The 52,290-nt window shown below is 54.8% G+C and carries 41 protein-coding genes and 1 pseudogene; 24 read left to right on the top strand and 18 right to left on the bottom strand.

Annotated features, from left to right (window positions below; all coding sequences use genetic code 11):
• Positions 1 to 34: 34 nt before the first annotated feature.
• From ABX962_RS01170 to fdhA, 4 genes are all read left to right on the top strand, one after another.
• The gene (locus tag ABX962_RS01170) at positions 35 to 4,882 is read left to right on the top strand and encodes a hypothetical protein (protein WP_372715836.1); all 4,848 of its coding nucleotides are present in this window, start codon (positions 35 to 37) and stop codon (positions 4,880 to 4,882) included.
• Between the two features lie 285 nt (positions 4,883 to 5,167).
• Complete coding sequence (locus tag ABX962_RS01165) at positions 5,168 to 6,280, top strand: prenyltransferase/squalene oxidase repeat-containing protein (RefSeq protein ID WP_372715834.1); 1,113 nt, start codon at positions 5,168 to 5,170, stop codon at positions 6,278 to 6,280.
• Between the two features lie 154 nt (positions 6,281 to 6,434).
• The gene (locus tag ABX962_RS01160; RefSeq protein ID WP_372715832.1) at positions 6,435 to 7,334 is read left to right on the top strand and encodes a hypothetical protein; all 900 of its coding nucleotides are present in this window, start codon (positions 6,435 to 6,437) and stop codon (positions 7,332 to 7,334) included.
• A 527-nt stretch (positions 7,335 to 7,861) separates the two neighbouring features.
• On the top strand, positions 7,862 to 9,070 hold the full coding sequence (fdhA, locus tag ABX962_RS01155) for a formaldehyde dehydrogenase, glutathione-independent (RefSeq protein ID WP_372715830.1): 1,209 nt from the start codon (positions 7,862 to 7,864) through the stop codon (positions 9,068 to 9,070).
• 120 nt (positions 9,071 to 9,190) lie between these two features.
• Here fdhA and ABX962_RS01150 read toward each other — a convergent pair whose 3' ends face one another.
• Positions 9,191 to 10,195, bottom strand: a complete 1,005-nt coding sequence (locus ABX962_RS01150) for an SMP-30/gluconolactonase/LRE family protein (RefSeq protein WP_372715828.1) — start codon at positions 10,193 to 10,195, stop codon at positions 9,191 to 9,193.
• 708 nt (positions 10,196 to 10,903) lie between these two features.
• Between ABX962_RS01150 and ABX962_RS01145 the strand changes: the two genes are divergently transcribed.
• Positions 10,904 to 12,115, top strand: coding sequence for a glycosyltransferase family 2 protein (locus ABX962_RS01145; protein ID WP_372715826.1), 1,212 nt, complete (start codon positions 10,904 to 10,906; stop codon positions 12,113 to 12,115).
• 18 nt (positions 12,116 to 12,133) lie between these two features.
• On the opposite strand, the gene ABX962_RS01140 is transcribed toward ABX962_RS01145, so the two are convergent.
• Positions 12,134 to 13,285, bottom strand: coding sequence for a DinB family protein (locus ABX962_RS01140; RefSeq protein ID WP_372715824.1), 1,152 nt, complete (start codon positions 13,283 to 13,285; stop codon positions 12,134 to 12,136).
• 329 nt (positions 13,286 to 13,614) lie between these two features.
• Here ABX962_RS01140 and ABX962_RS01135 point away from each other — a divergent pair, with 329 nt between their 5' ends.
• Both ABX962_RS01135 and ABX962_RS01130 read left to right on the top strand, forming a co-directional pair.
• Positions 13,615 to 14,328 carry a peroxiredoxin-like family protein gene (locus ABX962_RS01135; RefSeq protein ID WP_372715822.1) on the top strand — a complete coding sequence of 238 codons (714 nt, stop codon included), beginning with the start codon at positions 13,615 to 13,617 and terminating at the stop codon, positions 14,326 to 14,328.
• 159 nt (positions 14,329 to 14,487) lie between these two features.
• On the top strand, positions 14,488 to 15,375 hold the full coding sequence (locus ABX962_RS01130; RefSeq protein ID WP_372715820.1) for a metallophosphoesterase: 888 nt from the start codon (positions 14,488 to 14,490) through the stop codon (positions 15,373 to 15,375).
• A gap of 56 nt (positions 15,376 to 15,431) precedes the next feature.
• Here ABX962_RS01130 and ABX962_RS01125 read toward each other — a convergent pair whose 3' ends face one another.
• On the bottom strand, positions 15,432 to 16,214 hold the full coding sequence (locus tag ABX962_RS01125; RefSeq protein WP_372715818.1) for a GAF domain-containing protein: 783 nt from the start codon (positions 16,212 to 16,214) through the stop codon (positions 15,432 to 15,434).
• A gap of 338 nt (positions 16,215 to 16,552) precedes the next feature.
• Here ABX962_RS01125 and ABX962_RS01120 point away from each other — a divergent pair, with 338 nt between their 5' ends.
• A complete protein-coding gene (locus ABX962_RS01120; RefSeq protein WP_372715817.1) occupies positions 16,553 to 17,155 on the top strand; it encodes a nitroreductase family protein in 603 nt (200 codons plus the stop codon).
• Between the two features lie 136 nt (positions 17,156 to 17,291).
• Here the strand turns inward: ABX962_RS01120 and ABX962_RS01115 are convergent, their stop codons facing one another.
• Complete coding sequence (locus ABX962_RS01115) at positions 17,292 to 18,050, bottom strand: hypothetical protein (RefSeq protein ID WP_372715815.1); 759 nt, start codon at positions 18,048 to 18,050, stop codon at positions 17,292 to 17,294.
• A gap of 319 nt (positions 18,051 to 18,369) precedes the next feature.
• Positions 18,370 to 18,546: a hypothetical protein gene (locus ABX962_RS01110; RefSeq protein WP_372715813.1), complete on the bottom strand. Its 177-nt coding sequence runs from the start codon at positions 18,544 to 18,546 to the stop codon at positions 18,370 to 18,372.
• 613 nt (positions 18,547 to 19,159) lie between these two features.
• On the opposite strand from ABX962_RS01110, the gene ABX962_RS01105 reads away from it, so the two are divergent.
• The 4 genes from ABX962_RS01105 (at position 19,160) to ABX962_RS01090 (ending at position 23,256) form a co-directional block, all read left to right on the top strand.
• Positions 19,160 to 19,786, top strand: coding sequence for a DUF1080 domain-containing protein (locus ABX962_RS01105; RefSeq protein ID WP_372715811.1), 627 nt, complete (start codon positions 19,160 to 19,162; stop codon positions 19,784 to 19,786).
• A 341-nt stretch (positions 19,787 to 20,127) separates the two neighbouring features.
• The gene (locus ABX962_RS01100; RefSeq protein WP_372715809.1) at positions 20,128 to 20,766 is read left to right on the top strand and encodes a DUF1080 domain-containing protein; all 639 of its coding nucleotides are present in this window, start codon (positions 20,128 to 20,130) and stop codon (positions 20,764 to 20,766) included.
• Between the two features lie 26 nt (positions 20,767 to 20,792).
• Positions 20,793 to 21,596: an endonuclease/exonuclease/phosphatase family protein gene (locus ABX962_RS01095; RefSeq protein WP_372715807.1), complete on the top strand. Its 804-nt coding sequence runs from the start codon at positions 20,793 to 20,795 to the stop codon at positions 21,594 to 21,596.
• Positions 21,597 to 21,987: 391 nt separating this feature from the next.
• Positions 21,988 to 23,256, top strand: a complete 1,269-nt coding sequence (locus tag ABX962_RS01090) for a DUF1559 domain-containing protein (RefSeq protein ID WP_372715805.1) — start codon at positions 21,988 to 21,990, stop codon at positions 23,254 to 23,256.
• Positions 23,257 to 23,386: 130 nt separating this feature from the next.
• Here the strand turns inward: ABX962_RS01090 and ABX962_RS01085 are convergent, their stop codons facing one another.
• The 4 genes from ABX962_RS01085 to ABX962_RS01070 all read right to left on the bottom strand — a co-directional run bounded on the left by ABX962_RS01085 (position 23,387) and on the right by ABX962_RS01070 (position 26,624).
• Positions 23,387 to 23,563 (bottom strand): hypothetical protein, encoded by a 177-nt coding sequence (locus ABX962_RS01085; protein ID WP_372715803.1) that lies wholly within the window; start codon positions 23,561 to 23,563, stop codon positions 23,387 to 23,389.
• A 200-nt stretch (positions 23,564 to 23,763) separates the two neighbouring features.
• Positions 23,764 to 24,549: an SGNH/GDSL hydrolase family protein gene (locus ABX962_RS01080; RefSeq protein ID WP_372715801.1), complete on the bottom strand. Its 786-nt coding sequence runs from the start codon at positions 24,547 to 24,549 to the stop codon at positions 23,764 to 23,766.
• Between the two features lie 87 nt (positions 24,550 to 24,636).
• Complete coding sequence (locus ABX962_RS01075) at positions 24,637 to 25,647, bottom strand: methyltransferase (protein WP_372715799.1); 1,011 nt, start codon at positions 25,645 to 25,647, stop codon at positions 24,637 to 24,639.
• A 119-nt stretch (positions 25,648 to 25,766) separates the two neighbouring features.
• Entirely contained in the window at positions 25,767 to 26,624 is an 858-nt protein-coding gene (locus tag ABX962_RS01070) for a transglutaminase N-terminal domain-containing protein (RefSeq protein WP_372715798.1), read from the bottom strand.
• Between the two features lie 60 nt (positions 26,625 to 26,684).
• On the opposite strand from ABX962_RS01070, the gene ABX962_RS01065 reads away from it, so the two are divergent.
• The gene (locus ABX962_RS01065; protein WP_372715796.1) at positions 26,685 to 28,784 is read left to right on the top strand and encodes a transglutaminase family protein; all 2,100 of its coding nucleotides are present in this window, start codon (positions 26,685 to 26,687) and stop codon (positions 28,782 to 28,784) included.
• Positions 28,785 to 28,859: 75 nt separating this feature from the next.
• On the opposite strand, the gene ABX962_RS01060 is transcribed toward ABX962_RS01065, so the two are convergent.
• Both ABX962_RS01060 and ABX962_RS01055 read right to left on the bottom strand, forming a co-directional pair.
• The gene (locus ABX962_RS01060) at positions 28,860 to 29,552 is read right to left on the bottom strand and encodes an antibiotic biosynthesis monooxygenase (protein WP_372715794.1); all 693 of its coding nucleotides are present in this window, start codon (positions 29,550 to 29,552) and stop codon (positions 28,860 to 28,862) included.
• Positions 29,549 to 30,034 (bottom strand): MarR family winged helix-turn-helix transcriptional regulator, encoded by a 486-nt coding sequence (locus ABX962_RS01055; RefSeq protein WP_372715792.1) that lies wholly within the window; start codon positions 30,032 to 30,034, stop codon positions 29,549 to 29,551. The genes ABX962_RS01060 and ABX962_RS01055 overlap by 4 nt, the downstream gene beginning before the upstream one ends.
• Before the next feature lie 117 nt (positions 30,035 to 30,151).
• Here ABX962_RS01055 and ABX962_RS01050 point away from each other — a divergent pair, with 117 nt between their 5' ends.
• The 3 genes from ABX962_RS01050 to ABX962_RS01040 all read left to right on the top strand — a co-directional run bounded on the left by ABX962_RS01050 (position 30,152) and on the right by ABX962_RS01040 (position 35,271).
• Entirely contained in the window at positions 30,152 to 31,360 is a 1,209-nt protein-coding gene (locus ABX962_RS01050) for an efflux RND transporter periplasmic adaptor subunit (RefSeq protein WP_372715790.1), read from the top strand.
• Positions 31,357 to 34,500 carry an efflux RND transporter permease subunit gene (locus ABX962_RS01045; RefSeq protein WP_372715788.1) on the top strand — a complete coding sequence of 1,048 codons (3,144 nt, stop codon included), beginning with the start codon at positions 31,357 to 31,359 and terminating at the stop codon, positions 34,498 to 34,500. Before ABX962_RS01050 ends, ABX962_RS01045 begins: the two co-directional genes overlap by 4 nt.
• Positions 34,501 to 34,692: 192 nt before the next feature.
• The gene (locus ABX962_RS01040; RefSeq protein ID WP_372715786.1) at positions 34,693 to 35,271 is read left to right on the top strand and encodes a DsrE family protein; all 579 of its coding nucleotides are present in this window, start codon (positions 34,693 to 34,695) and stop codon (positions 35,269 to 35,271) included.
• Here the strand turns inward: ABX962_RS01040 and ABX962_RS01035 are convergent.
• Positions 35,253 to 35,756, bottom strand: a complete 504-nt coding sequence (locus tag ABX962_RS01035) for a hypothetical protein (protein WP_372715784.1) — start codon at positions 35,754 to 35,756, stop codon at positions 35,253 to 35,255. The two genes, ABX962_RS01040 and ABX962_RS01035, sit on opposite strands and share 19 nt — an antisense overlap.
• Before the next feature lie 314 nt (positions 35,757 to 36,070).
• Between ABX962_RS01035 and ABX962_RS01030 the strand changes: the two are divergent.
• From ABX962_RS01030 to ABX962_RS01015, 4 genes and pseudogenes are all read left to right on the top strand, one after another.
• Positions 36,071 to 36,265: pseudogene (locus ABX962_RS01030) on the top strand (type II secretion system protein); the annotation flags it as partial.
• A gap of 42 nt (positions 36,266 to 36,307) precedes the next feature.
• Complete coding sequence (locus ABX962_RS01025; protein ID WP_372715782.1) at positions 36,308 to 36,955, top strand: PepSY-associated TM helix domain-containing protein; 648 nt, start codon at positions 36,308 to 36,310, stop codon at positions 36,953 to 36,955.
• A gap of 20 nt (positions 36,956 to 36,975) precedes the next feature.
• Positions 36,976 to 37,506: a DUF2271 domain-containing protein gene (locus tag ABX962_RS01020; RefSeq protein ID WP_372715781.1), complete on the top strand. Its 531-nt coding sequence runs from the start codon at positions 36,976 to 36,978 to the stop codon at positions 37,504 to 37,506.
• Between the two features lie 105 nt (positions 37,507 to 37,611).
• Positions 37,612 to 38,415 (top strand): DUF4198 domain-containing protein, encoded by an 804-nt coding sequence (locus ABX962_RS01015; protein WP_372715779.1) that lies wholly within the window; start codon positions 37,612 to 37,614, stop codon positions 38,413 to 38,415.
• A 35-nt stretch (positions 38,416 to 38,450) separates the two neighbouring features.
• Here the strand turns inward: ABX962_RS01015 and ABX962_RS01010 are convergent, their stop codons facing one another.
• The 3 genes from ABX962_RS01010 to gdhA form a co-directional block, all read right to left on the bottom strand.
• Positions 38,451 to 39,158, bottom strand: a complete 708-nt coding sequence (locus ABX962_RS01010; protein ID WP_372715778.1) for a hypothetical protein — start codon at positions 39,156 to 39,158, stop codon at positions 38,451 to 38,453.
• Positions 39,159 to 39,357: 199 nt separating this feature from the next.
• Positions 39,358 to 40,497, bottom strand: coding sequence for a prenyltransferase/squalene oxidase repeat-containing protein (locus ABX962_RS01005; RefSeq protein WP_372715776.1), 1,140 nt, complete (start codon positions 40,495 to 40,497; stop codon positions 39,358 to 39,360).
• Between the two features lie 117 nt (positions 40,498 to 40,614).
• On the bottom strand, positions 40,615 to 41,952 hold the full coding sequence (gene gdhA / locus ABX962_RS01000) for an NADP-specific glutamate dehydrogenase (protein WP_372715774.1): 1,338 nt from the start codon (positions 41,950 to 41,952) through the stop codon (positions 40,615 to 40,617).
• 746 nt (positions 41,953 to 42,698) lie between these two features.
• On the opposite strand from gdhA, the gene ABX962_RS00995 reads away from it, so the two are divergent.
• Positions 42,699 to 42,869: a hypothetical protein gene (locus tag ABX962_RS00995; RefSeq protein ID WP_372715772.1), complete on the top strand. Its 171-nt coding sequence runs from the start codon at positions 42,699 to 42,701 to the stop codon at positions 42,867 to 42,869.
• Positions 42,870 to 42,969: 100 nt separating this feature from the next.
• Here the strand turns inward: ABX962_RS00995 and ABX962_RS00990 are convergent, their stop codons facing one another.
• Positions 42,970 to 43,473, bottom strand: a complete 504-nt coding sequence (locus ABX962_RS00990; protein WP_372715770.1) for an SET domain-containing protein — start codon at positions 43,471 to 43,473, stop codon at positions 42,970 to 42,972.
• Between the two features lie 405 nt (positions 43,474 to 43,878).
• On the opposite strand from ABX962_RS00990, the gene ABX962_RS00985 reads away from it, so the two are divergent.
• Positions 43,879 to 45,375, top strand: a complete 1,497-nt coding sequence (locus tag ABX962_RS00985; protein WP_372715768.1) for a neutral/alkaline non-lysosomal ceramidase N-terminal domain-containing protein — start codon at positions 43,879 to 43,881, stop codon at positions 45,373 to 45,375.
• Positions 45,376 to 45,563: 188 nt separating this feature from the next.
• Positions 45,564 to 50,156 carry a DUF6797 domain-containing protein gene (locus tag ABX962_RS00980; protein WP_372715766.1) on the top strand — a complete coding sequence of 1,531 codons (4,593 nt, stop codon included), beginning with the start codon at positions 45,564 to 45,566 and terminating at the stop codon, positions 50,154 to 50,156.
• A gap of 97 nt (positions 50,157 to 50,253) precedes the next feature.
• Here ABX962_RS00980 and ABX962_RS00975 read toward each other — a convergent pair whose 3' ends face one another.
• Positions 50,254 to 51,663 carry an MFS transporter gene (locus ABX962_RS00975; RefSeq protein ID WP_372715764.1) on the bottom strand — a complete coding sequence of 470 codons (1,410 nt, stop codon included), beginning with the start codon at positions 51,661 to 51,663 and terminating at the stop codon, positions 50,254 to 50,256.
• A 245-nt stretch (positions 51,664 to 51,908) separates the two neighbouring features.
• Here ABX962_RS00975 and ABX962_RS00970 point away from each other — a divergent pair, with 245 nt between their 5' ends.
• Positions 51,909 to 52,100, top strand: a complete 192-nt coding sequence (locus ABX962_RS00970) for a hypothetical protein (protein ID WP_372715762.1) — start codon at positions 51,909 to 51,911, stop codon at positions 52,098 to 52,100.
• Between the two features lie 10 nt (positions 52,101 to 52,110).
• Here ABX962_RS00970 and ABX962_RS00965 read toward each other — a convergent pair.
• Positions 52,111 to 52,290: M28 family peptidase (locus tag ABX962_RS00965; protein ID WP_372715760.1), on the bottom strand; the 180-nt coding region annotated here is incomplete at its 5' end.

Raw genomic sequence — 52,290 nt, 5'->3', positions numbered from 1 at the left:
TTTGTCGATCAAAAAAACGCCGGTTCGATACCGGGTGCTGGCCGGAGATGCGGTGACGCTGTGGCACACGTTGACACCTCTGCCACGCCCCCGCGTGGTTTCGTTCGAGAAACGATACCAGTTTCCCAAGTACTCGAAACTGCCCGATCTTACCGAAACGTCCGATCATGGCGACTTGACGGCGTTAATGGGGACAACCGGGCACCTGAGAATCCAGTTTGATCAACCAGTTCGCGATGCGACGCTGCGTTATGGCACTCGCGGTGTTGCACTTGAGTTGCAACCGCAAGACGACGACCCGACGACTTTCACCGCGTCGCTGCCGATCAAAACGGCCGGGAACTATCAAGTTGACGCCATTGGCGTCAAATCCGAACTCGGTAATCCCTTCAGCCCTCAATACACCATTGTCCCGATTCCAGACACTCCGCCCGTCGTCCGTTGGGGGGAAGGGATCCGATCGAACATGTTGGCGTCCCCGCTGGACGTGCTTGCGCTGTCCGCATCGATCGAAGACGACATCCCTGTGGAGGATGTTTTCTTAGAATTCCAGATCAATGCGTCGAATCCAGAACCATCTCCGTTGACCATCGATTCAGCGGACACAAAATTGTCCCCCTCGTGGAATTGGGACTTGATGCATCGCAACGACTCGCAAGCACCATCCGACACGCTTGTCAGTAGCGACATCATCCGTATGCGTGTGGTCGCAATTGACCGCAAAGGACAACGAGGCGAGTCGCGAACGATCGAGATATTGATCGTCGATGAAGGATTTACGCAATCACGGCAAGAACATTTGCAACGTTTGAGCGAGGTGGTCAGCGAGACAGTCGATTGGACCTTGGATGCGTATTCGCTGATCGATCAATACCGGGAACAGTTATCCGGCGACGAGACAAGCGAATTGGATCTATCCAAAATGCAGGACATGCAAAACGACGCGTCACGTTTATCCGACGCCAAAGAATTGCTGATCCAACGTGTGATGACCGTATTGCCGTTAAGCAACGATCCGGTCGAATCCGCCGGACTTGAACAGATCGGATTGGCAGTGATTGATTTGCAATCCAAAATCGAAGATTTGGTGACGCCAATCCAGGATGCACCAGCAAACCCTGACGATGACGAAACGCGAATCCGTCGCGATTGGTTCAAACGGTTGCCCAGCCGCCTTGCCAACACTCGCAATGAAGTTTCGCGAGTCGAAGAGTTTGCTCGCTCGTTTCTTGCGCATCACATGGATGTTGGCATCCTGACCGACGCCGCCGCGCTACTGCAAAGCGTGCAGCCGATTGCGGATCCAGAAGCCAACGTGCCGATTGAATTGTACGAACGATACGTCGATGTCGCGATCGCCCGAATGAAAACGATTGACACATTGATCACGACTTACTCGGATCTTATCCCCGAATCCCATCGCAACCATTTGAGAAAATGGAACGATTTTTCCAGCACATGGCAGATTCGGCACCGCAATACCATCGACGATCCACCGGGCCGCGCCAATCTGCGGTCTTTGATGCAGCAATACACCGCGGAGCTCACTTGGCATGTCGCCAGCAACTTAATCGATCAACAGCTCGAAGGCCGGGTTAAGAATCTGCTTAGCGAATTGAATTCGCAGCGTCGCAAACCCCATGACATCCTTCGGCAAGCAAACCATGACGGACGCGACGCCAAAGCATTGCAAAAACGGCTCGACACTATTGATGATGCGAACCAAGCCGCGGCAACGACTCGTCAGTGGAAAGAGAAGGAAGCTGCCTACGATGCCGGGATCTCCGATCTCCTCTCAAGGCTCGAGCAGGAAGAAACGCTGCACCGCGCTCGACCGATCGTCGATCTAAGTTATGCCTCGGACACAAACCTGTTTGCTCGTGCCATCAAAAACGTAAGTGTCGACGGCTACCAAGATTATCGCGAAGAATCGATTGCGGACGTTTATGAAAAGTTGGCCAAGGCGTTCTCGGTGATCTTTGCTGCGCATCAAGTTGCCACACTGCAGACCGAGCTTTCGACGTTGCATTTAGCCGAAAACCGGCTCGATCAGTACGCCGAAGCAAGATTGGAGCATCCGATGTGGATCGAGCGGTTCATGTTCGAGATGGAAAAGGCGGTGCAATCACTACGCGGCGCAGGGATCGAATCGGCGGTCACCGACGCGATAGACCAGTCGCGTTACGGTGGTGCGATCCAGCAGGCCGCGGAACGGATTCGCTCGCGTCGATGGGAAGAGAAGTCACTCGTTTCCGCATCGGCTTCGTTGCGAACCGCGACCGCCAAACTTGACGCCGCGGTACAACCATTGGCACCGCTTGTGAACGAAGCACGGAGGGTGATCCTGAGTTATGTGCCGACGCTTGCGGAACAGGCACGCCAAGCGGCGAAAAAGGCTGCGGAGGCCGAGCAACGAACGAAACAGCGTGAGGATGCGTCCTCTGAAACCGCAAAACAACTGGACCAACAGCAACAGCAAGCCGAACAAGCTGCGACCGAAACAATGCAGACGTTGGCGGATCGTGCGAACAATGTCCAATTGACTGATGCCGCCGAACGAGAGCTTGCGCGAGACGCGGACGCGGCGGCGGCCCAAATTGCCGACGCACTGAAACGCGCACAACAGCAAATGGATGCCGCAACGGCGACGTCCTCGGAAAAAACGAGAAACGACATGTTGGAGGATGCTGCCGAATCGTTACAAGATTTGAAAGCCGCTCTCGAACAAACCGCCGAACATTTTGAACGCGCCGACGCTGGCGAAGATGTTGCTCAATCGCGAGCCGAATTGAGGGATGCCGAGCGTGAATTGCAGCAGGCTGCAGAGCTTCAGCAGCGATTCGATCAAGCCGAAGCGATGGCAAACGCCGCAAACAAATCGCCCGAAGAATTGATGCGTCAACTCGAACAAGAGCTGCAACGCAACGAGTTGATGCAAGGCGAATTGTCGGAAATCGCGGCCAACGCTGCAGCGACGGCCGCGGCCTCGTTGGACCAAGCAGCCAAGGCGGAACGCGAAATCAACAAAAGCCTGGAACGAAGCGATCCCCATGTTCAAGAACAGAAACAGCGAATGCGTCAGGAGTTAAATGAGGTTGCGGATAAGATCGACACGGTTCGCGACGCGTTATTGCATCAGGCTGAACGTGCGGCAAATTTGGGGCGACAAGAAGAGCTGAAAAACGAGGTTGCTGAACTGCGAGACAAGTTGGAAAACGCGGCTCAGGCAGCGCGTGACAGCGGCAACGGCGACCCTTTGATGTCCGAGATGACACAAGGAGCCAAAAACGCCAGCGAAGCGATACAAGCCGCCAACAAGGCGATACAGCAATTACAAAAGCATGCCGATGCCGCTACGGCTGAATCAGTCACTTCGCGTGAAAAAGACCGGCAAGCGTTAGAACAACAAGCCAGTCATTTGCAGCGTGAGTCGCGGAATCGGCGCAGCCAGGATGCGGAAAACCAACGAAAAGAATGGGACAATTTCGAAAGAGCTGCCGACAATCGCGTCTCACGGGCACAACGCGAAGTGGCAAGCGCCGAGCGGCTGAAAAATGACCATCAAAAGAAGCTGAAGCAAAACCCCAGCGAAACATGGCGAGAACAAGAGGTTCAACGCGCCGAGGAGCAAATTGAACTCGCCTCGGCGACCGAAGCGGCTGCTCGCGAATCAAAACAGTTTGCCAAGGACAAAAAGAACGCGGCTGAGAAAATTCGCAAAGAAACCCAGTCTGAAAAGACGGAGTCGCTCGACAAGGCTAACCCCGCAGCACAGCTTGCTCAGCAAATGGCAGCCAAAGCGAATGACGAGCTGGGGCAAATCGAAAAAACACTCGCTGAACTTGCCAACCAACCGGCAACCCCCGAATCGCTGCGCGCTGCAGCCCAGGCGACAGAGCATGCGATCACCAACCAGGCGGCAATCACGAAACAAGCGGAAACCGCAGCGGCGTTCCTCGAGCGTGCTGCCCGCCACGAAGAACGTCTTGGAAAGGATTCCGTTGCCGAGAAACTGAATCAAGCTGCCGAATCGGTCACGAAGAATGCGGTCGCGAGTGCCGAACAAGCACAACAAGCGGTGCAAGCAGCCCATGACGATCAAACGAAATCTGCCGCGGCGAACCAGAAGGTCGCACAGGCCACCAAGCAAATCCAAGCCGAAGCCGACGATTTGTCAAACATGATCGCGGAAGCATTGCCACAAGATCCGTCTCCGGCCACATCGCCGCAGCCGTCGACGTCCAACACGCCGACGGCTGCGTCTGAGCCACCTGCGTCTCAGACACCCGCAACCAATACGCCCGAAGGACGTGCTCGGCAACTTGCCCAAACGCTTGACGAGTTGGACCAAGCGATGGCAGATCCATCGGGTCAGCCCGGCAGTGAAGGGCAGAGCCAGCAGTCCGGTGAAGAGCAGACGGCCGAAGGGCAGGCTAATGAGAAAGGGGAACCCGGAGCATCCGCTCAAGCGGCCTCGGGCGACAAACCGGGCGAAAAACCGGGGAAAAAACAAGGTCAAACAGCCGGTCAAGCCTCTCCCACGCTAGCGGCCGCGATGCAACAGCAGGCTCAGAACATGGCCAAACAGCGTCAAAGTCAAGTCACTTCGGCGCAACAGGGGAACCCCACCGAATCACAATCACAATCGATGGCTCAATCGTCCGCAAGCACTTTTAGTAACGCGTCGTCCGAGGGGATCGCCGACAGCGAATCGCTGGATGCCAGACAAGAAAACCGCAAAGGATCGCAGTGGGGGCAACTTCGCGAACGCAGAACCGATGATGCCCAGGAAACCGAAACTCATTTGGGAGCCCCCGAATACCAGCAGCAAATTGAAGCCTATTTTCAGGCTGTTGCACGCCGGGCAGCCCAGAAACCGTAGTGGTCGCATGTGTCGTATTTTGTCGCACAGCCGGGCGATGCGACTCGTTGCGAGCGGCGAGTGGAGTGACACTGCGTCAAACGCGACCTGTTACTTCGGAACGAACACGACGCCGTGAAGCATCTACTTGTAGCAACCTTCGCCAGAAGGGGGTGATTCGCATTTGCCGGCAACCATCCACGCTCTGGCGAGCGTAGCTACAAATCGAAAATACTGTAGTTTGCGGCCTCTAAATGCTTCACAGCATTGGGGACAAACCGTTCACGTTTACATCGAAACGATCTGATGAACTCAATCAAACTCAATCGCCGAAGCATCTTACAGAAGATGGTTGCCGCTACCTGCGTGCCGATCGGCTCGGGGGCTTTTGCAAACGCGGCGATCGCTGACGATTCGTTGCAGACACTCTACATCCCTGATGAAGTGGATCGGGCCGTCCGAAAGGCTGTCGAGTATCTGGCTGGGACTCAGCGCGATAGTGGTGCGTTAGCGGATCGCAATCACCATGTCACGATGACATCGCTTGCAATCATGGCAATGGCATCGATCGGGACGCAACCAGGTGATCAGAGCGAACTGGGACGCGTCATGAAGCGAGCGATCGACTTTGTGTTAGACCCTAAGCTTCAAGATGACAACGGTTACTTTGGCAAAAGTGACGGGTCTCGGATGTATGGCCACGGCATCATCACGTTGATGTTGACCGAAGTGCTGGGAATGGGGGCCTCGGTCGAGCAAAACGAGCGGATTCACAAGGCGTTGGTACCGGCGATCCAATTGATTTTGGCGGCTCAGAAAGTACGTAAGCCTGAATTGCATCAGGGCGGATGGCGATACGAACCACGAAGCTCCGATTCCGACTTGAGCGCGTCGGTGTGGCAATTGATGGCACTTCGCTCGGCGAAAAATGATGGCATGGATGTACCCGGCGAGGCGATCGATCAAGCGGTCAAGTACTTGAAAGCATCGTACACGTCGCCGCGAAAACCGCGGGGCAGCAACGTTGAGGTCAGCGGATTCAGCTACACGCCGGGGACGCACCAAGCCACCTTTACGATGACCGCTGCCGGATTGCTGGCGATGCAGGTTTGTGGATTGTACGATTCGCCGATGGTCGCCGGCGCGGCTGATTGGTTACTCGAAGATCCTCCTCAGCTTCACGAACGCTACTTCTATTACGGCATCTACTATTACTCGCAAGGCATGCACCAAGTCGGCGGCAAACATGCGGAAACCGCCACCAAATTGGTGTCCGATTTGTTGTTGGGGTCCCAGCATCAAACCGGCGCATGGCAGCCGCAACGCGAGGAACACAACTACGGTGGCGTCTACGCCACCTCGCTGGCGGTGCTCAGTCTGAGTGTGCGATATCACTATTTGCCGATTTACCAGCGGTAGTCTCTTCGCTGGCTGCGGTCGCATCCTCGCCGCCGAGTCATTTACGCCAGAGAAATCTGTATTGCATTCAAAGCCGCGTTTTGAGAACCTGTCCCCGGGGCGTGCAACGCAGCGTCCGACAAGCCCGACTTTCTAGAGGATGGAGACTCCGACTGTGTATCGAAACGTTTTCTTGGCTGCTGTGACATTTTTGGCCGTTGCTTCTGGTATCAACGCCACCATTTTGCATGCCGATGATCCCACCACGGACGGAAAGAGTGTGTTACAGCGATACACGCTGCGGTATTCGTTAAAAACAGGCGAAAAACTTCATTATCAAGTCACCCACGCGGCCAAAACCAAAACACGGATTCGGGGCGCCGAAGAAATCTCGACCGTTCACACCGTCAGCCAACGGCATTGGGACGTGTTGGCAGCCAATGCGGACGGTGAAACGACCATTGATCACATCGTCGACTCGGTGGAAATGACCCAGCAGCAAGGCGAACAGGAAGAGGTTCGCTGGGACAGCCTCTCGGACGAGGAACCACCAGCGATCTTCGGAAGAGTGTCTGAACAGATCGGCAAAAAATTGTCGACGCTGACTTTCGATTCACGAGGTGTCGAAATCAAACGTGAGAATCACGGTGGCACCAAGGCATCATTGGGAATGGGCACATTGACTCTGCAATTGCCGGAGGAGGCGCTGGCGATCGGCGATTCCTGGTCGGTTCCCCACGAAGTCAAAGCGAGGTTGGACAACGGCGAGGTCAAGGTCATCAAGATTCGCGAGCGATACACGCTCGATAAAGTCCAAACCGGTGTTGCGACTCTTTCGCTACGCAGCGAGCCATTGACTCCGATCAACGAAGAATCGGTGCGTGCTCAGGTCGTCCAGCAGCTCAGCAATGGGACGATTCGCTTTGACATCGACAATGGCCGTATGCTCAGCAAGCAGCTTGATTGGGATGAGACGGTGGTCGGCTTCCAAGGGGCAAACAGTTTGATGGAATATCGCTCGAGGATGACCGAAAAATTGGTCGACGGCGTCGAGCGAACCGCTCAGAAACCTTAATTTCGAACAAAACGACGCACTGGCACCACGCTGCTGGCACCTCTCTTCTCCCTTTCTCTCAATGGGGGCCAGCCACCTGTGCACGAAAACCAAGTTTGCGGAGATCGTTAGCCGTTTGGCCCAACGCTATGACGCAGTTTCTCGTGACGACCTTCGCCAGAAGGTGGTGATTGTATTTTTCGGCAACCATCCACGCTTTGGCGAGCGTAGCTATAGAAGGGCTATAGAAGGGCTATAGAAGGCAAATGTCGTCATTCGTGGCCGCTAAATTCTTCACTGCGTTGTCCGAATGAACGTCGATCGAGCGTAGCGGAAGTCGTGCGTCGGCTTTCGTTCGATTGACGCATCCCCCCCACCGAAACGCTTGGCGAGTTTCGCGTCAAAGTGCATCACGGCGTTACGCATCGACACTAGCCCCAACCTTGTGGCGGATCTGATAGACTAATCGCTAGTCCAGTGGCGTGGATTTCCACTATAGCGGTTCTCCACGGCTCCCTCTCCCCCCCTTTCTTTCAAGGCGTGATCGTATGTCAGATAACAAGGGTGTTGTTTATTTGGGTTCAGGCAAAGTCGACGTTCAATCGATCGATGACCCGAAACTCGAATTGAATTATCGAGGCAAATCTCGGCAGTGCCATCACGGTGTGATCCTGAAGGTGATCTCCACCAACATTTGCGGATCCGATCAACACATGGTTCGCGGACGCACAACCGCTCCGGCTGGCATGGTGCTCGGTCATGAAATTACCGGTGAAGTCGTGGAAGTCGGGCGTGATGTCGAGTTCATCAAACAGGGCGACATCTGTAGCGTCCCCTTCAATATTGCCTGCGGACGTTGTCGTTGCTGCAAAGAGGGCGATACAGGGGTGTGTGAAAACGTGAACCCCGATCGTCCCGGCGCTGCCTACGGTTACGTCGATATGGGTGGGTGGATCGGCGGCCAAGCCCGCTATGTCATGGTGCCCTACGCCGATTGGAATTTGTTGGCTTTTCCCGATCGCGACCAAGCGTTGGCCAAGATCCGCGATCTGACCATGTTATCGGATATCTTTCCAACCGGTTATCACGGTGCCTATACCGCGGGTGTGACCACAGGAAGTACTGTCTATGTCGCCGGAGCTGGGCCAGTCGGACTGGCATGTGCCCACGCCGCGCAATTGTTAGGAGCCGCGGTTGTGATCGTCGGCGATATGATCGAAGAACGACTCGCCCAAGCACGCTCCTTTGGCTGTGAGACCGTCGACTTAAAAAACGATGCGTCACTTCCTGACATGATCGAACAAAAACTAGGCGTGCCCGAGGTTGACTGTGCCGTCGATTGCGTGGGATTCGAAGCTCGCGGGCACGGCGGAGATTCGGGCGTCGAAAAACCAGCCACGGTGTTGAACCAAGTGATGCAGGTGACACGCGTGGCCGGTGGCGTCGGTATCCCTGGTCTGTACGTAACCGAAGATCCCGGTGGAGTCGACGAAGCGGCGAAAACCGGAAATCTGTCGCTTCGGATCGGATTGGGCTGGGCCAAGTCGCTGCACTTTACCACCGGGCAATGCCCGGTGATGAAGTACAATCGAGGGCTGATGATGGCGATCTTGCACGAACGTTGCCAGATTGCCAAAGCAGTCAACGCAACCGTGATCCCGCTTGAGGAGGCGGCGCAAGGCTACGACGATTTCGATAAGGGCGCGGCGAAGAAATTCATTCTCGATCCTCACGGCGTGTTGCAGGGGGCATCCTAACGGTGATCAACATCCGTTGTGGGACAGGCCGCGAAATCGGAATTGTTGACGCCCGAATTGGGCGTCACGTTTTCTTTCGGTCTGCACTGCAGTTGTCGTTAAACCAACGACGGTGACGGCTTACTTTAGTCGTACGCGGCAAACCTTGTCGTCGGCGGTGATGTAAAGCGTCTTTTCATCGTCGCTAAGCGTGCAATTGCTGACGCGGCCTTCGGTAATGATCCGTCCAATCAATTTTCCATCAGGCTGGATTACATAGATTGCGCCAGGACCGCTGCCGTAAATCGTACCGTCTTTGGCAACGTCTAATCCGTCGGGAAGCCCAGGGAACTCTGCCATGAAACTCTTCGCGTCCAACAACAGTTTGGCTTCACCTAGACTTTTGTCCTCGTTGATTGGGAACGCCATCCACACCGGCGCTGCAGGATCACTTTGGGCCACGTAAAGCGTTTTTTCGTCCGGCGAAAGCCCGATACCATTGGGACGAGCGAGCTGTTTGGTTAGCAGCGTCAACTTGCCATCGGCATCAAGGCGATAGATGCCACAAAAATCGAGTTCGCGACGCGGATCCGATGCTCGCTCGGGAAGTCCATAGGGTGGGTCAGTGAAATACAGCACACCGCCTTCACCAAAAACCAAATCGTTTGGACTGTTCAAACGTCGACCCTCGAAACGATCCGCTAGCGTCAGTTTGCCACCACCACGTGTCAACAGAGACACTCGGCGATCACCGTGTTCGCAAGCGACCAAGCGGCCTTCGGAATCGACCGCCAATCCATTGCTGCCTGGTTCGAGTCCGTAGTAGCTGATTCCGGTATAGCCGCTCGGATTCATGTACAATTCGACACCCCGCGATGCGGTCCAGCGGAAAATCGAGTTGCGAGGAATGTCAGAGAACAACAGATATCCTTCCCCTGCATCACTGACCCAAACCGGGCCCTCGCACCATGTGAACCCACTTGCCAAGACTTCGATTTTCGTATCCTCGGCAATCCGAGCGTCCAGAGCGGGATCGAGACGCTCGATTCGTCCAAGCGTGGTGGGGGTTTGAGCGTGAGTGGTCGTCGCACAAAGAACGAACTGAGCAAACAAGCTGGTCAGAACAACGAAAGAGAATTTTCGCATGATGGGGCGTAGATCTGGCGGTGGTGGCTAGCGGGTGGGATGAATGCGGCTACCGAAGTAGGGCGTCAAGCGTGACGGGCTGCCGAATCGATCCGGAAACCGGGTGCAATTGTACTCAAAAAGTCTCCACGATGCCCTAAAACCCGGTATTTCTAGACAGGATTCCCTTTCCCAATGCGGCAGCGATCGTGTCGCGACGTTTATCGTGGACCTGGCGGCCAACGTCGACTGTAGCGATCACGCTGCCGAGGCGATACGCTTGACACGCAACATCGACGCTCGGTGTCTTGACGGCGGGTCCAATTCAGTGATCCACTTTGGTAGCGGCACGACCCGAGCTGGTAGCGGCACCACGCGGGGATGGTCCGGGGGCAGCTAGTAATCTGAGGGCAGCTAGTAAATCGAACGCGGTAACGTATTTCGAAACGGATAATTTCGCTATTGGGTTTTGTAGCTCCGCTAGCCAGAGCGTGGATAGTTGCCGCGCAAATTCGAATCACCAATTTCTGGCGAAGGTCGCTACGAGAAAATGCTTCCCCGTGTTGGAGAAAAACGTTCGATTTTGACCGGGCGGCTTGCGCCGCACCGCTACAAAACCTCCCGTTTCGTGCCGAAGTCGATGGCACTGGACATTCGCAACCTGATCCACACGTCTCCCGTGCTCGGGCGAGTTTGGTTAGAACCGTAGTGGACAAACCACAGGACCTGATGAAACTCGCACGCGAGTTTCGCTTGCGTTGGGATTCCGTTTTGCTGCCGCCGACCAGAGCCATTACCTTGACGATCTTGCCCATCCTATCGCTCTCGATCACGCTACTGAGCGTGATGATTGGTCTTGGGTTCATTCGCGCGATCCACATCGTCAAATCGCTCGCACCGGCCGCGCCCATTGGTTCGGAAACGCCTCTTGTTGATGTCATTGTGCCCGCTCGCAATGAACAGGCCGATGTTGGAAACGCAGTCCGCAGTATTCTAGCGCAGCAAGGCGTTGATGTTCGTATCACCGTGATTAATGATCATTCAACGGATCAAACGGGATCCCTTGTCGATAGGATTGCCGAGAACGATCCGCGAGTCGGCGTGATTCATGATCCGCCCATGATGGACGGTTGGTTCGGCAAAGCCAACGCGATGCAGCATGCGTATCAAACGACAAACCGGCCCTACGTCGTTTTCGCGGATGCCGATGTGATTCATTCGCCTTGCTGTTTTATCACCGCGATTGACCACATGCGGCAAGAACAATGCGACTTTCTCAGCTTGTTTCCCAAGGTACAGTTGGTCTCGTTTTGGGAAAACGCCATCGTCCCTCACTTGATGGTGTTCGGTTTGGTGACGTTTCTGAACCGAGCTCTAGACGATCCCAATTCGGGACATGCCGTTGCCGCCGGAGCGTTTATGTTGACACGTCGAAACGTGCTGGACGAAATTGGCGGTTTGGCGTGTGTGCGGAACGAAGCACTCGATGACGTGATGTTGGCACGGAACATCAAGGCCAATGGATTTGTCACGAAAATCGCGTTAGCCCCGCAGCTTCTGTCGGTCCGACTTTTCAAAAGCAACCATGATGCGTTCTGGGGATTCAGCAAAAACATCCTCGGCGCGGTATCGCACATCGCGTTTGCATTTCCAGCGATCGTGGTGCCGCTGTTCGTCTATTGGTTGCCAATCAGCGTGTTGCTGATCGGAATCGTTCGACATGATGGAGGCTGGATGCTGTGCGGAATTAGCGCGTACGTCACGCAAGCAGCGATACTCGTCTTGGCAAGCCGCCTCGCTGAGATGCATCCGCTGAAAGCGCTCGCATTTCCATTTTCCGCGCTCCCTATCGGATGTTGTTTTGCGCGAGCGATTTATCACCATTTCATCAGCGACGGTGTGGTGTGGCGTGGCCGTGTGATCCGCCGCAGTACCAATTAGCGAAACCGCGACGGCTTATCACTTAGGAAAACCGGGCAGCTCAAATTTTTTCTCGGTGTTACTGGTATGCTCGCCGTAATGACGCTGCATTTGTTTGATCAGCGCACGTAGTGTCGGCCAACGACTTCCAGGAGCTTTTGTATCAAGCTCGACGCCATCGAGTAGATAGGCAAATCGACGGCAAAAATCGCTGACGCGTTGCATTTGACGAGCCTCTTCGGCACCGTCCCAATCAGGATGCGCAAAGCGATAATCGGGCGGCATTTGTTTTGGATTCAAATCGAGTGTCGGGATTGCGGGATCGATCGCATGGTAGATTTGCGAAAAGAACAACAGCTGGCGTCCCATCATGTGTTCGACATTCCAACGCGGCGTATGCGTCCCATTTTCCGGACGAAAGTTCAGCTGTTCCACTGACAGCGGGGCAAATACTTTCTGCGACTCGCGGCAAGCAAGTTCCATCTTCTGGAACTCGGCTTCCAATTCATCCGGCATCGACCAAACCGTATCGCCGAGGACCACGATCTGGGGTTGCGAAATTTTGTTTCCCGTATGTGAAACCGCAAAAGTGTTGTGGGGCTGGTGAATGATACTTTGGTTCGATTCAACGGCGTCTTGAAATTTGCGGACGGTTTCGTCCTTGGTTTCCCGCACCACTGGAATCACGAACCGCGGGCGGTATTGACGCACCCATTGGGCAACACGTTCCTGGGTCAGCGATGATTCCGCAGCGGCTGCCACGACAAGGACGTCGACACGATCGGCCGCATTGGCGGACACGTCCGCTGCGTCGCCATCGACCACCATGACAACGACGCCGTCGACCGTGATCATGAGCATTCCCTTCGCAGTGGACGCTGCGCGGAGCCGGTTCGGATCATTTGTTTTGGCATCCGATTTTGGCACCCAAGATGGCGATGCGACATTGGGTTCACGAAACAAAACGTGATCGTAAGTCCCTGATAATGAGAGAGTTTGATCGGACTGGGGCTCTGCCGCTCCATCCACCGCATCGTTCGCGGTCTTGATCGCCAGCCGCAATCCCCAATGTGTCTCCAGCGAAACCACGCCGCCGGGCCACTGGCGAACCGCGATCGGATCCCCCTGGTTTGCTTCAATGGATGGGCAAAACAACAGTAGTAGAACAATACAAATCAGATGACGCGGCATCGAGTTTCTCTTGTAGAGGTTTTTCATGGGATAGAGAACCATCATAGCGAATCACGCAGCCGCCACAGTATCGCGCGGCCCACAGTAACACGCGGCCCACAGTAACACGCGTCAAGGGGCGGATCGCTCGGCGGGATGAACATCCACATAAAGTTGGGCCACCCGCGTCGTCGCGACGAGGGGGCGGAACCTGATTTCACTGAACTTTCATGGACGGTGACGCAGAAACTCAAACGGGACGACTGACGTTTGTGCCCGTTCCGACACCGATTGTCACATTCTTTTCTCCGACGGTACTGACTGACCGTTCAAAAATTCGGGATTTACACATGATCAAACTGCCAACGTTCCCTTTGCTCGCGCTCGCACTTTTGGCCACCCCTGGGCTCGCCGAGGACCCCCAAGACAAGAAACTTAGCCAGGAACTGGCTGAAATCGCGGCCACCACGGCCACTCGGTTTTCGCCCGAACTGGTCACAAAATTCCGAAATGGCGTCGCCGAGGTGAAGGCCAGTGGAATTGAAAAATCAGCGAAGCAGGTCGGCGATGCCGCTGTCGATGGCCAGTTGACCGGATGGGACGGAAAATCGGTCCAGTTGAGCGAATTGTGGAGCGAGGGGCCCGTGGTATTGATGTGGTATCGCGGCAGCTGGTGCCCCTACTGCAACGCTCAATTGCGTGCGATGCAAAAACAGCTCTCCGCAATCGAAAACGCCGGGGCCCGCTTGGTCGTGCTGACGCCGGAGCTTCCTGAAAAAGCAAAAGAGACGGCTGCGGCGAGCAATCTGAGCATGGTCGCGCTTCATGACAAAGACAACCAACTCGCTCGTAAATACGGGGTCGTCTTTTCGCTTCCCGAAACGATCGTTCCGATCTTCAAAGAAAAACTCTCGACTTTCAACGGCAGCAAGGCGACCGAGCTGCCATTGCCGGCGACCTACGTGATCGATACCGATGGCAAAATTACTTATGCCTATCTTAACGCAGACTACACAAAACGGGCGGAACCCGCCGAGGTGATCGCTGCCGTGGAAAGCCTATAGCCTTCCACAAAACATTCACTGCCGACTTGTTTGTAGAATAGGCGAGCCAGAGCACGCATTGAGAAAAAAACCGCTGCGGACAAAATGATCCGTGCGGACAACGAAGCGTGCTGTCACCGTCCCAGCCTAGCTCGCCCCCTACTCGTTCGCAGAACCACCATGATGAATCCAGGAAACGCCCGAGGCACGCGTCGTGCTTTTCTTCAGAACGGGACGTTGGTGTTGGCCGCCGCGTCCGTTTCCTCTTTGCCGCTTTATGCAGAGGACGCTGCGGAGGATCTTTGTGTCGGCTTGATCACAGACCTGCATTATGCGGACAAACCCTCGGCAGGCAGCCGACATTATCGGGAAACCTTGGCCAAGCTCGAAGAGGCAGCGTTGCAATTCGAGCGTGACCAACCCGCATTTGTGGTCGAGCTTGGTGACTTTATCGACGCTGCCGATTCCGTTGAAACGGAGCAGAGGTACCTGCGGACGATCAATCAAACGTTCTCGGCGATTTGCGATTCACGACACTATGTGTTGGGGAATCACTGCGTTGACACGCTAAGTAAAGAAGAATTTTTGGGGGGCGTTGGCCAAGCAAAGTCCTACTACTCGTTCGAACAAGGCGACTATCACTTCGTCGTCCTCGATTCTTGTTTTCGCAGCGATGGCGTCGCGTATGAACGCAAAAACTTTAAATGGACCGATGCCAATATTCCTGCAGCCGAAATGGACTGGCTCGCCGACGACTTAGCCGGTACCCAAAAACACATTGTGGTTTTCGCGCATCAACGAATTGATGTCGACAATCACTATGGAGTGCGAAACAACGCCGAGGTTCGCCATCTGCTTGAATCGAGCGGTAAGGTCAAAGCCGTGTTTCAAGGTCATAGTCATCAGAATGACCTGAACGACATCGGGGGAATCCATTACTGCACGTTGGTTGCGATGGTCGAAGGTTCCGGTGCCGAGCACAACGGCTACTCGGCGCTTCGCTTGGCCGCCGATGGAACCATCCGGCTCACCGGTTTCCGTAAGCAAATGGACCGAAATTTCAGCTAAACGCGGCGAACCGTATTCCGTCGATCATCCAGACACGTGACGGTCAAGCGTTCCCGTTACAAGACAGATACCGATTCGACACGTAAGAAGCCGCGGACGGCGAGTCGAATAAGCCGTTCGATCGATACTTCGTTAAGCACGACTTGCGATGCGAGTAGCAATCGGCCATTTTCCAAGCGAATCGGGTCTGCCAGTACCATTCCGGGCTGCAATTGCGACAACGACAGATGTTTCGGTCCCTTCGCCGGTTCCGGCAATGAAGGTCCTGCAGACTTATCATCCAATGGTGTTGTCGACGGATTTTTCTTGCTCGTCACGACCGCTTGCATTGCCGTTTGTTGCATTGCCAACTGCATCGCAACCACTTTCGACAGTTTGATGTGCGCCTTCGTATACGACTGGATCGTTTTACTGCTAAAAAATAGAAACCCGAGAGGTTTATTTTTCGCGATCACAGGGCATGTCAGCGACGCCTGCATGCCTTCTCGAATCATCAACCGTGTTGATCGAGAATTTGGACGTCGTTCTAAATAGTCATTCAAATTGTTCAATATTCGCGGTTGCTGCATTTTCAGCACCACCGACAATGATGAGTCGGCAATCGCGGCAGAGTAGCCTAGTCGCAGATGTGTTGGTTCGTTCGAGCGGAGCCATCGCGATCTGGCATATTCCGCAAACTCGTCGATCTCGGCATATCCAATTCGATCGTACGGGATCAGCCCCTGAAAGGATTCAAAGACGAAATTGAGCGATTCATCCAGCGTCGCACCGTTAACGATTCTGCTGGAAAGTCCAAAAACAACATCAAGTGTCGATGTTTCGACAACGCCAATTCCCATTTTCTAGCATCCTCATTTAATTAGCAGCTCGGCAGTGAGCCGAAGCGTATTCGGCATCAGATGGTGCCCTTAAAAGTTACGTCGCAATTAGCCCCCCCGAGGGAATCGTCCCTATTTCCTTGAACTGTTTTCACCAACCCGGCATCACACCCGGTTTTGTGTCGGCCCCCGTGGCACCCTGATCACGTCCGAGCGATGGATCGGGTACGATAGCGTCACCCATCGCAGTACACGCATCAACAACGGCGATGACGCGTGACGTTCTAAAATGAACTGGAGCCAACCTCGCTTGAAAAGTATGCCGAAGCATTTGCACGCTTATACAAAGGAAACTTGAAATGAACAAAGAAGCGTCCAGTGATCATCCCATCCACGAATTGATCCGCAAACGATGGAGCCCGTATGGGTTTGACGAACGATTGGTGCCGAAACAGGACATTGACGCGTTAATGGAGGCTGCACGTTGGGCGCCGTCCTCGTACAACGAACAACCTTGGAGCTATCTCGTTGCGACGCGTGACAGTGGCGAGCTATTCGATCGAGTTTTGTCCTGCTTGGTCGACGCCAACCAGGCGTGGGCGAAAGCGGCCCCCGTGCTGATGCTGTGTTGCGCCAGTTTGAAATTCTCGCGGAACGATAAACCCAACGCGGCGGCAACCCACGACTTGGGACTCGCTGCGGGTAACATTTGTTTCGAAGCAACCGCCCGCGGATTGGCAGTGCACCAGATGATCGGCATCCACCCTGATAAAGCACGCGAGCTCTTTGAAATTCCTGCAGACGTCCAACCGTTGACTGCCATGGCGATCGGGTACGCAGCCGATCCCGATTCGCTTCCCGAGGAACTGAAACAACGCGACCTCGCGCCCCGGCAGCGCAAACCGCTGTCCGAGTTTGTGTTTTCGGGCAAGTGGGGCACCCCCGCTAACGAAGAAGCATAGGCACGCGATTGGACAATTCATTCGGATTCAATTAACTCGCCGTTGACGATGTTCGCTGCGAAATGCTTCGCAGCGTTCGGATTTTTTGCACGCCGTCGCTACCGAGCCCGGCTTTCAAATCGGTGCAAACGACGACTTAGTGAGTCCGACTGCGCGAGCGATCACCAATGTGTTCCCAGACCACGCCTTCGCCGGTGCCATCCCCGCGAAAGTGCAGGATCGGGTTGACTTGTTTACGATTCAAACACTTGATTGTATCGCTCAGTCGTCGTTTGGAATCTTGTTCCGCATGAGGTGGCAGCGGGTCATCAATCCGGGCGGGCCAATCTTCTTCTTGAAACGCACTTAAAACCGCTTCCTGATTGTGGGCGGTCCAGCGAAATTCCTTGACCGCAACTCCGTTGAATCGCAACATCCGGCGTTCGGAATCCCACTGCGGAAGCAGGATCATTTTTGCCGCGACGTCGCTCCTCAGTGAAACATCCGGTGTTGCGTTGCCTGCACCATTTTTAGCACCGCTTTGTCCGGCTGCGCTGGGGTGATCTCTGTCGGTGTTTGCGATTGCGCAATAGCTCCGGGCAAATTCGACACCGGATGTCGTCAACACAAAACAGGTGCGGTCGGGAAACGATAAATCGCCCGTGGGGCGGAAAGCTCGACCGTCATCCCGCTCTAACGTGACCTCGCATTGATGTTCAACGTATTGGCTTCGCACCAGCCAGCGAAAATCATTGAAGGTCAAGCCGAACGATGTCAAACGATCGAGTTCGACGGCGAATTCCCAATAATCGCCACTGGTCTGCTCCGCATACTCCACCGCTTCCAACAGTGAAACAAAACCGGGCCGAAATCGCTCCGGCAACAACACGCTACGAGAACGGTGATTGTTATGCACTTTGCCAACTCCAACGTAGTTCCCAGGTTTTTCTGCATCTGAGGACCACGGAATTGCCAAGACGCAAACCGCACCCCCCGGATAGCTCGAGTCTAACGCCCCTCCGGTGCAACAACAACAGTCTCTCGTCACAGATTTCGAGATTCGTTATCGATGGCAATAAGAACTAACGAAAACCGAAGATCGAATGGTCGCGACAGAGTCTCTATCGCGGGAAAAACGCATCGGGAGAGACAACCGCTCCTCTTCGCAACGTTTTGTTCACGAAATCGGAGACAGCGATGCGCAATAAACGCGCAACTCCGGTGAAGCCACTGGGTCACTCGTCATTTGTCCACTTCCTCAATCGCTTGGCAACGACCAAACCAATCGCAAATACCATCCCCACAAATCGCCAGCGGTCTTTGCGATCGTTGATCAATTTTCGCAGCAAGGCAACCATCACAATCGTGGTCGTCAAGTTGTCCAGCGCAGCGAACAGAAAGAACGTCAACACCCCCAATCAAAAAGAATAGGATGCTGGCGATCTTGCCGGTTTGATGTAGGTGTTGTGCATCGATCGCAAAGTGCAACGGGATATTCGTGATCCCTTCAGATTTCGCTTCCATCGTAAACTAGGTCGGGATCAGCAAAGGGCGGAGAAACGAACTGAGATTGGTGACGTACAGCGATTAACACACCACGCCGCCCCATTAAGCAGTGGCGGCCTTGTTGATTCTGAGATTGTGTTCAAACGCGAGTTTGTAGTCGCGAAATGAGCCCCCCTCAATCATGCATTACCGTAAAACAGGACTCTCGCAAGCGTCAAAATGCAGGGCGGTGTCTGCGGCGATCTCACTGCAACGCATTGCAGGTTCCTGAAAAAACTTGCTGCACCGATCGCCCTGAATTTGCGGCAATTCAGTCGTCCGAATCGTCGATGCGTGCGTCGAGTTATATTCAACCGCTGCATTCGGCTGGCATTTTCCCTAAATGCATGATTGCGTTGGCAGGCGGGGTTGCTAAAGTGAGACTCCCTGCCGCAGACCCGCTGTCTGAGTCTGCCAATGCATCACAAAGCGTCTCTCTAGGCTGAGACGCAATTCCTCGCATTTCATTGGATTCCGCTTATGTACGCCGCTTCGTCTCGTTGGATTCTCGTCTTGGCCGCATTTCTCACGCTCATCTTCGGGACAAACGCGAGCGCCGAAGACGCCCCGTGGACATCGTTATTCGACGGAAAGACGCTCGATGGCTGGCAAAAGGTGGGCAATGAGAAAAGTGTCTGGGAGGTCAAAGACGGCGCGATTCAAGGTTCCGGTCCCGCTTCGATGCTAGTCACCACCGAAGGGCCGTATAAGAATTTTCGCTACCGCGCGGAAGTAAAAATCAACGACGGCGGAAATTCGGGTTTGTATTTCCGCACCACCGAAAAACCAGGTTTTTCGGATGGCTATGAAGCTCAGATCGATAGCACGCACACCGACCCGATCCGCACCGGATCGCTCTACGGTATGTGCCACGTCTACAAGCAACATGTCAAACCAGACACCTGGTTCACCTACGAAATCGAAGTTCGTGATGATGTTTGGCGTGGTCGCGATATGACACGAATCAAAATCACCGTCGATGGCAATGAGCTGTACGAATTCCTCGATTTCGAAAAAACATTCAAAGAAGGCTACTTTGCCTTTCAACAACACGATCCAGGCAGCAAAGTCAGCATCCGTAAAGTCGAAGTGCAACCATTGCCATAACCTGGACTCGCAGCGCAAATTGACAGGCGGCGGATCATCCGTCGCGTCGGCTTGTCGGCGCGATTGCAAGCGAGCGATTGCCAGCCGTCAGGATGCTTGCTCGATCTGATGCAGCTAAACCTCGCTTCATTGTTCTGATAGCCAACAGCCGTACGCTGTCTGCCTGCCAGGTCTCCCCCTGTCCCTACCTTTCCCCGAAAATTAAAGACTGCTGAATTACTCAGCCGCTTCGCCTTAACGGCGAACCTGAGTCTGTGGACCGGGAAAACAAAGCGAACCTGATTCGTAATGCGGCGCCGAGAAACACTTCCGCAGTCTCAAAAACCCGAGAGAACCTAATCATGCAACGAACTTTTGTATTCCTGTGCTTACTGCTGGGCAGCGTGAGCAGTGTCATCGCCGAAGAGTCAAAATTCACCGATCTTTTCAACGGTGAAAACCTGGACGGTTTTACACAGCGAAACGGAACCGCGACCTACCGTGTCGAGGAAGGCGCGATCGTCGGCAAGACTTCCGAAGGCAGCCCGAATTCGTTTCTGTGTACTGACAAACTTTACGATGACTTTGAACTTCAGTTTGAGGTCAAAGTTGACAACGGACTTAACTCGGGTGTCCAAATTCGCTCGCAATGCGTTGGTGGTAAACCCGAAGGCCGCGTCAATGGTCCTCAAGTCGAGATCTCGCTCGACAAGATGGCGGGCTATATCTATGGCGAATCGGCGGGCGGCTGGATGACGCCCGATGCTGACCGCAAACCCCACGATCACTTCAAAGACGGCCAATGGAACTCGTACCGGGTGGTTGCCAAAGGGAATAAAATTCAAACTTGGGTAAACGGCACACAAATCTCGGATTTGACGCACGAGGAACGCTACAAGTCGCATCCCAAAGGATTCATCGGTTTGCAGGTCCATGGAATCCGATCGGGGGAAGGGCCTTACGAAGTCCGATGGCGGAACTTAAAACTGCGTGAACTGTAACGGTTTCCCATAACGCTTCCTCACCGATGACAAACCCGATGTACGCTTTGCGATTCTTTTTGCTCGTTTTGTTTGTGCCGCTAACGCAATTCGCCGGGGGTGACGAACCGATCAAATTGCGAGTCCTCAGCTACAATATTCACCACGGCGAAGGGATCGACGGAACGTTGGACCTGCAGCGGATCGCAAACGTCATCCTTTCGGTCAAACCGGATTTGGTGGCGTTGCAAGAAGTGGATCAAAATGTCCTCCGTTCGGACTCGGTGGACCAGCCTTCCGAGCTGGCTCGGCTGACCAAAATGCACGTCGCGTTTGGCGCCAATATCCCCTTGCAAGGCGGCCACTACGGAAACGTGGTGCTGTCTCGCTTCCCGATCCAAACGCATGACAATCATTTGCTGCCTAATATCGCGAGTGGCGAACAACGCGGCTACATCAAAGCGACGATCGAGATACCCGGAATCACGGAACCTGTCGTCCTGATGGCGACGCATTTGGATCATCGCCGCGACGAACGCGAGCGTCTGGAATCGGCCAACGCCATCAATGCCCAAGCCAAGCAGCACCCCCAACTGGTTTCACTGTTGGCGGGTGACATGAATGCGGTCCCAAGCAGCGAGACGATGACGCGGCTCGGCACCCTATGGACCTCGGTAACCGACACTCCGATGCCAACGATCCCGGTGACTGCACCTGCTCGGCAAATCGACTTTATTCTCTATCGCCCCCAAAATCGCTGGAACGTCGTCGATGTCCGCGTACTCGATGAAGCAGTTGCGTCGGATCACCGGGCAATCTTCGCCGTGATCGAGCTACAACCGGGTGCATAACGATGGCGGCCAAGGCCCGCTAACGCATCCGCAGGCGGGCACGCACCGCCACGCGGAATTCGTTGGGGGGGCGGGTTGCGGCCAATTTCGGTACATGGCTCGCGCCGCCAAACATTCGTACGCACCGGTGCCACGAATTTAGCTTCTTCGCACCGTTAGTCCCGCGTCGGCGTGTTCAATAAAGTCGATATGGCACCCCCTATAGACCGTGAAGACAACCCGCTCTGCAGAGGTTCACAAACAGGAAACTCGATGGCAAACCCGCAATTTGTCATTTACGGGTATGTTCGCTAACGTTAAGATCTCTTAACGGAGCGTACACCTATCTTGGTGTGTCCCCCTTTTCCCGCCTTTCAATCCTTCCTCCCTTTCCTTTTTTAGGAGAATTGCGTTGCACGCTAGACTTCCGCGGCGAAACGCCGCTTTTACGCTGGTCGAATTACTTGTGGTTATTGCCATCATCGGCGTATTGGTGGGGCTACTGCTACCCGCCGTTCAGGCGGCTCGCGAAGCTGCTCGTCGTATGAGCTGCAGTAATAACTTCAAGCAGATCGGCTTGGGGATTCACAACTACCACTCTGCTTACAACCAATTGCCACTTCACGGCTCGGGGACTTATGTGGTCGGCGGACGCGACCTATGGGATCAACCCTCGCCCACCTCTCCCGCTGCAACGGGCTGTTCAAACCACCGTTTGTCGATGATGGTCGGTATCGTGCCGTTCATTGAACAACAAGCATTGTGGGAACAGATCAGCAACCCGCTTGCAATCAATTCCAACGGATCGGCCAAATCACCCCCCTGGCAAGCGATGGGGCCTCGTCCTGATGAGCGTAATTATCTTCCCTACGTGACGGAATTGGCGACGCTCCGCTGTCCAAGTGACCCTGGTTCGGGATTGCCTTCGTTGGGACGCACCAACTATGTAGCATGCACCGGAGATTCATCGTATCGATCGCGTGATCCGTACTTGAATATCAACGAACAATCCGAGGATGCGAGCGTGACTCTGCCCTACACACCGAGCTCGGGTACGGCACAGCATTCCAACGCAGCGCACCGCGGTATGTTTGTGCTCACCAAGAACATGAAGTTTCGCGACACGTTGGACGGATTGGCCAACACGATCATGTGTGGCGAAATTGCGACGGATCTGGGTGACAAAGACGCGCGTACCTCGTTGCCGTCCAGCGGCGGCGTCGGTGTGACGGGGGAACGGCAAAATTGCCACTTGAATCCATCGTTTATGAAGGCGTCGCTTGATCCCCAACGCCCTCAATTCTGGAATGCGGGCGTCGGTGTCAATTCGAACTGGGGGCGTGGATACCACTGGTACGACGTGATGCCTGTCTATGGACAGATGCATACGATTCTGCCACCGAACTCAGCCGTCTGTACCGACGCCGGTCCCGGAGCTGCCAACGGCGACTTAGTCGCGACCGCATCGAGTCGCCACCAAGGCGGCGCGCACGTCTTGATGGGTGACGGGGCGGTCAAGTTCATCACCGATTCGATCGAAGCGGGGAATGCTGAGAACCCGGTTGTTTATCTTGGCGGTAGCGCTGCCACGAAGAACCAGACCGGGGCGCCAAGTCCTTTTGGACTGTGGGGATCGCTTGGCACCCGTGCCGCGAAGGAAGTGATCAACGGCGAATTCTAAATCGCAACGGCGGTGGAAATCTAGATAGCGAATCGCACTCTCCGTGCGATCCGTTACGAAAAAAACAACAACCTCGAACCTGTTCCAGGTTCGAGGTTGTTTCGTTGAACACGTTAGTGAATGAATGCGGTTACTTTTCAACACCCTTATAATCATTCAATGCTTTTTCGTCCGCAGCAACCTGGGCGTCGTAAGCGTCGATCGCCGCTTGATTCGCATCCTCTAAAATATTGGTGGATTTAGACGACGGGCATCCCGTTACAGCGAGTGCAGCGACAATCAACGCGAGCGAAAAAAGACGATTCATAATTTACCTTTAGGCGGGGATAAAATAGAGAGGAGCCATACACGATGGCTTTGCTCTGATTTTAGTCAATGCTCATTCTTTTGACGAGCTGCGGTCGTCTTGTTTTTGTTGTGCTGCCCCCCTGTTCTTTATTCAAAGCCAGCGTCATCAGATCGAAAGTCCTTTGCTAAAACCACAGATGGCGAGAGTGAAAAACAACTTCATACGTCCGAGGCAGCTAGCCGCTGCAACCAATTTCTGGCGATTAACTCATGCCCCTGCGGCAGCGGATGAACTCCGTCCCAAATCCAGTGCTCGGGTTTGGCAATCTTTGCCGCATCATCAAAAATCTGCTGCGTACGTACGTGGATTGCGTCATAATCCTCAGCCAATGCGTTGACGATGCCGCAGAGCTTATCGATTTCCGATCGCCACTTCGCATACTCACCATCGCTGAATCGATTTGACGGAAGCACAAAAGGATCAAGAAGCACGATTTTCAGATTTGGGTTAGCGCTGCGGCTCGCGTCAAGAATCGAACGATAGTCACGTTCCCATTTCTCTGCCGGAACGTGCGGCAGTTTCGCTCGGATCGTTCGCCCCACATCATTGACTCCGATCAATATGCTCAATAGATCCGGCTGGATCTCAATGGCATCTTTCTGCCACCGCGCACGTAAATCAGCCACCGTGTTACCACTGTGTCCGCGGTTAAAAAATTCCAGCTCTGACGCTGGCATTTCGACCCCTAATTTCGCTGCAATCAGAAAGACATAACTGTGTCCCAGATAGTGATTGCGGTCCTGCTGGTTGCGTCCCCATTTCATGTCGGTGATCGAATCGCCCTGAAACAACAACCGACTGCCCTTTTTTAACATCGGCAATGAAGGTGGATCGGGGGCGTTGGTCTGGCTTTCGCCGGGATCATCGGGGCCAGCCGCTACAAGGTGTGACATGGCACCGGCCCCAAGGGCGGCGGTGGTGATAAACGTTCGACGGGTTAACATGCGTTCTTGTTCCGTGTCGGGAATGTCCGATTTTGCGTGATTTTCCAAATGACACGCTCCCCTGTTCGTAGCGATCAATGCCTTTGATCACCCATTGCAACTGAGCACCAATCGCGAAGGCGAGTTGGGGACATCCAATTGTTGATTGCTTCTAAAACCTGCTGCGGCAAACATTCGTTCGTATTCGGCAAATGTGTAGGCATCGCCTTGGTCGGTACTCATTAGCATCGTCAGTGCAAAGGTCGCCGAAACGGCCGGGGTCACGCGGTCTTCGTCGGGGATAAAATCGAGAGTTACTACGAATCCACCAGGTTTCAGCGCCGCACGGACCTTCTTCAACAGCGTGTTGCAGGTGTCTGTCCCAAAGTGATGCAAAAAATTGGTCAGCAAGATAAAGTCATAATTCTCGCCGAAGGCGACCGACATCGCGTCACCTGGCAATAATGTGTATCGATCGTGGACGCCGGCGAGTTTTGCGTTTTGGTCGGCGACCTCGAGAACTCGTTCAAAGTCCTGAGCAACGATTTCGGCCTCTGCAATTCGTTCGGCGATCGTGATTCCAAAAAGCCCATGCCCCGCCGCGATATCCAGCACTCGCAATGGCGCGTCGCCATGTTTCTCGGCCACGAGATCCGCGATAAAGTGTGCTGCAGGCTTCATCATCGGAGCCATCGACTTAGCAAACTCGACCCACAGTTCGAAGTCGACGTTGGTGCTGCCACCGTCCGGCAGTAACGTGCCGCCCTTGCGAACGGCGCCCGCAACATCACGGTATGTATCCATGATCGCGCCGGCTGCAATAAAACCAGCGACGCTTCCCATGTAACTCGGTGACTTCTGATCCAAAAACACGGCTGAGGTGGGAGTCAACGAGTACTGGTCGACCGATTTCTCGAGAAAACCGATCACGGTTAAATAGTCACACAGAATCCGCATCCCTCGCTCGCTAGCGTCACTCGCTGTCGCGATCGATTTGGCTGAAAGCGGCCCCGCACCGAGCACTGTAAACACCTTTAATTCAATCGCCGCCTTCAATGCACCGGTTCGCTGAAATGCATTCAACGTCTCGAAGATAATAACGGGATTAGGTTCGTTCATAAGGACGTCTCGCTGGTGGTTGTCAACGTGTCACGGAGGTCACCCAATGGGATGAAGCACGGCAACGTGTCGCACTTCGTTTGACGCTTTGAATTGATGAGGTGAATGACGCGAGTTGCTCAGCTATCCAATTGACTTACTTCGACCTCCACTTCCATCACCGATTTTCCTTGTCCGTGATAGGAACCGGAAACGGGTGGAATCCACTCGGGGTGGCGTGCGACGGCGACGGCAATGTGATCGCCCGCGACACGGAGGCCCGCTGTGGAGTCGAAACCTCGCCAACCGGTGCCGGTCAAATAGACTTCGCACCACGCATGCGTCGCTCCGTCGCCGGGTGCCAGGTTTGGGTCATGCCGATATCCACTGACGAATCGGGCGGCGAGTCCGAGATGACGGCACGCCTCCATGAACAAAGTGGCGAAATCACGGCACGATCCTGTCCCTTTTGCCAAGGTTTCGGAAGGTCGCTGAACGCCGATCTCTTCGCGTCGGCCGTATTGCAGTTGTCCCGGAATGGCTTCATTCATCTGGTTCAGCAGATCCAGCGTTGGCAGTGTTTGACCCGGCTTCCAAAACCGCTCGATCCAATCCTTTAATGATTCCGCACCCCGGGTAAAAATGGGCAACATATACGGCAGCAAGTCTTCGCGTTCACCAACGTCGTATTGAAACGGAAACTGCTGGACACGCGGATCCAAACGAACATCGGCGGGCGTGTCCTCGTAGTGGTCGATGACAACTTCGCTGTCGAATTCAAGAAAATCGGCCTGTTGTTGGAACGTGACGACCGCAACCGAGTTCCCGTGGGCGTCGCGGTGCCAATGAATCGCGTGTTCGGGTTGGATCGCCAATTGCGACGAGACGATACGAATGTCGTGGCCTTCCCGAGGTCGCAGCATCACCTTGTGTGCGTGCAACTTGACCGGGTGGGGATATCGGTATCTCGTTTTGTGTATTATTTTGAGTCGGCGCATGTGTAAAGCTTATCGGACACAGGGCTCTAGAAACTACCCCTTGCGGCAAACGAAGACTCGATGGACTCAGAAGACGACGTGATGCAGGCTTTGGCCGCACACGATAAAGCGGTGGATCGCTATGGGCGGACCATTTGGGTTGGTGCCGAACCGACCTACACCGACCGCGGCTCGGAAACACCGCAATGGTTGTTTAATGCGCTCGGCGAGGACAAGCTCCAGCGGGGCCAGCGGATGTTAAAACGGATCGCCAAAGCCAATCCTGGGGCGGCGGTTTTACATTGCGTGGGGCGACAATATAGTGGCGAACCTTGCCCACGTTGGAGTCTGGGGCTCTATTCGCGTCGTGACGGTCGCCCCGTTTGGACGGGGCCACCCGATGTCCTGCTGCTTGATGAGACGACGGATGCCACGACGCCCGAGGCGACGGCTGAAAAGGCTGCCGCAGCACTGACTTCGGTTTTGAATTCAATCGGCTTGACTGCCTCGACGCTTGCCGCTTCGTTGTCCAACCGCGTGGTTTTTCGCACCGACGGACAGGCACCGGTTACCGACGTCGCAGCGCAGCCCCTACTGAATCGGCCATCGCTGCATGGCGAGCAGGTCGAGGGGGCGGAAGTGACCGATTCGTTAGCCGAAAACGGGACCTACCTTGTGGTCTGCTCGGATTCGCAAAATGCGTTGCGAGTGGAATTACCGCAGGTCCGTGATGTGGGCGAATTTGAGCGTTTGTTGTCGGCGTTGGCGACGGCGTCGCGACAAGTCGGCGTTCCCGCGATCATGTTGTCCGGATTTCCGCCGCCAGTCGACGCTACGGTCGCTTGGACCACGATCACCCCCGACCCGGCAGTGATCGAAGTCAATATGGCACCGGTTGGATGTGCGACCGATCTGCTTGGCCGGCTGCGAGAATTGGCGGCCGCTGCGGACGCCGAGGGGCTGGCGACCTACCGGCTGCAGTACAATGGCGTCGAGAACGATTCGGGCGGCGGCGGGCACATCACCTTTGGCGGTGTCCAACCCTCGGCCAGCCCGTTTTTGACCGAGCCAAGTTTGTTGCCCAGTTTGGTGCGGTATTTCCATCGTCACCCGTCGCTTTCCTACCTGCACGCGGTCGATTCAGTCGGATCGGACAGCCAAGCGCCGCGAGTCGATGAGACACTCTCGCAAGCATTGCCAGAACTTTCGCTTGCACTTGAGCTGCTGTCTCGTGTCGAGGATCCGCTGCCGGAAACGATTTGGGGGACGCTCGCTCCGTTTTTGTCCGATCCCTCGGGAAACAGCCATCGAGCAGAGATCAATATCGAAAAGCTAGCGAATCCGTATCTCGGCAGCCGGGGGCGGCTTGGTTTGGTCGAGTTTCGTGCGTTGCGGATGGCGGCTGATCCCGAAACGATGGCATCGTTAGCAGCGTTGTTTCGCGCCATCGTCGCCATGCTTGCCGAGTCCCCTACAAACGAACCGTTGATCGATTGGGGCGAATCGCTGCACCAACGTTTCTCGCTGCCGTATTACTTGCACCGTGATCTCAAAGAAGTGCTGGCGGATTTACAGAGTCACTCGCTAGGACTTGCCGCTCCCTTGGTCGAGCGTGTCCTTTGCGATCGCCAACGCGTCATGAGAGTGTGTGAGTTAGGCGATTCGCGACTCGAATTGCGTCGGGCATTAGAGTTCTGGCCGCTGGTGGGTGACGTTGCAACCCAAGAACGAGGCGGTTCGCGTTTGATTGACTCGAGCACCTCACGGATCGAACTCCGATTGCGGTCGGCTAACACCGAGTCACTCGGCGAATGGACGGTGTCGGTTGGCGGTTGGGTCATTCCACTTCAAGAAGAGACCGACGAGCAGGGGGCGATGCGGTTGGCGGGACTTCGTTATCGCAGCTTCGTACCGCTGGGCGGACTTCATCCCACACTCGGCGCTCAGTCGCCGTTAACGCTGACTCTGACGCATCCCGTTGAAGGAGCATGGCAGATCACCCTACACGAATGGCATCCGCTGGGCGAACCATATCCGGGGTTGCCGTCGACGATTTCCGAAGCCCGCCAACGACGCGAGAATCGTTGTGTCGTCACTTCGCTTGACAAGCCTCCGACCGGGTTAACCCCTCCGCCTGTTGAAGCGTTGGGCCAGTGCGTTGTCGATCTGCGCTGGCAATAAGTTCGGCTTTCGCACTTCGAAGCAGGTTGAATGACGCGTTGCCATCCATCGGGGCCGCCCTGCAAACGAGCCCCGCTACGGATCCAAGTTTTCATTTCCTGGTGGATATAGCCATCTCTGAAACAGCCACGTCAGCAGCGGCATCACTCCCCACGTCATCATCGCAACACTAATCGCAGCAATTCCTGCACTGCCGATCGCGTGAGGTAGCGAGTGGGTGTAGGGTTTGAGAAAACCAACCAGCGGAAGCACCGCGGTGTAGACCGCGATCCAGACGACGATCGCCATCTTGTATTTCGGTGGCGCCGTTAGATTGCAACCGCCGTGATGCGGCAGTTCGAACCATGTTTCCAATCCCGTCAAATGATGAATGTCGGCGGGTTTGCCTTCGAGAGGCTGCAGCCGAGCGACTTTCTCTTTGCGTTGGTCCGAGTGATGCCAGCGATGCATGTTTTCAACGGAATCAAACTTCGAGATCACCCGGTAATGTCGATCACCCGATTGCTGCGGTCGCAGCACGAGCGAGCCAAGATGTCCGGGAAAAGAAAGCGACGTGCGAATCAAATCGCCTATCGCCTGTTCCCACTCACACTCTTTACCCAATTTGGGAAACGCAGTGACAAAAATCGTCGCGGGCTGCGTGGATCCCGACGCGTCGAGATTCGCAACCGGTTCCGCCTTGGCTGCGGCTTCGGTAGTCGTCGTCAGACCAGCCAAAGCGTGGAATCGACGCTTCGGTCGCGGTATGGTGTTACTCCGCAAACTCATTGACGCTCCTCCTTTCGCAGTGATTCTCGGGCCTTTTCCAAAAGTGCAATCATCTGCTTGAGCTCCTTTTGACTGAGACCTTTCAGCAGACTCGACTCGAGTTTTTTGAGCATCGGCATCGCTTGATTGCAGAGGGATTCGCCTTGGGGGGTAATGCTGACATACACCACACGGCGATCTTCGCTACAACGCTGACGCTCAACCCGGCCTTGTTTCTCGAGACGATCAACGACACCGGTGATGGCCGGTACGACCTGGATCATCTGTTGCTTGATCTCGCCACAGGTGAGCTGCCGACCCTCCGATTGGAGGATTCGCAGCATATTAAACTGGGTTAGCGTCAGATCGTGATCGCGAAAGAATCTTGCCAGACGGTTTTCGAGCTGATCACCGGTGCGAAGTAGGCTAACGAGCGTTTCTTGTTGCAATGAAGCGAACGGTTGCTTGCGATAAAGTTCCGTTTGCAGATTTTCAGGGGGCATTGTGCTCTTCCAAGGTACTTGACGTGAAATTAGTTTACACGTAAAACATTGGCGGTCAAGCGGGGAGCATTGGGGGGCACTCGCTGCGTTTGTTCGCTCTCCCCTCGGTTAAATACAATGAAACATTCGTCAAGCCTGTTGTTCAGTTTGCTGCTAATCGCGGTAGCGGGATGCCAATCAAAGAGTCCGCCGCTGGCCGAGGCTGCCGCGATGCCGGTCCCCGAGGTCGAGACTGCGGATGCAACGACACGAAAGATCATTGATTATCGCGAATACACCGGTCGCACCGCGGCGGTAAATTCGGTGGAAATCCGTGCTCGCGTTAGCGGGTATCTGTTGCAAAGCCCCCGCTCGGCCGACAGCGATCGTGTGCAACCGACTGCGAAAGCGGATGCGAACTTGAACAGTTCAATCCCCGAGGTGAACGTCAATGAAGGCGAATTGGTCAAGCAGGGGGATCTGCTATTCATGATTGATCCTCAACCTTATGAGTTGGCGTTACAGCAGTCCAAAGGGTCGCTCGAAGCCGCCGAAGCGAGGCTGAAACAAGCCAATAAGGACTTATCGCGTTCCGATGCGTTGCTTGATCGCAATGCCACCAGCGCTGCGGAATACGACCAGGCCGTAGCGGCGGTGGCGGAACTGCGAGGCCAGATCGAGAATCTGCGGGCGACCGTTGCCCGTAATCAATTGGATCTCGATTACACCCGTGTCCGGTCTCCGATCGATGGGCTGCTTGGTCGCACGTTGGTCACCAGTGGCAATCTGGTCGCGGCCGACACAACGATACTAACCACCGTGGTTTCGGTCGATCCAATCTATGTCGATTTCAACGTCGATGAGCAATCGGTGCTCGATTACCGAAAGCGGATGCTCGAGGGCGAGGTCAAAGACGCTCGCCAAACATCGATTCCGATCCGCTTAGGTCTTGCCAACGAAGATGGTTTTCCTCACGAAGGGGCGATCAATTTTGTTAACAACATCACCGATCCAAGCAGCGGGAATACGCGTGTGCGTGGGACATTTAATAATGACACAGGGATACTTTCGCCAGGTTTGTTTGCCCGTATCCAAGCGCCGTTCACGTCGGAATATGAAGCGGTGTTGGTTCCCACCAAGGCGATCGGCATGGATCAACAAGGTCGTTTTGTGATGGTGGTTGGCGACGGCAACAAGGTGCAACGTCGCAGCATCAAGATGGGCGATATCGTGGACGACATGACGGTCATCCGTGAAGGCGTCAAGCCGGGCGAGACTGTGGTCACGTCGGGGTTACAGAAAATTCGGCCCGGTAGCGAAGTGCGTCTTCAGGGAGCGAAGTCGTGATTAGCAATTTTTTCATTAACCGTCCCGTTGCGGCAAACGTGATCGCATTCATGACGGTGATCTTGGGTATCGTCGGTCTGGTGAATCTGCCGGTGGAACGTTATCCAAACATCACACCGCCGACAATCCAGGTTACCGCGAGCTATCCGGGCGCGAGTGCCCAAGTGATGACCGACACCGTTGCTGCGCCTCTGGAGCAGCAGATCAATGGCGTCGAAAACATGTTGTACATGCAGTCGACCTCGTCATCCAACGGCAGCTATTCGTTGACCGTCACTTTCGAAGTCGGAACGGATCTCGAGGAAGCTCAGGTTTTGGTTCAGAACCGTGTGGCGCTTGCCGAGCCTTTTCTGCCATCGGATGTACGCCAACAAGGGATCTCGGTGCAAAAACGGTCGACCAACATTTTGCTGGTTGTCTCGTTGACCTCGCCCGATAACACGTTTGACAGTTTGTATCTTTCGAACTACGCCAATCTGCGTCTGAAAGACGAACTCAGCCGTGTCGAGGGTGTTGGTGATGTGACCGTTAGCGGCACCGGGGCGTACAGCATGCGGATCTGGGCTGACCCGACCAAGATGGATGCTCGCGGGTTGACATTCACCGATCTAATGACGCAGCTGCGACAACAAAATGTTCAAGTCGCCGCAGGGCAAATCGCTCAGCCGCCACTGGATGATTCGCAAGCCTTCCAATACACGATGACGGCGCTCGGACGATTGTCGGATCCAAAGCAGTTCGAAGACATCATTGTCAAAGTAGGCGAGGACGGCAGTCTGACCTACCTCCGCGATATCGCTCGCGTTGAACTCGGGGCGCAAACCTATGACACGTTTGCGCAAAAGGGGGGAATTAGCTCTGCCAGCGTTTTGATTTACCAACTGCCTGGCGCGAACGCACTGGATGTCGCCGAAGGAGTCAAGGCTGCGATTGCCGACCTCTCTGAATCATTTCCCGAAGGCTTGCAATACGACGTCCCGTTTGACACCACTATCTTCGTTTCCTCGGCGATACACGAAGTTTATAAGACGCTGTTCGAAGCTGGGGTGTTGGTTCTGGTCGTGATTCTGGTCTTTCTTCAGAATTGGCGTGCGGTCTTGATCCCGGCAACGACCGTTCCGGTGACCATCATCGGCGCGTTTGCGATCATGCCGCTGCTAGGTTTTTCCGTCAATCTGCTGACCTTGTTTGGATTGGTGCTGGCGATCGGTATTGTGGTCGACGATGCGATTGTGATTGTTGAAAACGCATCGCATCATATCGAAAGGGGCGAGTCGCCCAAAGAAGCAACGATTCGCGCCATGAGCGAAGTCACCGGACCGGTGATCGGGATCACGGCGGTGCTGATGGCGGTGTTCATTCCAACCGCGTTTTTGGCGGGGATTACGGGACAGCTGTATCGGCAATTTGCATTGACGATCGCGGCAACCGCTTTTCTGAGCGCGGTCAATGCATTGACGCTGAAACCGGCCCAGTGTGCTTTGTGGCTGAAACCGGCGAAACCCGAAAACGAAAAGTTCTTTCTGTCGCGATGGTTTAACCGCGTGTTTGGATGGGTGGAAACATTCTATGTCTTCTGCGTTCGCGGTCTGATCCGTGGCTGGCCCGTGGTGATGTTGGCGTTTGTGCTCACGACTGCGGGCACGGTGTGGTGGTACCAGAAAGTGCCGACGGGATTTTTACCGACCGAAGATCAAGGCTACTTGATTACGGCGATCCAGCTGCCTGATGCCGCGTCGCAGGACCGGACCCGCGAAGTCGTCGACCAGATGAATGCGATCCTTGCGGAACAGCCCGGTGTGAAGACTTGGTTTACGCTCGGTGGCATGTCGCTATTGGAAGGAAGCCAGTCGTCCAACGCGGCAACGATGTTCATTGGATTAAAAGATTGGGAAGAACGCACGACGCCGGAACTTCAACAAGGGCCACTCATTGGCCAGATCACTCAAAAGTTTGCCGCAATCAAAGATGCCTTCATTCTCGTCATCCCGCCTCCTGCGATTCAAGGATTAGGCACGAGTGGCGGTTTCGAGATGCAAGTCGAGGACCGCGGAGGAGTGGGGTTGGATGAGTTACAAAAGGCGGTCAACGAGCTGCTTGCCAGTGCGGCGAAGCAGCCCGAGCTGGAACGAGTCAATTCGACGTTCCGCGCCGGGGTGCCTCAATTGTACGCGGACGTCGATCGCGCCCAAGTGCTCAGCATGCAGATTCAACTCGGAGAGGTATTTACGACGCTACAAGCCGCGTTGGGATCGGCGTATGTGAATGACTTTAATAAATTTGGACGCACCTATCGCGTCACCCTACAAGCCGACGCGCCGTACCGAGACGAGGTGGATGACGTGCGTCGTTTGAACGTCCGCAATGCCAAAGGGGAAATGGTGTCGCTGGGCAGCTTGATCCGGGTTGACGAAACTTTCGGACCTCAGATCATCCGTCGATTCAATTTGTATCCGTCAGCGAATGTGACGGGATCTGCGTCGGCCGGAACCAGTTCGGGCGAAGCGTTGCAATCGATGGCTCGCTTGGCGAAGGAGCAATTTCCAGAGTCCATTGGCTTTGATTGGAGCGGCGTTTCGCTGCAAGAAAGTCAAGCCAAGGGCGAGGAAATCTACGTGTTTGGTTTGGCGGTGTTGATCGTCTATCTCGTGCTGGCGTTCTTGTACGAGAGTTGGGTGCTGCCGTTTGCCGTCATCCTGGTCGTGCCACTGGGCCTACTGGGCACCGTTGCTGCGATCTCGATGATGGGAATGGACAACAATACGTACGTGCAAATTGGGGTGGTGCTGATCATCGCGCTTGCCAGCAAGAATGCGATTCTGATTGTCGAGTTTGCTCGCGATTTGCGGATGCAGGGTAAATCGATTCGCGAAGCGGCACTGGCTGCATCGCGGATGCGTTTCCGTCCGATCCTCATGACCTCCTTCGCCTTCATTTTGGGTGTGTTACCGCTGGTCTTTGCGACCGGGGCAGCCGCTGCGAGTCGGCGTTCTCTGGGAACGGCGGTGTGCGGCGGGATGATCACATCGACCGTCTTGGCGGTCTTTTTTACACCCGTGTTCTTCGTTGTCTTTCAGTGGATCAGTGAACTCCGGCAACCCCCAGCGAAGAAACCTGATCCCGTCGAGCTGGTTTCATAGTCCACTTTTCCCAGTCTTTAAGTTACCACTCCCTCGATTCCCAGTCCCTCGAATCCTCCTAGGATCGCTGGCTGGGAACCTGGAACTTTGGCTCGGTATTTGCTGGCTTCTCAATGTCTTTTTGCTCTGCAAAACAAGCTTCATTCGCTGCGTTTAAGTTTCGCTGACAAGATCAATCGAGGAGTCGTTTTGATGAAAACCACCATCGCTGCCGTGGCATTGACCCTGTTTCTGGTTTCCTCCACAGCCGGAGCCGGTGATCCAACCGGCGACCCTCGCTACGAGCACCCCGTGGTGAAGGATCACGGTGGTGTCGTTGTTCTGCCCAACGCGGCTTACCAGCCGAAGCGAAGTGCCAAGGTGATCCTTGATATTACGTCCGATCAGATGGAGGGAGGCGTGCTGCTGGGGCTCGATCGAGCCGCGTTGATCCTGAATCAATACACTGCAGCCGACGCAGGCACCGAACATGATTTCAACATGACGGTTATCTTGCATGGCCCGGCGACCATCGCGGCGCTTGCGGATGAGGCGTTTGCAAAACATGTTTCGTCCTACAAAAAGGATTTGGGCAAGGCCAAGAACCCAAACCGCGAGATCGTCAAGACATTGACCAATGCGGGAGTCGAAATTGTGGTTTGTGGCCAGGCGCTGGCGCATCACGGGTTCGCGACCGACGAGGTGTTGTCGGAGGTCAAAGTTGCCGTCTCTGCCGCGACCGCCAACATCCAGTTACAGATGTCCGGCTACGCCTACATCCCCTTTAAATAGCGGGATGATGGGTAAGTGACGATGGAGCAGCCACCGTATTGCGAGGTCCCTAACCCGCTATCAGTCCGAAGCTTAGTCTCAGCAAAAAATGCGGAGAGTCCAATCAAGCTCGTTTCGGCAAGCACCACACGAATCGATTGGCTTCGTGTGGTGCCAATCGCCCGCATCACGCCAAACAGCCAAGTCAGCGAGCGCCCCGCTGCGATCACCCTGTTCGCGATTGCCAAAGAGATGATCGACAACGTTACCAACGGCAGACAACTCGTCGCCCAAATCATTCCGTCTGCGCGTCGCCTCGTCGCTTGACGAGCGTTTGCGGTCGCTATCGCACGTTCGTTGATCCGCAATCCCTCGATGGTGTTTGCTGACAAACCCACGGGAAGCTTGAATTCGTCGACCGGGCAATCGATTTGTGAATGACTCTGCTGACCCAAGATCACTCGCAGTGCACCACCCACCGCGGATGGCGAGGGCTGATCCGGCACCGCCACTTTTCCTCGCCGCCACAATGGAGTGAATCAATCCCCTCGCCCCTCCTTACTGCTCGCTTTCAATCTCGCCCTCTTTTGCAAAATAGTTTAGTGCAACCCCTTGTAGCCGAATCTTAGATCTGCCATTTTGTTGCGACTGATTCTCAGTATCAGTCGCAATTCAACGACGCAGCAAGCGACGGGCTCATCCATGCCCTTTAGCCAGCCACGCTCGGTCCCTATCCAAGATCCGCAGATCACCACCCTGGTGCACTTTGCGTGTTTTGGGGTGATCCCTTACCTCGTGTGTCTCTGGCTGGAGAAGTTTGATGCCTCATTGCAGTGTTTGTCTTAATGGGTGCGGGGAGCGTTCGCTGCGTGCGGTTCTGCCGTTCGCACCCACGTCCCATTCGAAACGATCCGCGTTCCCCCCTGTTGAACTGCTGGTGATCATTTCGATCGTCGGCGTGTTGGTGGGGCGGTTGTTGCCCGCAGTCCAAGCCGCCCGCGAAGCAGCACGGCAATGGTGATTCACGAGGCACTCGATCCTTTAAGAAGAAACACCTATGGAATCAACCCATTCCGCCTCCATCCCCAAACGAAACCGTCGTCGACGATCGGTCTGGCTGCGTTTGCTGATCCATTCCCACTGGATGAGTTCGGCGGTCAGTTTGGTGGGCATGATTTTGTTTGCGATCACCGGTATCACGCTGAACCATGCGTCGCAGATCGAAACGACACCGACAACACGAACTTGGTCCGATGTGTTGCCACCTCGATTACAAACGTCCATTGGCGTGTCGATCGACGAAGACTCAGCAGAGTTACCCGTGCCGGTTTCGGAATGGATCGGCAATCAACTTGCGATCTCGATTGGGAACCATCAAGCGGATTGGTCGGAGGACGAGGTCTATGTTTCGATGCCGGGCCCGGGATCCGACGCCTGGCTTGCGATCGATCGCAACAGCGGTGCGGTGGAATTTGAATCAACCCACCGCGGCTGGATCTCCTATTTCAACGATTTACACAAAGGGCGTCACACCGGAAACGCATGGAGCTGGTTTCTCGATGTCTTTGCTGTTGCCACGTTGGTGTTTTGCATCACTGGCTTGTTATTGCTTTATGAACGCGCCACTCATCGACGATGGACATGGCCGTTGGTAGGGCTCGGACTCATTGCCCCTTGGATCTTGATCATCTTGTTCATTCACTGACCCTTTGACCGAAAAAGCAAATGAAACTCTTTTTAGCCGCGGCGCTACTTACCATCGGATTCAATTCGATCGCGAAAGCGAATGACGACACCGTCCAACTCGAAGCGACCGTTGAAATCCCGAAACTGAATGTCTCGGAGTATCATCGCCCCTACGTTGCCGTCTGGGTTCAAGACCAAAACCGCAACGTGGTCGCCAATTTAGTTGTCTGGTACCAAATGAAAAAGGGAAACGAAGGCGAGGGGACGAAGTGGCTTCCCGATCTTCGTCAATGGTGGCGTCGTTCGGGACGCAGTCTTGAACTTCCCATAGACGGGGTAACCGGGGCAACCCGTCCGGCCGGCAAACATACGTTAAAGTTCGCAAGCAAGGACAAGCAGCTGGCGGAACTCGCATCCGGCGAATACGAGCTGATTGTCGAAGCCGCTCGCGAAGTCGGCGGACGTGAAATGGTGCAAATCCCTTTCACTTGGCCGCCTGAAAAAATCGTCACCCGCAGTGCAGCAGGTAAAACCGAACTGGGCGAAGTATTGCTGACGGTGAAACCGTAACCCCAACTTTCAACAATGGCCACGCACGGCAGTTTTTTCAGCTTGGTCCCTCACGCACTCATTTCCCGCACAAGCACATCCCCCCTTCTTTCTTGGAGAAACCCAATGTCTCGTTTTCTGCTCACTTCGCTACTCATCACGATGTTTGCGACCACCGCCTTTGCTCATAAAGTTTGGTTGCGTCCATCGCAAACCGTGCTTTCGGGGGCGGAACCTTGGATCACGGTGGACGCCGCTGTTTCGAACGATCTGTTTTACTTTAATCACTTTCCACTGCGTCTGGATGGCCTTGTCATCACCGCCCCCGATGGTAGCGGCGTGGAAGCCGACAACGGTGCGACCGGAAAGTATCGCAGCGTGTTCGACTTGTCGCTGAATCAACGGGGGACGTATCGCATCGCGATCGTCAATCACGGTGCCTTCGCCAGCTGGGAAGAGGGCGGCGAGCGGCGGCGATGGCGTGGCAGTGCAGCCGAGATCGCCGACGCGATTCCCGCCGCCGCCGAGAACTTGCAAGTCACGGAGAGCTTGAGCCGCATTGAAACCTTCGTGACTAACGGTGCTCCCACGGAAACCGCGTTGCAGCCCGTTGGCAAAGGAGTCGAGCTTGTCCCGGTCACTCACCCCAATGATTTGTACGCGGGGGAAACGTGCAAACTTCGCTTGTTGGTCAATGGGAAACCGCAAAGCGATCTGCATGTCACCGTGATTCGCGGCGAGACACGGTACCGCAACCAGCAAGATGAGCTGCGATTTACCACCGACGAACGCGGTGAATTTTCCGTGACTTGGCCTGAATCGGGAATGTATTGGCTCGAGACTAGCAGCGAAGATAACGCGACGAGCATCTCCCATGCCGAGCGTCGACGAATGAGTTATACAGCAACACTCGAAGTATTGCCTCAGTAAGCAGCAGGTCGAACGTCGACAATAGTCCCAAAAACTCAGGTGACCTGGTACCGCACCAGGTACCATCCAGATCCGATTGAGCTGATGGCTTGCAATTCGTGAGCATCCGAAAGGCCACCGACGAACGAGTGGGGACGGGCATGCGGAGGATGCCATTCGGCCCAGTCGCCGCCATCAGATCCAGTCAACTGCAACTTGATCGATCCGTCGCTGCCACGCTCGACCGCGCTCACGTACACCGTCTCACTCGCCAATCGTGGCGAGTGCAAGAGGACTAACGTCGTAGGGCGACCAAATGGATAAGCCATATAGGGCCCGATCGTCGACAGCTCGCCATCGGTCGTTGGCCAATCGACTCGAAGTGGAGCGACGATCGACTCGAGTTCATCGACGCGGCAAGCAAAACGGATTCGCTTCGCTTGCCATGCGATCACGTCATGATGAATCGCCAACGAAAACCACATCGCGACCATCGCGGTAATCGCCAACAGCGAGCGCAGGGAGCGGGTATTTTGGCCTTGTGGACGTCGGCCCAGCGTTGCGGCTAACAGTGTGGACAAACTTGCCAACGCCATCGCACTCGTCATCGCCAACACGATTGCTCGCGGCCACCCCACCTGCGAAGCGAGTTGTAGCGGCGCGGAAACAGCAAACTGAACCGTCCTTTCAAACAACGGGTCCACCGCGAGCAGGATCAAAACCATCGTCAACGAAACAAGTTGAACGCGCCAAATGCCTTTCACTTACATTCCCCCATTTTTTCCCTCGCGAGCAAAAGTCGTCAAGACTTTCGTCCAACGACGCCTGCCCCCCGGGAACTCTTGACGAGTTTTGTCATGAAAATGCTTTACAGCATCGCGTTTTGACACGAGATTCATGTCGTCCCTTGCGACTCGGGTTCGCATGGTTTTCCCCAACCACTACCTGACGTCACTTCGTCACTCACGATTCGCAATACGCCAACGCCATGAGTGCAAAACTGGTCGCCAGATTCTTGTCATTTTCGAACCAACGCCGGTTGTCGTTACTCCAGGACCCGTCGGCGTTTTGACGACTGGCAAGCTCGGCGACCAAGTCCGCCTTCCAATCGTGTTGGGTTCCGTCGGCAGCGTCGACCGACTTCAGCCCCGCGGCATTCAATGCCGCAGCAAACGTGTGGTAGTAGTAATACAATCCCGCCGACCCCATGCCGGGGTTGTTGTCAACATCGTAGTGGTCCGCAATCCACTGCAATGCCGCTTTGACTCGCGGGTCTGTCGGGGTCAGCCCCGCAAAGATCATGCTTTTTAGCCCCGTGTAGCCCATCGATCCGTAGCTTCGCAGTCCGCCGTTGGCAGTGTAACGTTCCTCGGACGTGCTCGGATCGATCTGGGTGGTCGGGATCTCGTAATAAAACCCTCCGTCATCCACCTTGGACGCGAAGCCGGTATCGTTGTACTTGTTGTCGAGGTTCTGGCATCGGGAAACAAAGGCCAATGCACGTTGGATCGCGGGATCCTCAGGCCCCGACTCGGTCGCACGAAGTGCCGCGATGAAGTAACCCGTATTGGACAGATCCGGACGTCCATCGCCCCCGTACCCCACGCCTCCGTACCATGGGTCCGAGGGGTCACGTTTACCCTCGCCATACTGGATGCCGGTTACAAACGCTTTGGCACGCTTAAGAATGGCGTTGTACTGTCCGCTGCTGTTGGCTTCGGATAGACAAACCATTGCGACGCACGTTTCATAGTTTCGCAATCGACCGTTTCCGTAGATACCGCCATCCGGCTTGACGTAGCCTTCGAGCGCCTTCAGCCCCTCGGCGACCATCGGATCGTCGATTCCACGACCGTTGCGAAGTGCGGCGGTGATCGCCAAAGCGGTCACGCCCGGTCCGACTTTGTCCGAGAACGTCCCCGCATCGGATTGCCCCGTTTTCGCCAGAAAGGCGAGCCCGTTAGCGACAATCTCCTGTCGCAGCAATTCGGATCGGGATCGTTGTTTGGCCTCGTCGGCCACGGCGGGAACGCAAGTCATGCCGAGCGCGATCGCGGCGACAAAAATCCGTCGTCCGCGGTGAAATTTCCATCGTCCAGTCATCTAATGTCTCCCAAAAACCAACGTTTTGCCGCACCGATGCGTGCGGCATTCATGTGGAGACAGAGAAAAGCAAGCGATGTGCCGTCAGCTGAAATGCGTGATTTTAATCAGCCCAACTCAGATCAGTCCCAGTGATTCGATCGCCTCGGCAACGCTGGTAAAGCCGGCGATGTTAGCGCCTCGCGCGTAGTTGCCGGGAACGCCGTACTCGTCGGCCGTCGCTAGGCAGCGATCATGGATGTCCTTCATAATGGATGCCAATTTGCGATCAGTAAATTCAAACGACCATGTATCACGGGACGCGTTTTGTTGCATCTCCAGTGCGCTGGTTGCGACACCCCCCGCGTTGGCGGCTTTTCCGGGAGCGTAGGCGATGCCCGCTTCGATAAACAACTCGATTGCTTCGGGGGTGGTGGGCATGTTCGCCCCTTCAGCAACCGCAATACATCCATTTTCAAGCAGCGTCGCGGCATCCTTTCCGGTCAACTCGTTTTGCGTCGCACACGGTAATGCAACGTCGCATTTCGTTTTCCAGATGTTGCCGTCGCGGTGATAACGGGCGTCATCTCGAAATTCACAATACCGCCGGATCCGGCCCCGTTCCACTTCCTTGACTTGCTTTAATGTCGGCAGATCGATTCCCGCCTTATCGTAGATGTAACCGCTCGAGTCGGAACAGGCGACCACGCGTCCACCGAGTTGCGTCACCTTTTCGATCGCATAGATTGCGACATTACCAGAACCGGAAACGATACAGGTCTTGCCATCAAGTGATTGGGATCTGGCACTCAGCATCTCTTGAACAAAATAGCCTAATCCATACCCGGTCGCTTCGGTACGAACCAGGGCGCCGCCAAAGCGCAGACCTTTGCCAGTCAGCACGCCCGACTCGTAGCGATTACTGATGCGTTTGTATTGTCCAAACAGGTATCCGATCTCGCGTTTCCCGACTCCGACGTCACCAGCGGGAACATCGGTATATTCCCCTACATGACGACACAGTTCCGTCATAAAGCTTTGACAGAACCGCATGACCTCGGCATCGCTGCGGCCTTTGGGGCAAAAGTCACTGCCTCCTTTACCTCCGCCGATTGGCAACCCCGTCAACGCGTTTTTGAATATCTGTTCAAACCCTAGAAATTTGATGATCGACAAATTAACCGATGGATGGAACCGCAAACCACCTTTGTAGGGGCCCAATGCACTGTTGAACTGTACGCGAAAGCCGCGGTTGATATGCACTTGTCCTTGATCGTCTTGCCATGGAACGCGAAAGATGATCTGACGCTCAGGTTCGCAGATGCGTTCGATGATCTTTTGCTCGGCAAAGCGAGGGTACTTTGACAATACCGGTCCCATCGAAGAGAAAACTTCTCGGACCGCTTGGATAAATTCTGTTTCGCCATGGTTGCGTTGTTGAACGTTCCAAAAGACTGACTCTAGCTTTTCATCCATCGTGACTTTCTGATGTAGGATGCGTCGGAGGGTGTCTGCACAAAGATTGATTTTCAAACCGAACGACCGAATGCAATCGATGCGATTCTTGCACCGGGAAAGCAACTGGCATGCCGGTGTTCGAACCGCAGCAGCAGCTTCGATAGCCGTTTTGGCCCTCGCCACGATTGGATGGTGACGAATCTGCGGATAATGCCAAAACGCGGCGCTGTGAAGCACTTTGAAGCGAAACTCGTCCAGAGTTTCGGGGGGCGTGCGTCAATCGAACGAAAGTCTTGACGACTTTCGCTACGCTGAAAGTGCACAACCTCTTATAGGAGAAACTGCTCCGCCGCGTTCGCCAAAGCGTCTAGCCAAAGCAGCTGCGAAGTGACCGTCGACGTGCCGACGGAATGCCGACGAGCCCCATGATCGAGTATCAGATCATTGCCATCGTGCCTTGATGGCGACATTCTTTCCCGCTGGTGCATATTTTGCCAGCACCGAGAAGGCACGACCGATCGCGTCAGCCGCTAAGTGTCAGCTTTAAGTTACGCGATGTAACCTTGCGTTGACAGTTTAACGTTGTTTTAACCGCCACCGACACGCCATTTAGACGATCCGTAGCACTGCTAGGGTGACTCGGCCCACAAAACAGATCAAAAACACTCACGCGAGAATGGATGGAACAACGTTTGCTAACGTTTGCATTCGAACAAGCGAGTTCGTGTGCGTTGTTGTGTGCCAATTCTTCGAAGGAAACAATTGTGGCGATTGCAGTTAGAAACAGTGAGGTTACCATCGAAACCAATCACGGTCTTGTCTTTAAAGTGGTGGTTCCCACCAACGACTTGGATCGGCAAGTCAAAGAGGGAGCAACCACGCCGCGTCAACAACAGCAGGAAAATCCCCCCGTCACGCCTCCTGTTCATGAATAAGCGACCGACTTGATTTGAACAGTGTCGTCAAAGCGTTAGAGGGATCCCGAAATCGGGTTCATGACGCGATCGGTTCGTCTCTTCATCACTGCCACGCTTTTCACTTCTTCGCTTTCTTGCGAGACTTTTCCATCTTGTGAACGGCGTCGGCTGCGACCACCCAACCGCGGCAATTCAAAGCGCCACAGCGGCACTGGGGGGTGCCTTCGTGAGGCTCCCACTGATAATCAAAAACAATCTCTGATTCGGGTTCGATATTGCAGATTGCGACCAACCCGAGTGAGTATTTGGTGAGCTGCACCAATTCGGAATTCGGGCTGCAGCTGTGATTCAAAAATGCGGCGGGAATCGTTGGCTCGAGATACCAGGTCTCGTTCAGCTCCATGACATAGTTCGACCCGTGGTAGTTTTCATGAGACAGTAGTTGTCCGGTGACCTCGAATACTAATTCGCCTGGCAAAAATTGACGGACCGCATAGACGCCGAGGCCATATTTGCCTTTGCGAACTTCGACATCGTCGTCGTGATAACTTCGGTAGCCGTGAATTTCATCAACTTTCTGCTGAAGCTTTTCGCGACGCTTCTTACCGGATTTCTTTTTCATTGTGCACAAAGTTGCGGATTCAAAGTGGGGATGCCGTGTGGTGGCCTGCCCGTGGTTGCTCGGCCGTCCAGCACCAAGCGTACAAAAAAATTATCGCAAGCCGATTTAAACGCCAAGACTAAAACAGTCCGTCGTGCTGGAATAGTGGGCGAACCACACGATCTGCGGGCTGTTGATGACAATCGTATCGAAAAAGAGACTTTACCAAGGATCGGACGAACTCTCCGAACGGTGCCCACTCTCCGAACGGTGCCCATTGCAGCTAGCTTGACGCCTTAATGACAAAGAATGCTTTTTGAAGCAGACGTGCGGAGAAGCGTGTATGCTTTTGGTCTCCACACCCCGCCCCCCCCGAAGCAACCTACTTCACGACAGCGTTTGCGTCACCGCGAAAGGTTCCCTGCCATGCGTCTAGCCTCGATTCTCTTGATTCTCGGTTGTGCGGTCCTGTTTATTGCTACGAGCACACGCGGCGCAGACTCTCTGCCTGCGGTGTCGGTCGCAAGCGGATCGCTACAAGTCGGCATTGCGGAAATGGATATCACTCCGCCGACAGGTTTTCCGATGGCGGGTTACTATCACGAGCGATTGGCCGAAGGAACGATCGATCCGCTAAAGGCAAAAGCGATCGTGTTTCGTGACGGTGACACGACGGCAGCGTTGGTGGTTTGCGATTTAATTGGCATCGCCAGCGACTTGTCTCGCGAAGTTCGCAGTCTAGCCTCACAGAAAACGGGAATACCGGCCGATCACATCGTGATCTCGGCAACCCACTCGCACACCGCTCCGGATTACATGAAAGAGTTGTATTTATATCTGGGCAAAGAGCAACAATTACCACTACGAGCAAAGTATATCGAGAAACTGATTAGCGAACCGGTTAATGCGATCGCCCAAGCGTATACCAATGCGAAGCCTGCGGAGTTGGCCCACGGATCCGCAACCCAAATCACCCCCGTGTCTTTCAATCGCCGCTCGGTGATGCGAGACGGTAGTGTTCTGACTTGGCAATCCGAATCGAATCCCAACCGCATCCGTGCCGCTGGCCCCATCGATCCCCAGATTGGTTTACTCGCGATCCGTGATCCCAACCGCAGTACGACACGCGGCATCCTCAGCAATTTTGCATTGCATCTCGATACCGTCGGAGGGATGAAATGGAGTGCCGATTATCCATTCTTTATCGAACGTACGTTGCAGGAGGCATTGGGCAACGATGTGGTGTCCCTCTTTGGTGCCGGTTGCTGTGGCGACATCAACCACGCAAACCCGGCGTCGAGTGTTCGCAACAAGGCAGACTTCATCGGGAATTCGATCGGCGGTTCGATCCGTGACGAACTCGCTCGGCTGACACCGATCACGGACACACACCTCGCCGTGAAATCAAAGGTCGTCCAGTTGGAATTGCAAGAGGCCACCGCGGAACAGGTGCAACGAAGTACCCAGACCATCGATCTGGTCAAAAGCGGCACCAAAGTCGATTTCTTTGACCATGTGACTGCTTACAAAATGCTGATACTCGATCAATTCCGCCACGATAAACCGCATGCCAAGTCGGCCGATTATCTTACATGGGGAATGAGTCGATCGTTGGCCGGAATTGGCGACACCTTGCCCGTCGATGTGACGGTGATGACGATCGGACATGACGTGGCCATTGTGTGTCTTCCCGGCGAAGTGTTTGTCGAACTGGGACTGGCGATCAAACAAGCCTCGCCGTTTCGCACGACCCTTGTGGTAGAACTATCCAACGTGGTGGAAACAATCTACGTCCCACACCGTGCCGCCTACGCAAGCGGCAGCTACGAGGTCACCAATTCGACCGTCAAACCGGGCAGTGGCGAGATTTTGGTCGAAACCGTAGTCACGCTGTTGCGACAAGCGGCGATGGAAAACAGGTGAACACCGTTGCTGCAACGTATTCAGGTTCAGGACTAGGCAGAGCATCGTCATCACGCTGCGGGCGGGATCGAAAACACTCGGCCGCGGTTTATCCAGGCGGCTTGAACCTGTACAATTTTGCCCCCTTCCAATTTCTGACTCTTCTTCGGTCGAAACGCAATCGTCTTCCCCCTTCTACTACAAGATTTATGGATCGAGCCTCCCTTTTCGCCCGCATCACCTTGCTGGCCATTTGTTTTACGACTTGTTGGGCAATTCCATCGACCGCAGCGGAGGACAATCACGTGCTTCGCGGCGATAATCTTGTCGCTTGGTGTATCGTTCCGTTTGACGCAAAAAAGCGCACTCCCGCGGAACGCGCCGCGATGTTAAAGGAACTGGGGATCACCCGAGCTGCCTATGATTGGCGTGCTCAGCATATCCCGACCTTCGAACAAGAAATCTTGGAATACCAGAAACATGGCATCGAATTCTTTGCGTTTTGGGGTGAACACGAAGATGCATTCAAGTTGTTTCAGAAATACGACCTGCATCCTCAAATTTGGCAGATGCTTCGCGACAGCGGCGGCGACACCCAGGATGCAAAGGTCGAAGCGGCGGCACAGCAGATGCTTCCGCTTGCCAAATGCACTGCTGCGATCGGATGTCCACTGGCTCTGTACAATCACGGAGGCTGGGGCGGCGAACCTCTGAATCTTGTCGCGGTTTGTCAGCGTTTGCACGAACTCGGCCAAAATCATGTTGGCATTGTTTACAATTTCCACCACGCTCACGGTCACATCGGCGACTGGGCAGCGTCCTTTGCCCTGATGAAGCCGTTCCTGCACTGCTTGAATCTGAACGGGATGACCCCGGACGAGCACCCCAAAATTCTCGGCATCGGCAAAGGGCAACACGAATTGGAGATGATTCGTGTCGTGGTCCAAAGCGGTTATGACGGACCGATCGGGATTCTTGACCATCGCAATGAGCTTGATGCACGCGATTCGCTGATCGAGAACCGCGAAGGATTGAAGTGGATTCGCCAGGAACTCGGCGCTCGCGGCAGTGCGGGACCGCTGCCGCCGACTCCACCGAATTATGTCAAGCCAGACCAGCGCGACGGGGCTCATTCAGGACGCATTTTCCCCGGCGCCGACAGTTATCGAAAACCGGGCATCACTGTCGAAGTCCGCACGTCGATTCGCAGCCACGATCGCTACAACATCCTCGTCGCAAGCGACCCCAAGGCATCATCGGATCACTGGGAGCTGTTTTCGATGAACGCTAACGGACGTTTGACCGCCTACCTGCCTGGCAAGACTCCTGACCATGTTCATACCAGTGCAATGATTTGCGATGGCAATCCGCACACAATCATGATGATCTATGAACCCAATCGAATTCGACTGTATGTGGATGCAGAACAAGTCGCGGATCAATCGATCGTGGCTAACAAAAGCAGACCGCGTGTGGCTGGCCCTTTGGGTATTGGGCGGCTTGTCGAACGTGACTTCGGATTTGACGGCGAAATTCAGTGGGTTCGGATCTCTAAGGGAATCCGCGAAATTTCGACGAAACCGATTCTCGAGGCGTCCCGTGATGGTAAAACGCTTGGATTGTGGGAATTGGGCAGCACGCAGGCGGAAGCGTCGGAGCGATTCGATCATCACCGTGAACTCGATTCCGAACCATCGACGATCCTGCAAGCGACCGACGCGACTGAGCTTCCCTACGACATAAACACGGTAACACGGATCATTCGTGAGTCGCAAGAATCGGGTGACCCGGTGCGAGGCGCCAGCGTCTTTGCCGATGCCAAATTGGCGTGTTTGTCCTGTCACAAAATCGGTATGCACGGCGGAGCGGTCGGTCCCGATTTGTCCAAGATTGGCAAAGATCGCACATTGTCGCAGATCGTCGAATCGGTGTTTTGGCCGCAACGCGATGTGGCAGACGAGTTTATGACCTGGAAGTTGCTAACAGCAGACGGCAATGTCATCACCGGATTCAAACACAGCTCGAACGATCAACAAGTGGTTATCCGCGACTCTGCCTCGGCCAAGTTAACGGCCATTGCCGTCGATGAAATCGAAGAGGAAATTGCTGCCGGTTCGGTGATGCCGAGCGGACTGACTGCGGCGATGTCACGTCAACAACAAGCGGACCTGATTCGCTTTTTGGGCGAACTTGGCCGCGACGAAGACCTGATTTCTGAAACGATCCAACACGCGATCGTTGACAACCAAATGCACGGGCCGGTCGGTATACATGGGCCGGTCGATTCACCACAGACGACCGCGCCACTCGTTCCTGCGAATTGGCCTCATGCGACCCATCCGGTGAACCGCGATCGGTTGTACGATTTCTACACGAAACAGGCTGAACATTTCCGCCAACAGCCACACCCGCCGATGCTGATCTCGCCCTATCCTGGCTTGGATGGCGGCGAGCAGGGGCATTGGGGCAATCAGAGCGAACCCGATTGGGGCGATGATCGCTGGAATGACACTCGGCTGGGCTCGGTGCAAGCGGGTGTTTTCCGTGCCAACGGGATCACGGTGCCACGCGGGGTTTGCGTCCGACTTGGTGACGATAACGAGATGTCGGCTTGCTTTAATCCCGACACGTTGTCGTTTGACGCGGTGTGGACAGGCGGGTTTGTCAAATTTGAGTCGGTTCGCTTCGGTTTCGTCAGCGGATTGCGTCCCGATGGCAAATTAATAGCGGCACCAACCCGCGAAAAAATCGATGGATCGTTTCAGTACCACGGCTTTTACCGACACGGCAAGCGTGTTGTGTTCGCCTATACGATTGGTGATGTAACGTATCTCGATTCCGCTTGGGTTCACGAGGGCAATTTTGTTCGCGACGTGGCGCCGCTTGACGAGCATCCGCTGAGGCATGTGACCAGGGGAGGGCCACGGCAGTGGCCCGAGATCCTCGAAACGAAGATCACTCGGGGGACGCAGCGTCCCTACGCCATCGATACGATCGAACTGCCAAATGATAACCCATGGAACGCACTCGTTTTCTGCGGCGGCCACGACTTCCTTCCCGATGGCAGTGCGGTAGTGTGCACGATGCAGGGGGACGTGTGGCGGGTCAGCGGGATCGATGCGGGATCCGATGACGGCGGAGTGGCACGTTGGACGCGTTTCGCCTCGGGGCTACATCACGCATTGGGGTTGGTCGTCGCAGAGGGACAAATCTATGTCCAATGCCGAGACCAATTGACACGTCTGACCGACGCCAACAACGACGGTGAGGCTGACTTCTACGAGTGTTTCAGCAATGCGTTCGTATCCTCGCCCGCGGGACATGATTTCATCTGTGGTTTGCAACGTGACGAACAAGGTAATTTCTACACCGCCTCGGGTAATCAAGGGCTGCTGCGGATTTCGCCGGACGGTAAACAGGCCGAGGTGATCGCGACCGGTTTTCGCAACCCCGATGGCTTGGGAATCCTGCCTAACGGGACATTAACGGTTCCGGTTTCCGAGGGCGGGTGGACTCCCGCATCGGCGATCCATGCGGTTCGGCCCGGATTGACGGTCACCGATGATCGGCCTCACCACGGCTATGGCGGCCCCAGAAACGGCAAGCCGCCTGAATTGCCGTTAGCGTTTTTGCCCCGAGGCTTGGATAATTCGAGTGGTGGTCAGGCCTATGTGGACAGTGACGCGTTCGGCCCGCTCGCAGACCAATTGCTACATTTTTCGTTTGGCACGGGAACCTGGTTTGCGGTGCTTCGCGACCAGGTCGATGACCAACTGCAAGGAGCAATCGTTCCCTTAAGCGGTGACTTTTTGTCGGGTGTCCATCGCGGTCGCTTTCATCCTGAGGATGGGCAATTGTATGTGTCAGGGATGACGGGATGGGGATCGTACACTCGCGACGACGGGTGTTTCCAACGCGTGCGTTACACCGGAGATGCGGTTCAGGTTCCGGTTGGTTTTCATACTTATGAAAACGGTGTCCGCGTCACCTTTGCACTACCTATCGATGAAGCGATCGCCAGCGATCCGGTGCAGCATTTCGCTCAATGTTGGAACTATCGCTACAGCGGTGGATATGGATCGCCCGAATACTCGACGACGCATCCAGGAACCGCCGGGCACGATCCAATGCGAATTCAATCGGCTCACGTCCTATCGGATCACCGTTCGTTGTTTTTGGAAATCCCTGATTTGCAACCGGTCAACCAACTACATCTGCGACTGCATGTGAATGACGACAAGACACCCTCGTGCAATCCGGCCGGTAACGGCCAAGACCTGTTCGTCACCGTCCACCAATTGGATAAACCGTTCAGCGAGTTCGCGGGGTACCAACCGAGTAAAAAGCAGATTGCGGCTCATCCTATGTTAGTCGATATGGCTTCCATGGCAGAACGAGTCTCGAACCCATGGCATCAAAAAATCCCGGGCGCTCGCGAGATCAAAATTGAAACCGGCAGCAATCTGACGTACGCCACTCGAGAGTTCAGCGTACGCGCCAGCGAAGCATTGGCCGTAACGTTGTCGAATCCGGATGTTGTTCCCCACAATTGGGTGCTAGTGCAACGCGGTGCACTGCGACACGTTGGGGAGCTTGGCAATCAAATGATTGCAAATCCGCATGCGTTCGCTCGTCAGTACATTCCGGAGTCAGACCAAGTCATCGCCCACACCGATATCGTTTCGCCAGAACAATCGCAGACCATCTATTTCATCGCACCTCCGGCCGCTGGTCGGTATCCCTTTCTTTGCACGTTTCCGGGGCACTGGATGGTGATGAACGGCGTGATGGTCGTGGAATAACCCGCTCCGTAAAACGACGATTGACCAGGGATATGCTGGCCAATCGCGCTGTACGCATCGCGTTATGGATGACGCATGACTGAGCACGCCACGACCGTCAATCGATCATGTCACGCGGGACCGGGGGACAGTGTTGCTCGCACTGGCGACGCAGTTCCCCATGAGCTGATTTTAGACGCACTTCGTTCGCTTCGGCGGGACCGTCGACAAACGCGATGATCGGCTGACCTGTGTCCAACGCCGCTTCGGCAGCCAAGGGTAGCGATAATTCCGCCACAGAAATCACCTCGTCTTCTTCGCCGCTTCGCAATCTTCCCGCCAACCCAATACTGGACATGCCCACTGCCGCGGCGATCCACCCCACGGTTCCGAACCCTTCTAACGCAGCACCTTCACCGGCTTGGGTCACAAACAAACCACCGACGTAGGCACCGACCCCACCGAAAATATGCTGAACGGATGAATTGGCACTAAGAAACGCACCACGATGTCGCGGCGCCACACTCGCAGTGATCATGGCCATTGCGGGGATCATTCGCCCTACATTGCAAACCATCAATCCGCCAAAGACAACGATGGCGAGCAAAATCCCCCCCGCATATAAGTGGGTGATCGCGAACATCAGCGCCGCCGATAGAGGAGCGATGACTCGAAAAACGAACAGCTTTCCGGCTCGGTCCACCCAACGTCCAATGATCGGCGAGGCAAAGAAAGTCAGCGCTCCGCCAGCGATGTAGACCCAAGGCAACTGCTGTTCGGACATCCCAATATTCCCAACAAAATAGGCACTGATGTAGGGGAAGATCAGGAAACCACTGCAGGTCAACGCGATGATCAATGCAAAGGCATTAAGATGGTTCGGTACCGTGAACGTTCTGCGGATCGATTCAAGCGGGTGCAAATGAGCTTCACCAAAGAGTGCATTTAAGCTGGGCAGCGCGTACGCCGCAATAAACAACACCGGCACTCCGGAAACGGCCAACGCGATGAACGTCATATTCCAGCCAAATTGGTTACCGATCACCAACCCCAAGGGAACGCCGGCCACCGATGCAATCGCAAAACCGGTCATCATCGCCCCTGTGGCACGTCCGCGACGGCTGTCCGGGAAAACGTCACCAATGATCGCCATCGAGATGCCTCCCAAAATTCCCCCGAACGCCCCTGTTAACACTCGAGCAAAGACGAGAGTTCCATAATTGGGGGCGAGTCCACACAACAAGGTGCCGAAAAGAAAGCCGGCGTACAGCACAAGAAAAGCCGTTTTTCTGCTAAAGCGATCGACGGTCGCCGAAGCAACTAATCCGGCCACACCGGCAGCAAACGTGTAAGACGATACGATCAGCCCAAACGCCGCAGGATCGATATGCAATACCCTCATTAGTTGGGGGCCGAGAGGCATCACAATCATAAAGTCGACGATGGTGATGAATTGAACCGTCGCCAAAACCAACAAAATCAACCGCTCATTGTAACTCGTCGTGTTGTTTGATTCCGATTCTGACATTCACAAATCGCTTGCATTGATAAAAGGAGACGGTTCGCAGGAAACGAAATCCGATGAAATCGCTTGCATGCATTTGAGGACCAAGCCGAGAACGCAATTTTCCTGTGACGTCTCGTCCTCACGTTGTGGCCAATGCAATCCGCCGTCTCAGGTCATGGGGGGGGAGAGCAATGCGGAATCAGCGATCCTTTACCGATCCCATCCTATGACACTGCATCGGTTTCGGGGTTCACAATGATTTCAACATGGCGGGAGCATCTCAACAAGGCTGGGGCGAGTCGCATTTGCAAAGTTCAACAAAACTTCGTAAAGCGTTGAAACCGGCCATCGGTATTCGATCTACAGCAACCATGTCTCCTCCAATCACCACTGCAATCCTCAGCACCGGCGTTCAAGCAACCAAGGCATCGGAGCGAATGGACCGGAAAGCGGCCTAAAAAGAATTCATCACCGTAATAGTCGTGTCATCGCGGCGGCGACTCCGCGGGTGACTTCGCTCATCCGTTTGTAATCGAGCGTTTCGGGGGTGTCCGAAGCTTGATGGTAATTTGAATTGCGTAAGAAGCTGGTGTCGGTCAACATCAGCGCCGCAAAGCCATGGTCCCAAAACGAACTGTTGTCGCTGCG

Origin of the sequence: Novipirellula sp. (genome assembly GCF_041583735.1) — a bacterium.
Lineage (GTDB): Bacteria > Planctomycetota > Planctomycetia > Pirellulales > Pirellulaceae > Novipirellula.
Note: the sequence above shows the minus strand (reverse complement) of the source record. Positions and strands in the feature narration are given on the sequence as shown.

Bases quoted from the DNA above. Each gene is read 5' to 3' on its own strand.
- ABX962_RS01165 (WP_372715834.1), top strand. From the start codon at position 5,168: ATGAACTCAATCAAACTCAATCGCCGAAGCATCTTACAGAAGATGGTT.
- fdhA (WP_372715830.1), top strand. From the start codon at position 7,862: ATGTCAGATAACAAGGGTGTTGTTTATTTGGGTTCAGGCAAAGTCGAC.
- ABX962_RS01150 (WP_372715828.1), bottom strand. From the start codon at position 10,195: ATGCGAAAATTCTCTTTCGTTGTTCTGACCAGCTTGTTTGCTCAGTTC.
- ABX962_RS01145 (WP_372715826.1), top strand. From the start codon at position 10,904: ATGAAACTCGCACGCGAGTTTCGCTTGCGTTGGGATTCCGTTTTGCTG.
- ABX962_RS01140 (WP_372715824.1), bottom strand. From the start codon at position 13,285: ATGCCGCGTCATCTGATTTGTATTGTTCTACTACTGTTGTTTTGCCCA.
- ABX962_RS01135 (WP_372715822.1), top strand. From the start codon at position 13,615: ATGATCAAACTGCCAACGTTCCCTTTGCTCGCGCTCGCACTTTTGGCC.
- ABX962_RS01130 (WP_372715820.1), top strand. From the start codon at position 14,488: ATGATGAATCCAGGAAACGCCCGAGGCACGCGTCGTGCTTTTCTTCAG.
- ABX962_RS01125 (WP_372715818.1), bottom strand. From the start codon at position 16,214: ATGGGAATTGGCGTTGTCGAAACATCGACACTTGATGTTGTTTTTGGA.
- ABX962_RS01120 (WP_372715817.1), top strand. From the start codon at position 16,553: ATGAACAAAGAAGCGTCCAGTGATCATCCCATCCACGAATTGATCCGC.
- ABX962_RS01105 (WP_372715811.1), top strand. From the start codon at position 19,160: ATGTACGCCGCTTCGTCTCGTTGGATTCTCGTCTTGGCCGCATTTCTC.
- ABX962_RS01100 (WP_372715809.1), top strand. From the start codon at position 20,128: ATGCAACGAACTTTTGTATTCCTGTGCTTACTGCTGGGCAGCGTGAGC.
- ABX962_RS01095 (WP_372715807.1), top strand. From the start codon at position 20,793: ATGACAAACCCGATGTACGCTTTGCGATTCTTTTTGCTCGTTTTGTTT.
- ABX962_RS01085 (WP_372715803.1), bottom strand. From the start codon at position 23,563: ATGAATCGTCTTTTTTCGCTCGCGTTGATTGTCGCTGCACTCGCTGTA.
- ABX962_RS01080 (WP_372715801.1), bottom strand. From the start codon at position 24,549: ATGTTAACCCGTCGAACGTTTATCACCACCGCCGCCCTTGGGGCCGGT.
- ABX962_RS01075 (WP_372715799.1), bottom strand. From the start codon at position 25,647: ATGAACGAACCTAATCCCGTTATTATCTTCGAGACGTTGAATGCATTT.
- ABX962_RS01070 (WP_372715798.1), bottom strand. From the start codon at position 26,624: ATGCGCCGACTCAAAATAATACACAAAACGAGATACCGATATCCCCAC.
- ABX962_RS01065 (WP_372715796.1), top strand. From the start codon at position 26,685: ATGGACTCAGAAGACGACGTGATGCAGGCTTTGGCCGCACACGATAAA.
- ABX962_RS01060 (WP_372715794.1), bottom strand. From the start codon at position 29,552: ATGAGTTTGCGGAGTAACACCATACCGCGACCGAAGCGTCGATTCCAC.
- ABX962_RS01055 (WP_372715792.1), bottom strand. From the start codon at position 30,034: ATGCCCCCTGAAAATCTGCAAACGGAACTTTATCGCAAGCAACCGTTC.
- ABX962_RS01050 (WP_372715790.1), top strand. From the start codon at position 30,152: ATGAAACATTCGTCAAGCCTGTTGTTCAGTTTGCTGCTAATCGCGGTA.
- ABX962_RS01040 (WP_372715786.1), top strand. From the start codon at position 34,693: ATGAAAACCACCATCGCTGCCGTGGCATTGACCCTGTTTCTGGTTTCC.
- ABX962_RS01025 (WP_372715782.1), top strand. From the start codon at position 36,308: ATGGAATCAACCCATTCCGCCTCCATCCCCAAACGAAACCGTCGTCGA.
- ABX962_RS01020 (WP_372715781.1), top strand. From the start codon at position 36,976: ATGAAACTCTTTTTAGCCGCGGCGCTACTTACCATCGGATTCAATTCG.
- ABX962_RS01015 (WP_372715779.1), top strand. From the start codon at position 37,612: ATGTCTCGTTTTCTGCTCACTTCGCTACTCATCACGATGTTTGCGACC.
- ABX962_RS01005 (WP_372715776.1), bottom strand. From the start codon at position 40,497: ATGACTGGACGATGGAAATTTCACCGCGGACGACGGATTTTTGTCGCC.
- gdhA (WP_372715774.1), bottom strand. From the start codon at position 41,952: ATGGATGAAAAGCTAGAGTCAGTCTTTTGGAACGTTCAACAACGCAAC.
- ABX962_RS00990 (WP_372715770.1), bottom strand. From the start codon at position 43,473: ATGAAAAAGAAATCCGGTAAGAAGCGTCGCGAAAAGCTTCAGCAGAAA.
- ABX962_RS00985 (WP_372715768.1), top strand. From the start codon at position 43,879: ATGCGTCTAGCCTCGATTCTCTTGATTCTCGGTTGTGCGGTCCTGTTT.
- ABX962_RS00980 (WP_372715766.1), top strand. From the start codon at position 45,564: ATGGATCGAGCCTCCCTTTTCGCCCGCATCACCTTGCTGGCCATTTGT.
- ABX962_RS00975 (WP_372715764.1), bottom strand. From the start codon at position 51,663: ATGTCAGAATCGGAATCAAACAACACGACGAGTTACAATGAGCGGTTG.
- ABX962_RS00970 (WP_372715762.1), top strand. From the start codon at position 51,909: ATGGCGGGAGCATCTCAACAAGGCTGGGGCGAGTCGCATTTGCAAAGT.